General features: G+C 68.1%; 47 protein-coding genes and 2 tRNA genes (1 of these 49 cut by a window edge). 22 read left to right on the plus strand and 27 right to left on the minus strand.

Going from position 1 to position 57,671, the window contains the following annotated elements:
• Positions 1-520 precede the first annotated feature (520 nt).
• Positions 521-593, minus strand: a tRNA-Ala gene (locus ACZ6KY_RS13225).
• A 181-nt stretch (positions 594-774) separates the two neighbouring features.
• Here ACZ6KY_RS13225 and ACZ6KY_RS13230 point away from each other — a divergent pair.
• Both ACZ6KY_RS13230 and ACZ6KY_RS13235 read left to right on the plus strand, forming a co-directional pair.
• Positions 775-1,323 carry a helix-turn-helix domain-containing protein gene (locus ACZ6KY_RS13230; RefSeq protein ID WP_469310408.1) on the plus strand — a complete coding sequence of 183 codons (549 nt, stop codon included), beginning with the start codon at positions 775-777 and terminating at the stop codon, positions 1,321-1,323.
• A 126-nt stretch (positions 1,324-1,449) separates the two neighbouring features.
• Positions 1,450-3,315, plus strand: a complete 1,866-nt coding sequence (locus ACZ6KY_RS13235; RefSeq protein ID WP_469310409.1) for a serine/threonine-protein kinase — start codon at positions 1,450-1,452, stop codon at positions 3,313-3,315.
• Positions 3,316-3,355: 40 nt separating this feature from the next.
• On the opposite strand, the gene ACZ6KY_RS13240 is transcribed toward ACZ6KY_RS13235, so the two are convergent.
• Both ACZ6KY_RS13240 and ACZ6KY_RS13245 read right to left on the minus strand, forming a co-directional pair.
• Entirely contained in the window at positions 3,356-4,870 is a 1,515-nt protein-coding gene (locus ACZ6KY_RS13240; protein WP_469310410.1) for a hypothetical protein, read from the minus strand.
• 287 nt (positions 4,871-5,157) lie between these two features.
• On the minus strand, positions 5,158-5,286 hold the full coding sequence (locus tag ACZ6KY_RS13245; protein ID WP_003999697.1) for a DLW-39 family protein: 129 nt from the start codon (positions 5,284-5,286) through the stop codon (positions 5,158-5,160).
• Between the two features lie 327 nt (positions 5,287-5,613).
• Between ACZ6KY_RS13245 and ACZ6KY_RS13250 the strand changes: the two genes are divergently transcribed.
• Positions 5,614-6,036 carry a DUF6344 domain-containing protein gene (locus ACZ6KY_RS13250; RefSeq protein WP_469310411.1) on the plus strand — a complete coding sequence of 141 codons (423 nt, stop codon included), beginning with the start codon at positions 5,614-5,616 and terminating at the stop codon, positions 6,034-6,036.
• A 602-nt stretch (positions 6,037-6,638) separates the two neighbouring features.
• On the opposite strand, the gene ACZ6KY_RS13255 is transcribed toward ACZ6KY_RS13250, so the two are convergent.
• From ACZ6KY_RS13255 to dnaA, 9 genes are all read right to left on the minus strand, one after another.
• Positions 6,639-6,712 (minus strand) — tRNA-Ile (locus ACZ6KY_RS13255).
• Between the two features lie 101 nt (positions 6,713-6,813).
• Positions 6,814-7,533, minus strand: coding sequence for a DUF3566 domain-containing protein (locus ACZ6KY_RS13260; RefSeq protein WP_469310412.1), 720 nt, complete (start codon positions 7,531-7,533; stop codon positions 6,814-6,816).
• 18 nt (positions 7,534-7,551) lie between these two features.
• Positions 7,552-10,143 (minus strand): DNA gyrase subunit A, encoded by a 2,592-nt coding sequence (gyrA, locus tag ACZ6KY_RS13265; RefSeq protein WP_469310413.1) that lies wholly within the window; start codon positions 10,141-10,143, stop codon positions 7,552-7,554.
• A 42-nt stretch (positions 10,144-10,185) separates the two neighbouring features.
• The gene (gyrB, locus tag ACZ6KY_RS13270; RefSeq protein ID WP_469310414.1) at positions 10,186-12,249 is read right to left on the minus strand and encodes a DNA topoisomerase (ATP-hydrolyzing) subunit B; all 2,064 of its coding nucleotides are present in this window, start codon (positions 12,247-12,249) and stop codon (positions 10,186-10,188) included.
• A gap of 961 nt (positions 12,250-13,210) precedes the next feature.
• Positions 13,211-13,786: a DciA family protein gene (locus ACZ6KY_RS13275; RefSeq protein WP_469310415.1), complete on the minus strand. Its 576-nt coding sequence runs from the start codon at positions 13,784-13,786 to the stop codon at positions 13,211-13,213.
• Positions 13,783-14,907, minus strand: coding sequence for a DNA replication/repair protein RecF (gene recF / locus ACZ6KY_RS13280; protein ID WP_469310416.1), 1,125 nt, complete (start codon positions 14,905-14,907; stop codon positions 13,783-13,785). The genes ACZ6KY_RS13275 and recF overlap by 4 nt, the downstream gene beginning before the upstream one ends.
• A 133-nt stretch (positions 14,908-15,040) precedes the next feature.
• Positions 15,041-15,916: a phosphogluconate dehydrogenase (NAD(+)-dependent, decarboxylating) gene (gene gnd, locus ACZ6KY_RS13285; protein WP_469310417.1), complete on the minus strand. Its 876-nt coding sequence runs from the start codon at positions 15,914-15,916 to the stop codon at positions 15,041-15,043.
• Between the two features lie 192 nt (positions 15,917-16,108).
• The gene (gene dnaN, locus ACZ6KY_RS13290; RefSeq protein ID WP_469310418.1) at positions 16,109-17,239 is read right to left on the minus strand and encodes a DNA polymerase III subunit beta; all 1,131 of its coding nucleotides are present in this window, start codon (positions 17,237-17,239) and stop codon (positions 16,109-16,111) included.
• 1,074 nt (positions 17,240-18,313) lie between these two features.
• The gene (gene dnaA, locus ACZ6KY_RS13295; protein WP_469310419.1) at positions 18,314-20,353 is read right to left on the minus strand and encodes a chromosomal replication initiator protein DnaA; all 2,040 of its coding nucleotides are present in this window, start codon (positions 20,351-20,353) and stop codon (positions 18,314-18,316) included.
• Positions 20,354-20,752: 399 nt separating this feature from the next.
• On the opposite strand from dnaA, the gene rpmH reads away from it, so the two are divergent.
• The 9 genes from rpmH to ACZ6KY_RS13340 all read left to right on the plus strand — a co-directional run bounded on the left by rpmH (position 20,753) and on the right by ACZ6KY_RS13340 (position 27,765).
• Positions 20,753-20,890, plus strand: a complete 138-nt coding sequence (gene rpmH, locus ACZ6KY_RS13300) for a 50S ribosomal protein L34 (RefSeq protein WP_006381191.1) — start codon at positions 20,753-20,755, stop codon at positions 20,888-20,890.
• Positions 20,891-20,911: 21 nt separating this feature from the next.
• Positions 20,912-21,283 carry a ribonuclease P protein component gene (rnpA, locus tag ACZ6KY_RS13305; protein WP_328554536.1) on the plus strand — a complete coding sequence of 124 codons (372 nt, stop codon included), beginning with the start codon at positions 20,912-20,914 and terminating at the stop codon, positions 21,281-21,283.
• The gene (yidD, locus tag ACZ6KY_RS13310) at positions 21,280-21,633 is read left to right on the plus strand and encodes a membrane protein insertion efficiency factor YidD (RefSeq protein WP_469310420.1); all 354 of its coding nucleotides are present in this window, start codon (positions 21,280-21,282) and stop codon (positions 21,631-21,633) included. Before rnpA ends, yidD begins: the two co-directional genes overlap by 4 nt.
• Positions 21,634-21,636: 3 nt before the next feature.
• A complete protein-coding gene (gene yidC / locus ACZ6KY_RS13315) occupies positions 21,637-22,935 on the plus strand; it encodes a membrane protein insertase YidC (protein WP_469310421.1) in 1,299 nt (432 codons plus the stop codon).
• Positions 22,936-22,950: 15 nt separating this feature from the next.
• On the plus strand, positions 22,951-23,460 hold the full coding sequence (locus ACZ6KY_RS13320; RefSeq protein ID WP_467755067.1) for a Jag family protein: 510 nt from the start codon (positions 22,951-22,953) through the stop codon (positions 23,458-23,460).
• A 118-nt stretch (positions 23,461-23,578) separates the two neighbouring features.
• Entirely contained in the window at positions 23,579-24,295 is a 717-nt protein-coding gene (gene rsmG / locus ACZ6KY_RS13325) for a 16S rRNA (guanine(527)-N(7))-methyltransferase RsmG (protein WP_469310422.1), read from the plus strand.
• Positions 24,296-24,657: 362 nt separating this feature from the next.
• Positions 24,658-25,731, plus strand: coding sequence for a ParA family protein (locus ACZ6KY_RS13330; RefSeq protein ID WP_469310629.1), 1,074 nt, complete (start codon positions 24,658-24,660; stop codon positions 25,729-25,731).
• Positions 25,728-26,819 carry a ParB/RepB/Spo0J family partition protein gene (locus ACZ6KY_RS13335; protein ID WP_469310423.1) on the plus strand — a complete coding sequence of 364 codons (1,092 nt, stop codon included), beginning with the start codon at positions 25,728-25,730 and terminating at the stop codon, positions 26,817-26,819. The genes ACZ6KY_RS13330 and ACZ6KY_RS13335 overlap by 4 nt, the downstream gene beginning before the upstream one ends.
• A gap of 328 nt (positions 26,820-27,147) precedes the next feature.
• Positions 27,148-27,765, plus strand: coding sequence for a GNAT family N-acetyltransferase (locus ACZ6KY_RS13340; protein WP_469310424.1), 618 nt, complete (start codon positions 27,148-27,150; stop codon positions 27,763-27,765).
• A 133-nt stretch (positions 27,766-27,898) separates the two neighbouring features.
• Here ACZ6KY_RS13340 and trxA read toward each other — a convergent pair whose 3' ends face one another.
• The 3 genes from trxA to ACZ6KY_RS13355 form a co-directional block, all read right to left on the minus strand.
• Positions 27,899-28,231 (minus strand): thioredoxin, encoded by a 333-nt coding sequence (gene trxA, locus ACZ6KY_RS13345; protein ID WP_469310425.1) that lies wholly within the window; start codon positions 28,229-28,231, stop codon positions 27,899-27,901.
• A 44-nt stretch (positions 28,232-28,275) separates the two neighbouring features.
• Complete coding sequence (gene trxB / locus ACZ6KY_RS13350; RefSeq protein WP_469310426.1) at positions 28,276-29,241, minus strand: thioredoxin-disulfide reductase; 966 nt, start codon at positions 29,239-29,241, stop codon at positions 28,276-28,278.
• A gap of 249 nt (positions 29,242-29,490) precedes the next feature.
• Entirely contained in the window at positions 29,491-29,934 is a 444-nt protein-coding gene (locus ACZ6KY_RS13355) for a hypothetical protein (RefSeq protein WP_469310427.1), read from the minus strand.
• A gap of 165 nt (positions 29,935-30,099) precedes the next feature.
• On the opposite strand from ACZ6KY_RS13355, the gene ACZ6KY_RS13360 reads away from it, so the two are divergent.
• A complete protein-coding gene (locus tag ACZ6KY_RS13360) occupies positions 30,100-30,321 on the plus strand; it encodes a hypothetical protein (RefSeq protein WP_469310428.1) in 222 nt (73 codons plus the stop codon).
• A gap of 74 nt (positions 30,322-30,395) precedes the next feature.
• Here ACZ6KY_RS13360 and sigM read toward each other — a convergent pair whose 3' ends face one another.
• The 4 genes from sigM to ACZ6KY_RS13380 all read right to left on the minus strand — a co-directional run bounded on the left by sigM (position 30,396) and on the right by ACZ6KY_RS13380 (position 37,691).
• A complete protein-coding gene (gene sigM / locus ACZ6KY_RS13365) occupies positions 30,396-31,127 on the minus strand; it encodes an RNA polymerase sigma factor SigM (protein WP_469310429.1) in 732 nt (243 codons plus the stop codon).
• Between the two features lie 28 nt (positions 31,128-31,155).
• Entirely contained in the window at positions 31,156-32,871 is a 1,716-nt protein-coding gene (locus ACZ6KY_RS13370; protein WP_469310430.1) for a protein kinase family protein, read from the minus strand.
• Between the two features lie 118 nt (positions 32,872-32,989).
• Positions 32,990-35,224 carry a murein biosynthesis integral membrane protein MurJ gene (murJ, locus tag ACZ6KY_RS13375; RefSeq protein WP_469310431.1) on the minus strand — a complete coding sequence of 745 codons (2,235 nt, stop codon included), beginning with the start codon at positions 35,222-35,224 and terminating at the stop codon, positions 32,990-32,992.
• Between the two features lie 46 nt (positions 35,225-35,270).
• On the minus strand, positions 35,271-37,691 hold the full coding sequence (locus ACZ6KY_RS13380; RefSeq protein WP_469310432.1) for a DUF6049 family protein: 2,421 nt from the start codon (positions 37,689-37,691) through the stop codon (positions 35,271-35,273).
• 222 nt (positions 37,692-37,913) lie between these two features.
• On the opposite strand from ACZ6KY_RS13380, the gene ACZ6KY_RS13385 reads away from it, so the two are divergent.
• On the plus strand, positions 37,914-39,380 hold the full coding sequence (locus tag ACZ6KY_RS13385) for a CCA tRNA nucleotidyltransferase (protein WP_469310433.1): 1,467 nt from the start codon (positions 37,914-37,916) through the stop codon (positions 39,378-39,380).
• A 98-nt stretch (positions 39,381-39,478) separates the two neighbouring features.
• Here ACZ6KY_RS13385 and ACZ6KY_RS13390 read toward each other — a convergent pair whose 3' ends face one another.
• The 4 genes from ACZ6KY_RS13390 to ACZ6KY_RS13405 form a co-directional block, all read right to left on the minus strand.
• Entirely contained in the window at positions 39,479-39,979 is a 501-nt protein-coding gene (locus ACZ6KY_RS13390) for an LppU/SCO3897 family protein (RefSeq protein WP_469310434.1), read from the minus strand.
• A 112-nt stretch (positions 39,980-40,091) separates the two neighbouring features.
• Positions 40,092-41,354 (minus strand): MFS transporter, encoded by a 1,263-nt coding sequence (locus ACZ6KY_RS13395; protein WP_469310435.1) that lies wholly within the window; start codon positions 41,352-41,354, stop codon positions 40,092-40,094.
• A gap of 78 nt (positions 41,355-41,432) precedes the next feature.
• On the minus strand, positions 41,433-42,515 hold the full coding sequence (locus tag ACZ6KY_RS13400; RefSeq protein WP_469310436.1) for an inositol-3-phosphate synthase: 1,083 nt from the start codon (positions 42,513-42,515) through the stop codon (positions 41,433-41,435).
• Positions 42,516-42,558: 43 nt separating this feature from the next.
• Positions 42,559-43,242: a PadR family transcriptional regulator gene (locus ACZ6KY_RS13405; protein WP_401329113.1), complete on the minus strand. Its 684-nt coding sequence runs from the start codon at positions 43,240-43,242 to the stop codon at positions 42,559-42,561.
• Between the two features lie 374 nt (positions 43,243-43,616).
• Here ACZ6KY_RS13405 and ACZ6KY_RS13410 point away from each other — a divergent pair, with 374 nt between their 5' ends.
• Entirely contained in the window at positions 43,617-46,343 is a 2,727-nt protein-coding gene (locus tag ACZ6KY_RS13410) for a transglycosylase domain-containing protein (RefSeq protein ID WP_469310437.1), read from the plus strand.
• Between the two features lie 109 nt (positions 46,344-46,452).
• A complete protein-coding gene (locus ACZ6KY_RS13415) occupies positions 46,453-47,970 on the plus strand; it encodes a glycosyltransferase family 87 protein (RefSeq protein ID WP_469310438.1) in 1,518 nt (505 codons plus the stop codon).
• Between the two features lie 90 nt (positions 47,971-48,060).
• Here ACZ6KY_RS13415 and ACZ6KY_RS13420 read toward each other — a convergent pair whose 3' ends face one another.
• The 3 genes from ACZ6KY_RS13420 to ACZ6KY_RS13430 form a co-directional block, all read right to left on the minus strand.
• A complete protein-coding gene (locus tag ACZ6KY_RS13420) occupies positions 48,061-49,092 on the minus strand; it encodes an alanine racemase (protein ID WP_467755051.1) in 1,032 nt (343 codons plus the stop codon).
• Between the two features lie 128 nt (positions 49,093-49,220).
• On the minus strand, positions 49,221-50,342 hold the full coding sequence (femX, locus tag ACZ6KY_RS13425; RefSeq protein WP_401329122.1) for a peptidoglycan bridge formation glycyltransferase FemX: 1,122 nt from the start codon (positions 50,340-50,342) through the stop codon (positions 49,221-49,223).
• 163 nt (positions 50,343-50,505) lie between these two features.
• Positions 50,506-50,817 carry a hypothetical protein gene (locus ACZ6KY_RS13430; RefSeq protein WP_469310439.1) on the minus strand — a complete coding sequence of 104 codons (312 nt, stop codon included), beginning with the start codon at positions 50,815-50,817 and terminating at the stop codon, positions 50,506-50,508.
• 286 nt (positions 50,818-51,103) lie between these two features.
• On the opposite strand from ACZ6KY_RS13430, the gene rpsF reads away from it, so the two are divergent.
• The 4 genes from rpsF (at position 51,104) to rplI (ending at position 52,839) form a co-directional block, all read left to right on the plus strand.
• Positions 51,104-51,394, plus strand: coding sequence for a 30S ribosomal protein S6 (gene rpsF / locus ACZ6KY_RS13435; protein WP_261703747.1), 291 nt, complete (start codon positions 51,104-51,106; stop codon positions 51,392-51,394).
• Positions 51,395-51,471: 77 nt separating this feature from the next.
• Entirely contained in the window at positions 51,472-52,080 is a 609-nt protein-coding gene (locus ACZ6KY_RS13440; RefSeq protein WP_469310440.1) for a single-stranded DNA-binding protein, read from the plus strand.
• A gap of 57 nt (positions 52,081-52,137) precedes the next feature.
• A complete protein-coding gene (gene rpsR / locus ACZ6KY_RS13445; protein WP_003949403.1) occupies positions 52,138-52,374 on the plus strand; it encodes a 30S ribosomal protein S18 in 237 nt (78 codons plus the stop codon).
• Between the two features lie 18 nt (positions 52,375-52,392).
• A complete protein-coding gene (rplI, locus tag ACZ6KY_RS13450) occupies positions 52,393-52,839 on the plus strand; it encodes a 50S ribosomal protein L9 (RefSeq protein ID WP_469310441.1) in 447 nt (148 codons plus the stop codon).
• Between the two features lie 174 nt (positions 52,840-53,013).
• Here the strand turns inward: rplI and ACZ6KY_RS13455 are convergent, their stop codons facing one another.
• A complete protein-coding gene (locus tag ACZ6KY_RS13455; protein ID WP_469310442.1) occupies positions 53,014-54,351 on the minus strand; it encodes an MATE family efflux transporter in 1,338 nt (445 codons plus the stop codon).
• A 459-nt stretch (positions 54,352-54,810) separates the two neighbouring features.
• Here ACZ6KY_RS13455 and dnaB point away from each other — a divergent pair, with 459 nt between their 5' ends.
• Positions 54,811-56,280 (plus strand): replicative DNA helicase, encoded by a 1,470-nt coding sequence (gene dnaB, locus ACZ6KY_RS13460; RefSeq protein WP_469310443.1) that lies wholly within the window; start codon positions 54,811-54,813, stop codon positions 56,278-56,280.
• A 71-nt stretch (positions 56,281-56,351) separates the two neighbouring features.
• Positions 56,352-57,671: the 5' portion of a serine hydrolase domain-containing protein gene (locus ACZ6KY_RS13465; protein WP_469310444.1), read on the plus strand. 66 nt of this gene lie beyond the right edge of the window; the window shows 1,320 of its 1,386 coding nt (coding positions 1-1,320); the start codon lies at positions 56,352-56,354; its stop codon lies off the right edge, out of view.

Genomic DNA, 57,671 nt, shown 5'->3' on the forward strand with positions numbered 1-57,671 from the left:
GGGGGGGGGAAGGAGCAACGCCCCCCGGAAAAACAGACCAACGGTAGGTGGGGGGGGGGGCTTTCCCCCCCCCCCCCCCCCACGGCGATGTTTCACGTGGAACAGCGCCACGAGGGGACGCCGGCACCGTGCGGAGGATTTACCCGCACGGCCCGCGATGACGTTTGCAACGGTCCTCGTGTGCAGTATCCATGGAGATGTTGTTAACGGAATGCGCCGAACCCGTCACTCGGCACCCCCGCGCAGCAGCTCACACAAGGGCCCCGCCCGGGTACGGAACCCTCTGGGCGCAGTACCGGCCTCCCGCACAGCGGAGCCGCAGGCCTCACCCCGGCCATTCTGTTTGCGCAAAGAAATGCAACGCCTGCAAAGCCGTATCTGTGACACACGTCACTGGTACGGCTCGTGTCGGTTCCGTCCCGTCCGAGAACCGCCTCGCCAAGGGCACGGGGGCGGGCCATAAGGGGACATACGAAAACCGGTCAGCCGCCGTTATGAGGCGACTGACCGGTCCGAGGTGTGGAGCCTAGGGGAGTCGAACCCCTGACATCTGCCATGCAAAGACAGCGCTCTACCAACTGAGCTAAGGCCCCGTAAGAGGAGCGTCCGACCACAAGAACCATCCGTCGACGGGCGCCGCAGACCAGAGTACCGGGTCACCCAGGGGATCTCGCAAAATATTGGGGGTCCCCGTGGACGACCACTCTCCGTAAGATGCTCGACGTGGTTCGCTGTCGCGAACCGCGGTACTTGGGGAAGCGATGGGGAGACGCAATGGACGCCGCACAGCAGGAAGCAACCGCGAGAGCCCGGGAGCTGCAGCGGAACTGGTACGGGGAGCCGTTGGGGGCGCTCTTCCGTAGGCTCATAGAGGACCTGGGTCTGAACCAGGCGCGTCTTGCCGGGGTGCTGGGGCTTTCCGCACCCATGTTGTCGCAGCTGATGAGCGGTCAGCGGGCCAAGATCGGCAATCCCGCGGTGGTCCAGCGCGTCCAGCTCCTGCAGGACCTGGCGGGGCAGGTCGCCGACGGGAGCGTCAGCGCCGCCGAGGCGACCGAGCGGATGGACGAGATCAAGAAGTCCCAGGGGGGATCGGTGCTCAGCAACACCACGCAGTCCACGACCAGTTCGGGAGCCCCGACGGTCAAGCGGGTGGTCCGCGAGATCCAGTCACTGCTGCGCTCGGTGGCCGCCGCCGGGGACATCATCGACGCGGCGAACACCCTCGCCCCGACCCACCCGGAACTGGCAGAGTTCCTCCGGGTCTACGGTGCCGGCCGTACGTCCGACGCGGTCGCGCACTACCAGTCCCACCAGAGCTGAGCCGAGCCCGGCCGCCGACCGCCCGGCGCTGGAGGCCGTGACACCTTCCAGCCGCCGCACGTCACGCAGCCGGGCACCTCGGAAGAGGTCTCCGGACCGACCGCCGAAGGGGAGCGACGTACGACCATGGGTGAGGTCTTCGCAGGCCGGTACGAACTGGTCGACCCGATCGGGCGCGGGGGAGTCGGTGCCGTGTGGCGCGCCTGGGACCACCGGCGGCGCCGCTATGTCGCCGCCAAGGTGCTCCAGCAGAGCGACGCGCACGCGCTGCTGCGGTTCGTGCGGGAACAGGCGCTGCGGATCGACCATCCTCATGTGCTGGCTCCCGCAAGCTGGGCCGCCGACGACGACAAGGTCCTGTTCACCATGGATCTGGTCGCCGGGGGCTCCCTGGTCCACCTGGTCAACGACTACGGCCCGCTGCCTCCCTCCTTCGTCTGCACCCTGATCGACCAGCTCCTGTCGGGTCTCGCCGCCGTGCACGCGGAGGGGGTCGTGCACCGCGACATCAAGCCCGCCAACGTGCTCCTCGAAGCGTCCGGCACAGCCCGGCCGCGGTTGCGGTTGTCCGATTTCGGCATCGCCATGCGGCTGGGCGAGTCACGGCTCACCGAGACCAACTACGTGGTGGGAACACCTGGTTACCTCGCGCCCGAGCAGATGCTGGGTTCCGAACCTGATTTTCCCGCCGACCTGTTCGCCGTGGGCCTGGTCGCCCTGTACCTCCTGGAAGGCACCAAGCCCGACGCCAAGGCGTTGATCGAGTACTTCGCCGAGCACGGAACGCCGTCCGCCCCGCGGGGCATACCCGAGCCTGTGTGGCAGGTCGTGGCGATGCTCCTCCAGCCGGATCCGCACGCTCGCTTCCGCACCGCCACGGGGGCGCGCAAGGCCCTTGCCGCAGCCGTCGAGCTGCTGCCCGAGCCCGGACCCGACGACGAGCTGATCGAGGTCTTCGACCAACTCGGGCCGCTGCCCGAGGGGTTCGGCCCTGCGGGCCCCCTGGATCCGGGGAACGCTTCGGAAGCGAGCTCGCGGACTCTGTCCTCCCGCGGCCATCCGGACACCACAGCCGCTCACCCCGGACTCGACGACTCCGGCTCAAGGTCCAGATCGGACTTGGGCCTTGGCGCTGACCGTGGCACTGACCTTGATTCCGACTCCGGCGTCCGGCCTGCGTCCAACGCCGAGGACAGGCAGCGCGACCTCGGTACCGGGGCCGTACGCCCGGAATCCCGTTCCGCCGAACTGGAGCGGGCCTCGGCACAGGACTCCGCGCAGGACTCCGTAGGAGAGTGGCCCGCTCCGGACGCCGTACGGTCTCAACCCGCTGCCGACGAGACGGGAGTTGAGCCTGAGCGCGTACGCCCCCTGACCGTCTCCGACGGCGTACCGTCCCGGCCCGTCTCCGAGGACGCCCGACCTCTTGCCGCCCCCGACGACGCACCGCCGGACCCCGCCCTCGGGACCTCTCCCCAGCCGTCCTCGATGTCGGACACCGGCAGCTTCCATCTGCCGCCACCGCGACCCGCTACTACCGCCGGTTCCTCGCGACAACCGCTGGCGGCGCATCCGCTCCACCAGCCCCAGGACCGACAGACGCGGCAACCCCAGCAGGCATGGCCTGAGGCGCAGGCGCCCACTCCCCCCGCCTCGGTCCCGCTCCCCCCGCCGGCGTCCGCCCCGTTCTCCCCGCCGCCCTTCGACCCGACCCCGACGCCCACTCCCCCTACCGCGCCCCTTCCCACGCAGGGGCCCTCCCCTCATCGGACCCCGGCCCCGGCCGCCGCGATGCCGCAGCACGCGTACGCCTCCACTGCTTCGTACACCGCTCGGTCCGTTCAGCTTCCGCCCCGGACGGCGGCGGTTCGGGAACGCCGAGGAAGACGCGCACGGCCGCGTCCGGGGCCGCCCGCCAGGGTCGCGGTGCCGATGCTGCTGCTCGCCCTGGCCTGTTTCGCGGTGGGGTTCTGGGCGCTGACCCAAACCTGACGGAACGAACGGGCCCGGCCCGTGGTCCGGGCGAGGAGCGCTACCAGCCCCGGGTCGTCCTGTGCTCCCAAGGTTCCGGTGCCGGCGTCGGCGTTGTCGGCGGCGGCACGGGAAGCGAGGCCGAGGCCGTGTCCGCGTCCGCCGGGCCTGGCCCCGGAGTTCGTACCGCACGGCGGCGCGCGACCACGGTCCACATTCCGAGGGTCAGCATCAGCAGGCTTCCCGTGCCGATGCCGCCCGCGGCGACCAGCTTCATGGCTCCGCTTCGGCCGGCGTCGCCGCTGCCGCCGTCCCCGGTGCCCGCCGCGCCGTCGTCGGTCGCGTTGTCGGAGTTGCCTACCGGGACCGCGAACACGTCCCGGGGCGTCGCCCGTCCCGCGTAGGCGGGCCCCGCCTGTGCCGCTCCGGCCACGCGCACCCGCAGTGTCAGCCCGAACGGCCCCTCGCCGAAGCGGTCGGCGACCTGCGCGGCGAGATGGACCACAAGGTAGTAGGAGCCGGCGAACCGCATGCCGCTCACGTGGTCGTTGAGGGCATAGCGGTTCTCGTAGGCGACGGGAGGAAGGGGGGCGAGCGCGGCGGAGCGCTGGCTGCCGTCGTATCCGGAGCCGACGCCGTCGACGAAGCCGCGTACGGGGTTGTAGAGGGACATGACGAGAGCGGTGCCCATATAGCCCTCGCCACGGCTCGCGCTGCCCAGGTCCGCGGTGGCGTAGAACTGCTGTCCCCAGCCGACCGGCACCTTGTAGAAGCGGGTCTGCCCCGGGCTGATGTCGTCCTTCCAGACTCCCTGTCCGAGCGGGACGGCCCCGCTGAACCCGGCGCCGCCGGCGCGGTGCTTCGGGGCCCCCACGAGGGCGTCGGGCGACGCGGAGTTCCAGACGTCCGGGGCGTTTGTCGGACCGGGCGCCTTCTTCAGACCGGGCTCCGACACATAGCTGAGCTCCAGGTCCCACGGGCGGGACGAAGAAGGCGCTGTGCCGGCCGAACCCGTCGTACCGCTCGTCGTCCCCGCCGCTCCGGTGCGTTCGACGACCACGTAGTACGTTCCCGCCGGCTGGCAGGCGTACTGCTTGCCGCTCGTCTCACGGGACGCCCAGGCGGCGATGGGGTGCGGGCTCTGGGTGGCGCCGAAGTGGACGGTGCCGGAGAACGAGCAGTTGCGGCCGTTGTCGTCCTGTAGCGAGACCTTGAGGCCGTCCGAGTAGGAGACCGTCGCGCCGCGCCGGGGGACGGCGGTGGCGGAGACGTACGCGCTGGAGACGGCATCGAGTTCGAGACGGTAGTAAAGCCTGCCGTCCCTCCCCGCAACTCCGACGGAGCTCTTGTACGTGCGGCCCGGCTCAAGCCGTACGGAGTCCGTCGTGTCGGTCGTGCCCTTGACGGTGGTGGCGTCCTCGGCGAAGGCGTACGGCCCGGGCGTACTGCCGGCAGCCGTCCTCGCGTCTTCGGCGGTGGTCCGCGCAGCGGGGGCCGCGGGATCGGCCGCAGCGGCCCGGCCCGCGGGTGCGAGGGGCACGCAGAGCGCGGCCGCCGCTGCCGTGGCCACGAGCATCCGGCCGCGCCACGGCCGCGCACACCGGCCCCCGGCTCGCCGGCCCTCCGTGCGCCGCCCCATCACGCGCCACCCCTCGTCGTAGCCCCTGGCGCGGCCCATCCTGCCCCGTCGGCCACGGCGACACCCGGGCTATCAGTGGGAGCGGCTGAAAGGGAACGGCCGTACGGCCACGATTTCCGCCTGCGCAACCGATTTGCTTGCTTTCGTGGACCGGCAGGACCCCGGGAAACACAAAACCCCGACCGCGAGGCGGCCGGGGTCTGCTCCGAGACTGTTGTCGGTACTCACGAACCCGTGGGCACGGAGTCAGTCGCCTCCGTCCACAGATCCTGCTCGGCGCGATCCGCCTGGATCTGGCGGTACACGAGGAGCCCGCCGATGGCGGCCAGTGCGACCAGGAGAAGCTTCTTCACCGCGCGACCTCGTCTTTCGTTGACGTAGGGGACTTCTGGCGCCCGACTATACACACCGACCGATATCGATCGGTGACCTGGATCGGCCCTCAACTGCGGCCCCGCGCGCAGCGATCGAACGGGATGCGACCGCTCCGATCTCAGGGTGATCACACATCACAGAAGGTTACTTTCAAGGGCGTCTAGGGACTTTTCTGATCACTTGCGGCTATTCGGGTGGTGTTCATCTGAACATCAACGCGCCACGGGCGCAGGTCCACCACTTCGCGGCCCGCATACACATCATGAGGAAAGTACGCAAATCGCCCGACCCGAAAGTGAGGGGCCGTGACCCAGAACAAGGTCATGAAGCTGTGGACCGCGATCGTCACCGCGTTCCTGGCGCTATGCACGACGCTCGGACTCATCACCACCACCGCGGCCGCCGCGGTACCGCAGGCCGGCTCGGCCCGCAACGCCGAGACCTCGGTGACCGCCCAGGCGATCGCCCCGGCGACGGCCTCCTGGGCCTGGTCCTACAGTCGGGCACTGCCCCCCACCATGAAGCAACGGATCCGGGCCGAGGCCCACGGCTCCTCGCCGAGCTGCCGCCACCGCGCACCGGCCGACGACGACACGGCGGACCCCGCCGCCCACGGCAGCCTGGAAGGCCTCGCGGACCCCGACACCTGTTCCGGGCCCGAGACCCTCGCAGCGCCCGACACGGAGCCCCCGAGGGCCCTCACACCCGTAGCGCCGCTCCAGCGCTGAGAAGAGCGCTGAGACAAGCGGGGAGCCCCGTACGAGGAGTCGGTACGGGCGGACGGAACCCCGTCCGCAGCCACTTCTCAAGCCTCGCGGCCCTCGGACTCCTTGAACCCCGCGGTCCTTGGCCCCTCCCCGAACCTCGCGGTCTCCGGTCCCTCCTTGCGCTTCGCGGTCTCCTGCCGTTCCTCGGACCTCACGGACCCGGCCGTTCCCTCTGGCCCCGCGGTCCCCGGCCGCTCCTGGTCGGACGCCCGAGACACCCGCCCCTTCACACGGCCTTCCGCGTAACCCGTAACCCCTCACAGACACCCTGACGTAGCGGCGAACTTGCGTACAAAGCACCCAGGGCAAAGGCCCGGCGACTCGGAAGAGTCGCCGGGCCTTCGGCATTGCGCGGCCCCGAGCCTTCCTCCGCGCCTCGCGCACCGGCTCCCTCAGCAGGGGCTGCGCGTCACGATGGCCCGTGTGCCACGACCCCGCATGTGCCACGACCGCATGTGTGCCACGGCAGCCGACGCCCGCGATGGCGCCCACCCCCTCGTGAGGATCCCGCACGGGACACGCAAAAGACCCCCGACCGTGAATGGTCGAGGGTCTTCATGCTGTGGGGCTAACAGGATTTGAACCTGTGGCCTCATCCTTATCAGGGATGCGCTCTAACCAACTGAGCTATAGCCCCGCCGCGCTTTGCGGTGTGTGTCCCGCGCGCTGACCTCTGAAGATTAGCGCACGACGCGGCCAGTCCCAAAATCGATAGTCAGAGGGCGTTTGAACGGACCCTCACTCGTCCTCGGCGAGGGTCAGCTCCACGCCGCCGACGAAGCCGGCGGAGAGGTTGTAGATGAACGCTCCGAGGGTCGCCAGGGCCGTCGCGAGGACCACGTCGATGACCGCGATGATCGACGTGAACAGCAGGACGTGCGGGAGCGAGAGGAACGACTGGAGATCGAAGCCGTTGGACTCGTTCGAGCCGGTCGCCTCGGAGATCGTGCCGCCGACGGTCGAGAAGACGCCCATCGCGTCCATGACCATCCACAGCACCGAGGCCGCCACGATCGTGCAGATGCCGAGCGCGATGGAGAGCAGGAAACTGACCTTCATCACCGACCACGGGTCGGCCTTGGCCACCCGCAGCCGCGCCTTGCGCGTGCGCGGGGTCGTGCGCGCCCCGGTGCGCGGCCGGCGGACGGCGCCCGACGGTGGCTGCGCCGGGTACGCCTGCGGCGGGTGATACGGCTGCGCGGGCTGCTGCCCCTGCCGCTCGCCCGGCAGCGGTGATGCCGCCGCCGGGGGCGATACCGGCGGCGCGCCCGGGGTCACGGGCGCCCCGGCCGGGGCCGCCTGCCCGCCCGCGTACTGCTGGGCCTGCTGGCCTCGGGTGTCCGTCACAGTTCCCCCCTGGGATCCATGAGAGTCATGGGAGTCAGTCTCATCCATGGCGGTGCCACGGCCGCCGTCCGTTTCCGTACCGGTCGATCCGGCGCCCGTGGCTCCGCTCACGACGACTCACTCCTCGCGCTACTCGGCCGAGGACGGCTCGCCCTCTTCCGTACCGATGACCTCGACGCCTTCGGCGGTCTCGTCCACGGCGTCGTCGCCGTCGACTTCCTCCGCCTCGCGGCCGGCCTCGGCGTTACGAGCGATGCCGACCACGGCATCGCGCTTGCCCAGGTTGATCAGTTGGACGCCCATGGTGTCACGGCCCGTCTCCCTGACCTCGTTGACTCGCGTACGAATCACACCACCGGACAGTGTGATGGCGAGGATCTCGTCGGTCTCCTCGACCACCAGCGCGCCGACGAGGGAGCCGCGGTCCTCGACGATCTTGGCGGCCTTGATACCGAGGCCGCCGCGACCCTGGACGCGGTACTCGTCGACGGCGGTCCGCTTCGCGTACCCACCGTCTGTGGCAGTGAACACGAACGTACCGGGTCGAACAACATTCATCGAGAGCAGCTCATCGCTCTCGCGGAAACTCATTCCCTTGACGCCCGAGGTCGCACGGCCCATCGGTCGCAAAGCGTCATCCGTCGCCGTGAACCTGATCGACTGCGCCTTCTTGCTGATCAGGAGCAGATCGTCCTCGGCGGATACGAGTTCGGCTCCGATCAGTTCGTCATCGGATCCGTCCTCCGTCTCACGAAGGTTGATCGCGATGACGCCGCCCGCGCGGGGCGAATCGTAATCCTTGAGAGGCGTCTTCTTGACCAGTCCGCCCTTGGTGGCCAGCACCAGATAGGGCGCCGCCTCGTAGTCGCGGATCGCGAGGATCTCGGCGATCGCCTCGTCCGGCTGGAAGGCCAGCAGGTTGGCGACGTGCTGGCCGCGTGCGTCACGGCCGGCGTCCGGGAGCTCGTACGCCTTGGCGCGGTAGACCCGGCCCTTGTTCGTGAAGAACAGCAGCCAGTGGTGCGTCGTCGACACGAAGAAGTGGTCGACGATGTCGTCCTGCTTCAGCTTCGTGCCGCGGACGCCCTTGCCGCCCCGCTTCTGCGAGCGGTAGTCCTCCGTCTTGGTGCGCTTGATGTAGCCACCGCGCGTGATGGTGACGACGATGTCCTCTTCGGCGATCAGGTCCTCGATGGACATGTCACCGTCGAAGGGCACCAGCTTGGAGCGGCGGTCGTCGCCGAACTTCTCGACGATCGCGGCGAGCTCCTCGCTGATGATGCCGCGCTGACGCACCGGCGAGGCGAGGATCGCGTTGTACTCGCGGATCTTGGCCTGGAGCTCGTCGTGCTCCTGGATGATCTTCTGGCGCTCCAGGGCGGCGAGCCGGCGAAGCTGCATCTCGAGGATCGCGTTGGCCTGGATCTCGTCGATCTCCAGGAGGCCCATCAGGCCCTCTCGAGCGATCTCCACGGTGTCACTGCGCCGGATGAGGGCGATGACCTCGTCGATGGCGTCCAGGGCCTTCAGGAGGCCACGCAGGATGTGCGCGCGCTCCTCGGCCTTGCGCAGCCGGAACTTCGTACGGCGGACGATGACCTCGATCTGGTGCGTCACCCAGTGGCGGATGAACGCGTCCAGGGAGAGGGTGCGCGGCACACCGTCGACGAGCGCCAGCATGTTCGCGCCGAAGTTCGTCTGCAGGTCGGTGTGCTTGTAGAGGTTGTTCAGGACGACCTTGGCGACGGCGTCCCGCTTGAGCACGATCACGAGCCGCTGGCCGGTACGGGAGCTGGTCTCGTCCCGGACGTCCGCGATGCCGCCGACCTTGCCGTCCTTGACCAGGTCGGCGATCTTCTGGGCGAGGTTGTCGGGGTTGACCTGGTACGGGAGTTCGGTCACCACCAGGCACTGGCGGTTCTGGATCTCCTCGACGTCGACGACCGCGCGCATCGTGATGGAGCCACGGCCCGTGCGGTACGCCTCCTCGATGCCCTTGCGGCCCACCACCAGGGCGCCACTCGGGAAATCGGGGCCCTTGATGCGCTCGATCAGGGCGTCCAGGAGCTCCTCGTGGGAGGCCTCGGGGTTCTCCAGGTACCACTGGGCGCCGGCCGCGACCTCGCGCAGGTTGTGCGGCGGGATGTTGGTGGCCATACCGACCGCGATGCCCGCCGAGCCGTTGATCAGCAGGTTCGGGAAGCGGGCCGGCAGGACCGTCGGCTCCTGGTTGCGGCCGTCGTAGTTGTCCGTGAAGTCGACGGTGTCCTCGTCGATGTCGCGGACCATCTCCATGGACAGCGGCTTCAGCTTGCACTCGGTGTACCGCATGGCGGCGGCCGGGTCGTTGCCGGGAGAGCCGAAGTTGCCGTTGGAGTCCACCAGCGGCATCCGCATCGACCACGGCTGCGCGAGGCGGACCAGCGCGTCGTAGATCGAGGAGTCGCCGTGCGGGTGGTAGGTGCCCATGACGTCGCCGACGACGCGGGCGCACTTGTAGAAGCCCTTCTCGGGCCGGTAGCCGCCGTCGTACATGGCGTACAGGACGCGGCGGTGGACGGGCTTGAGACCGTCCCGCACGTCGGGCAGCGCGCGCGACACGATGACGGACATCGCGTAGTCGAGGTACGAGCGCTGCATCTCCGTCTCGAGCCCGACGGGCTCGATGCGCAGGATGATGTCGCCGTCTTCAGGAGTGCTCGAAGTATTCTCGTCGGTCATTGCTGGTGAAGATCCTTTCTGACGCGGTCAGCTGAGACCGACTCAGATGTCGAGGAAGCGGACGTCCTTGGCGTTGCGCTGGATGAACGCGCGGCGCGCCTCGACGTCCTCGCCCATGAGGACCGAGAACAGGTCGTCTGCCTGGGCGGCGTCGTCGAGCGTGACCTGGCCGAGCACGCGGTGCTCCTGGTCCATGGTCGTGATGCGCAGTTCCTCGGCGTTCATCTCACCGAGACCCTTGAAGCGCTGGATCGAGTCCTCGCGGACACGCTTGCCCGCCTGGCGGCCCAGCTCGATCAGCGCGTCGCGCTCACGGTCCGAGTACGCGTACTCGAAGTCGTCCCGGCCCCACTTGATCTTGTAGAGCGGCGGGCGGGACAGGAACACGTGCCCGGCCTCGACGAGGGGCCGCATGAAGCGGAACAGGAAGGTCAGCAGCAGGGTGTTGATGTGCTGGCCGTCGACGTCGGCGTCCGCCATCAGAATGATCTTGTGATAGCGGAGCTTCGCGATGTCGAAGTCCTCGTGGACTCCGGTGCCGAAGGCGGAGATCAGCGCCTGGATCTCCTGGTTCTGCAGGATCTTGTCGATCCGCGCCTTCTCGACGTTGAGGATCTTTCCCCGGATCGGGAGGATCGCCTGGTACTGCGGGTTACGGCCGGACTTGGCCGAGCCGCCGGCGGAGTCGCCCTCGACGATGAAGATCTCGCACTTGATGGGGTCGTTCGACTGGCAGTCGGAGAGCTTGCCCGGCAGGGACGCCGACTCCAGCAGGCCCTTGCGGCGGGTGAGGTCACGCGCCTTGCGGGCCGCCACGCGCGCGGTGGCCGCCTGGATGGACTTGCGGATGATGTCCGCGGCCTCGTTCGGGTTGCGGTCCAGCCAGTCGTTGAGGTGCTCGTAGACCGCCTTCTGGACGAAGGTCTTCGCCTCCGTGTTGCCCAGCTTGGTCTTGGTCTGGCCCTCGAACTGGGGCTCGCTCAGCTTGACCGAGATGATCGCGGTCAGACCCTCGCGGATGTCGTCGCCCGTGAGGTTGTCGTCCTTCTCGCGAAGCAGCTTCTTGTCGCGCGCGTACTTGTTGATGAGCGAGGTCAGCGCCGCACGGAAGCCTTCCTCGTGCGTACCGCCCTCGTGGGTGTGGATGATGTTGGCGAAGGAGTACACGCCCTCGCTGTAGCCGCTGTTCCACTGCATCGCGACCTCGAGGGACAGGCTCTTTTCCTTGTCCTCCGCTTCGAGGTCGATGACGGTGGGGTGCACCACGTCTCCCTTGCGGGAGTTGAGGTACGTCACGTAGTCGACGATGCCGCCCTCGTAGTGGTACGTGACGAACCTGACCTCGTCCTTCTCGTCCGCACCCGCCTCGTCCGCACCCACTGTGGCCTTCGCCACCTCGCGCTCATCAGTGAGTTTGATCGTCAAACCCTTGTTGAGGAACGCCATCTCCTGGAAGCGCCGCGAGAGCGTCTCGAAGGAGTACTCGGTGGTCTCGAAGATGTCGGGATCGGCCCAGAAGGTGACCGACGTGCCGGTGTCCTCGACCGCCTCGTGCTTGGCCAGCGGGGCCGTGGGAACACCGAGCTTGTAGTCCTGCGTCCAGCGGTGGCCCTCGGTCCTGACCTCGACCGAGACCTTGCTCGACAGGGCGTTCACGACGGAGACGCCGACGCCGTGCAGACCGCCGGAGACCGCGTAGCCGCCGCCGCCGAACTTGCCGCCCGCGTGCAGGACCGTCAGCACGACCTCCAGGGCCGGCTTGCCCTCGGACGGGACGATGCCCACCGGGATGCCGCGGCCGTTGTCGATGACGCGCACGCCGCCGTCGTGGAGGATCGTGACGTCGATCGTGTCCGCGTGGCCGGCCAGCGCCTCGTCGACGGAGTTGTCGACGACCTCCTGCACCAGGTGGTGCAGGCCTCGCTCACCGGTCGAGCCGATGTACATACCGGGTCGCTTGCGGACCGCGTCCAGACCCTCGAGGACGGTGATGGCACTGGCGTCGTACGAGGCTGTGACCTCGCCGTTTGCGCCGACGTCGGTGGACGGGATGTTCTCGTTGGGGTTGCCGGAATCGGCCACGAAGCGCCCTTTCTGGCACAGCACAAGCCGAACTCCCGGCGGGTGGCCGGAGCGGCTGCGGCGTGTTGCGGTGGTAAGCCTTGGTCAGCGTTGCTCGGTGCGTCCCACTAGTGGGGCGGGATTAGCTTCCAGTCTACCGGTAGCGCCGACAGTGATGGGGGTTTGCCGGTACCTGAGTCCGCATGTGCCGCCCTGAACCGGTCTCGCCCGACTCCCCATATGCGGACCCGGGCCCAAAGAGGCTTACAGCGGCACTCAGCGCTTCGGGGTGTCAACCCTTGGCTACTGACGAGTCAGGTCGAAGTCCGCCATTGCGTGCGGTTACCCGCGGCGGTCGGACGGAGCCCGTCGAGGGGCGTCCTGCCGGACGGCCGCGGGTAACTCCGGCCAGGGCCTGATACGCCTCTGACCAGGGACGATCGCTGGTTTGTCAGATCAGTCGGCAGGGGTGGCGGGGTGCCGCGCGACCCACCGGCCGCCGCCACGACGAACCCGGGAGAACAGTGAGTCACCCGCGAGCGGGGTCGGCGAAGGGATCGAAGGCGCGACGAGTGGTCACCGCCTCCGGCGTACGGCGACCGCGCGCACACCGATCGCGGGCCCGACGCGACCGGGCTCCGCCGCGGGCGGCGGCCCGAATTCGTTCGCTGTCAGCGGGATCCGCGGCCCGGCGTGGTCACGATCACCGACGGCCCGGCGCCGTCCGAGCCGGCCGCGCCGCACGGTCTGCCGCGGTGGCGAGGTGTCACGGTGGCGCGGTGGCGGTTTGTCGCGCGTCAGATCAGCCGCAGGCACGAGCGGCCGCGGCCGGCGGTCCGGAATCCCTCACGATCACCGGCGGCCGGAGGCAAGGTCGAAGGCGCGGTCGACGGTCTGAGCGTCTTCCGCGTCGTCCGCGGGTACCGCGACGCCGGTCACCGTCAGCGGTGAGCGGCGTCCGGGCGCGTGGCTGTCGTCCGCGGCCGGGCCCGTCGTGGTCCGCCGGTCACCCGTAGGTGTCGCCGGGACCCGTGCTGCCCGGGGCGCGCAACGGCCCGTACCGGCGCGGGGGACCCGTCGGCCCCTGGACCTTGAGCAGGCGCACGGTGCCGTGGCCTAGGTCCTGGTTCAGCCGCGCGACCAACTGCGGTGCCAGCAGGCGCAGCTGGGTCGCCCAGGCCGTCGAGTCGCACTGCACCGTCAGCACCCGTTCGGCCGGGTCGTCGTCGTAGCGCAGCGGAACGCAGTGCTTGGCCAGGTCGTCGCCGACGATCTGCGGCCAGCGGCCCATCACACCGCCCACCGCGGCCGGGGCCTCCCAGCCGCGCTCGCTGAGCAGCCGGTTGATGGCGGCGCCGAGCGCCATGGGATCGCGTCCGTCGGCACCCGAGCCGGAACGCAGGCCGCCGCCGCGCCGCGCCTGCTTCTTCTGCTGGGCCGCGTCCCCACGCGCGCGTGCCTGCTCCTTCGCGGCGCGCAGCGCCACGCGCGCGAGGTCGACGCCGGACGGCTCGGGGGTCTGCTTGCGGGGTTCGGCGCCGGACGTGCCCCCGGAACCCGTTCCCGATGTGTTCTCCGTCATACGCGCTCCACCGTGCCCTCGGACACGGCGTACCGCGTCCCGGCCAGAACATCCGGTACGTCGTCGTCCACGGCGGCCGTCACGAGCACCTGCTCGCCGGGCGCGACAAGTTCCGCGAGGCGCTCGCGCCTGCGGGTGTCCAGCTCCGCGAAGACGTCGTCGAGGATCAGCACCGGCTCATTGCCCTCGGCCCTGAGCAGGTCGTACGAGGCCAGGCGCAGCGCCAGCGCGTACGACCAGGACTCGCCGTGGGAGGCGTATCCCTTGGCTGGCAGCTGACCGAGTTTGAGGACCAGATCGTCCCGATGGGGCCCTACGAGGGTCACACCGCGCTCGATCTCCGGCTTGCGTGCCTCTTCCATGGCCGCCATCAGCTGGGCGTAGAGCTCCTCGCGGGCGTGGCCCACGATGCCGGGCGAGGACGCCTTGTACTCCAGGGCGACGGGCCCTCCGCCCGGCGCCAGCTGCTCGTAGGCCTTGTCGGCCAGCGGTTGGAGGGCGGCGACCAGGTCGAGCCGCTGGGCCAGCAGCTCGGCACCCACGCGCGCGAGGTGCTGGTCCCACACGTCGAGCGTGGACAGGTCCATGGTGCGGCCGCCGTGCCGGCGGGCCAGCGCGGCCGACTTCAGGAGGGTGTTGCGCTGCTTGAGGACCCGGTCGTAGTCGGACCGGACGCCCGCCATGCGCGGGGAGCGGGCGGTGATCAGCTCGTCGAGGAACCGGCGTCGCTCTCCGGGGTCGCCCTTGACGAGGGCGAGGTCCTCGGGGGCGAACAGGACGGTTCGCACGATGCCGAGTACGTCACGGGGTCTGGCCTGGGAGGACCTGTTGATGCGGGCGCGGTTGGCCTTGCCGGGATTCAGCTCCAGCTCGATGAGCTGCTGGCGCTCTCCCTGGCGGACGTTGGCCCGGATGATCGCCCGGTCGGCGCCCATACGGACGAGCGGCGCGTCGGAGGAGACGCGGTGGCTGCCGAGGGTCGCGAGATAGCCGACCGCCTCGACCAGGTTCGTCTTGCCCTGTCCGTTGGGACCCACGAACGCGGTGACGCCCGGGTCGAGCGGGACCTCGACCCGGGCGTACGAGCGGTAGTCGGCCAGCGACAGATGCGTGACGTGCATGGTCGTTCGCCGACCTCCCCCAGCATGGTGTTTCGGGTTGTCCCCGGGGTCCGGGCCGGACCCCGGTTCTCGGGTTTCGTCCCCGGCTGTGGACAACCGGGTCACCCCGGGTGCGGAGAACCCGGGGCGTCGATCAGGCCTTCTCGACGGCGTGGCCGCCGAACTGGTTGCGCAGCGCCGCGATCATCTTCATCTGCGGCGAGTCGTCCTGCCGCGAGGCGAAGCGGGCGAAGAGCGACGCGGTGATCGCGGGAAGCGGCACCGCGTGGTCGATGGCGGCCTCCACGGTCCACCGGCCCTCGCCGGAGTCCTGTGCATAGCCCTTGAGCTTCTCGAGGTGCTCGTCCTCGTCCAGCGCGTTGACGGCGAGGTCGAGCAGCCAGGAGCGGATGACCGTGCCTTCCTGCCAGGAGCGGAAGACCTCACGTACGTCGGTGACGGAGTCGACCTTCTCCAGGAGCTCCCAGCCCTCGGCGTAGGCCTGCATCATGGCGTACTCGATGCCGTTGTGGACCATCTTCGCGAAGTGGCCCGCGCCGACCTTGCCCGCGTGCACCGCTCCGAAGTCACCCTCGGGCTTGAGCGCGTCGAAGACCGGCTGCACCTTGGCGACGTGCTCGGCGTGGCCGCCGTACATCAGCGCGTAGCCGTTCTCCAGGCCCCAGACGCCGCCGGAGACGCCGCAGTCGACGAAACCGATGCCCTTGATGCCCAGCTCGACGGCGTGCTTCTCGTCGTCCGTCCAGCGTGAGTTGCCGCCGTCCACGACGACGTCGCCGGGCTCCAGCAGGGCGGCCAGCTCGTCGACGGTGGACTGGGTGGCGGCGCCCGCCGGGACCATGACCCACACCACGCGCGGGCTCTTGAGCTTGCCCACGAGTTCTTCCAGGCTGTGGACATCGGCGAGGTCCGGGTTGCGGTCGTATCCGATGACGGTGTGACCTGCGCGGCGGATCCGCTCGCGCATGTTGCCGCCCATCTTGCCGAGGCCGACGAGACCGAGCTCCATCAGTTGTTCCTTAAGGGTTGCGACGTGGCGTGAGGGCACTCTCGTACCTGGGTCCGAGCCTAGACCTGGGGGTACCACCCACGCCTTTCGGGCACCGGGGGAACACACGCACATCTGTGGGCATAGCCGCTCAGACGTATGCCCTACCCGCGGTGCGGCCCGCCGGGCCCTGGGGACCGGCGGGCTCCGGGGTCAGCCGGACAGGCGCACCGGCATGATCAGGTACTTGTATGCCTCGTCCGCCTCGGCGTCCACGGCGGGCCTGCCGCTCAGCAGCGCGGGCTTCGTGGACGTCGTGAAGGAGAGCTGGGCCACGGGCGAGTCGATGGCACTCAGGCCGTCGAGCAGGAACGTCGGGTTGAAGGCGATCGAGACGTCGTCGCCCTCCAGCTGGGCGTCGACCCTTTCCACAGCCTGTGCGTCGTCGCTGGAGCCGGCCTCCAGGATCAGCACGCCCTGCTCGAAACTCAGCCGCACCGGGGTGTTCCGCTCGGCGACCAGGGCCACACGCTTGACGGCCTCCACGAAGGGGGCGGTCTCGATGACGGCGATGGAGTTGAACTCCGTCGGGAACAGCGAGCGGTACTTCGGAAGGTCGCCTTCGAGCAGTCGGGTGGTCGTACGCCGCCCGGCACCCTCGAAGCCGATCAGGCCCTCGCCCGCGCCGGAGCCGGACAGCGCCAGGATCACGCTGTCGCCGCTCGTGAGGGCCTTGGCGGTGTCCAGGAGCGTCTTGGCGGGCACCAGGGCGACCGCGGACGCCTCCGGGTCCTCCGGCTTCCACAGGAACTCGCGGACCGCGAAGCGGTAGCGGTCGGTGGACGCCAGGGTGACCTTGTCGCCCTCGATCTCGATGCGCACACCGGTGAGCACGGGGAGCGTGTCGTCGCGCCCGGCGGCGATGGCCACCTGGGCGGCGGCCGAGGCGAAGACCTCACCGGGGACGGTGCCGGTGGCCGACGGCATCTGGGGCAGTGCCGGGTACTCCTCCACAGGAAGGGTGTGGAGGGTGAACCGCGAGGAGCCGCAGACCACGGTCGCCCGTACACCGTCTGTGGAAATCTCCACCGGCCGGTTGGGGAGCGCCCGGCAGATGTCCGCGAGGAGGCGGCCGGACACGAGGACCGTGCCCTCCTCGTCGATCTCCGCGTCCACGGAGACCCTCGCCGAGACCTCGTAGTCAAAGCTGGAGAGGCTCAGTGCGCCCTCCTCGGCCTTCAGAAGAAGGCCGGCGAGGACAGGCGCCGGCGGACGGGCCGGGAGGCTGCGTGCCGCCCAGGCCACTGCCTCCGCGAGTACGTCGCGTTCCACCCGGATCTTCACCGTTGCCGCCTCCGTCTGTTGCCGGCGCTCTCGCCCTGCTGGCCTTCGTCGTCTCACTCGGTGTCGCTCGGACCGTTGAAGGGGAAGGACACCGGGGAACAGTCTGACGCACCGCGCTGACAGTCGGTGCCTCTCGGGGTCAAGTCGTGCCGAGCGGCACTTGGGCCTCCGAGGGCAAGTTGTGCACAGCCCCCACTTCGAAACGGTTCTCAAGCTATCTCTAGTTGGTCTTAGTAGTAGGGCCTGTGGAAACCGTGGATAACCCCGTTTTCGCAGCTCAGAGGCGATTTTTTGTCCACTGGCCCTGTGGGTGGAGGCGGTGGACAACCGGGGGTATCTGTGGACGACGAAAAGTTCTGCACACTCGATCCACAGCTTGGGGTCACTTCTCCCCAGCGTCGTCCCCAGCTTTGCCCGTGTTCCCCACAGCCCAATCAGGCACCTTGGTGTGACGCCTTTCACTCGACGCGGTGAGAGTGCGCGGCGCGTTGCCGAACAGTGGACAGAGGTGTGGAGAAGCTAGGGATCACTGGGGACAACGGGCCCCGGCCTGTGGGTCACCGGTGGACAACTTCGCGTACGGCTTGTGGATCCTTTCTTCGTCCACAGGCTGTGGATAGTCTTTGTCCACGAATCCACAGGCGGTTGACCTGGTCTGATGGTCTTTCAACAGTGCTTCCTGTGGAAACTATCTGGACAACTTCCCAGTCCCCAGGGTGTGGACGGAAGAAAGTCACCACATCTGTGGAGAGTGGCCGTAACCAGGCTCGGATTCGAACAGCAGGTGTCGGGCCGGTAGCGGTGAAAGCGAGGCGGGAACCCTCGGAAACGGGGCCCGAACCTCTCAAGAAGCGTGAACGAAGCTCCCGGAGGGTGTGTTCGGACCTCTTGGAGCGTGCGGCTGAGCTGTTCCGGGAACGGCGAAGGGCGCCCCGGGAGGATGTCCCGGGGCGCCCTCAGACGCGTACGACTGCTTCTTGGTCTGGCGGAGCAGTTCTGACCGGCCGCCCCTGAGCGAGCGTGCCGGCCACGACCGCGAAGTCGGGGCCGGCGTCGGCTCGGTGGCGGCCTCCGTCAGCCGTTCTTGATGCGGTTCGTGAGCTCGGTGACCTGGTTGTAGATGGAGCGGCGCTCGGCCATCAGCGCGCGGATCTTGCGGTCGGCGTGCATCACGGTCGTGTGGTCGCGGCCGCCGAACTGCGCGCCGATCTTCGGCAGCGACAGATCGGTGAGCTCACGGCACAGGTACATGGCGATCTGGCGTGCCGTCACCAGGACGCGGCTGCGCGAGGACCCGCACAGGTCGTCCACCGTGAGCCCGAAGTAGTCGGCGGTGGCCGCCATGATCGCGGTCGCGGTGATCTCGGGGGCCGAGTCCTCGCCGCCGGGGATCAGGTCCTTGAGGACGATCTCCGTCAGACCGAGGTCCACCGGCTGCCGGTTGAGCGACGCGAACGCCGTCACCCGGATCAGCGCGCCCTCCAGCTCGCGGATGTTGCGCGAGATCCGGGACGCGATGAACTCCAGCACCTCCGGCGGGGCGTTGAGCTGCTCCTGCACCGCCTTCTTACGAAGGATGGCGATACGGGTCTCCAGCTCGGGCGGCTGGACGTCGGTGATCAGACCCCACTCGAAACGGTTCCGCAGCCGGTCCTCCAGCGTGACCAGCTGCTTGGGCGGCCGGTCGCTGGAGAGCACGATCTGCTTGTTCGCGTTGTGGAGCGTGTTGAAGGTGTGGAAGAACTCCTCCTGTGTCGACTCCTTGTCCGCGAGGAACTGGATGTCGTCGACGAGCAGGATGTCCATCTCCCGGTACCGCTTGCGGAAGCTGTCGCCCTTGCCGTCGCGGATGGAGTTGATGAACTCGTTGGTGAACTCCTCCGAGCTCACGTACCGCACCCGTGTGCCCGGGTAGAGGCTGCGCGCGTAGTGCCCGATCGCGTGCAGCAGGTGCGTCTTGCCCAGGCCCGACTCCCCGTAGATGAAGAGGGGGTTGTACGCCTTCGCCGGCGCCTCGGCGACGGCCACGGCGGCCGCGTGCGCGAACCGGTTCGAGGCGCCGATCACGAACGTGTCGAAGAGGTACTTCGGGTTCAGCCGCGCGGTGGGCTCGCCCGGGCCCGAAGCCGACGCGGGCTGCGTGGCCTTGGACCCGGGGGCACCGCCCGAGGACGACAGCGAAGGGCCGCCCCTGCGCCCCTGACCGCCGCCGGAGAGGTCCTGCAGATCACGGCGGTCGGAACGCTGGTCGTAGTCCTGGCGCTGCTGCTCGTAGGGCGAGCGGTCCATGGACTGCGGCCGGTAGTCCTGGGGCGGCGAGGCGTAGGGGTCCCGCTCCGGGAAGCCGAGGCGCTGCTGCTGCCAGCCGTAGTCGTCCTGGGAGTGGCGCGGCCAGGCGCCCGGCTCAGGGCGCTGGTAGTCCGGGTACGCGGGACGGGCGGTCGGCAGCTGGTCGCCCGGGGCACCGGGCAGCGGTTCGGCGCGGCCGCCGCGGTGGTCGTCGGCGCGGTGGCGGCCGTACCCCTCGTATCCGTCGCGACGGGAGTCGTACGGACTGCGGTCCTCGCGCCCCTGCGGCTCGTACGTGTTGCGGTCGTCACGGCCCTGACCGCCGCCGTCGTAGGCGCCGCGGTCGTCCCGTCCCTGGCCCTCGTACGCGCTCCGGTCGTCGCGGTTCTGGCCGCCCTCGTACGTGCCGCGGTCGTCGCGGGCCTGACCGGCGTCGTAGGCGCTCCGGTCGTCGCGTCCCTGGTTCTCGTACGGGTCACGGCCCTGGCCCGGCCCGCCGGGGAGCTCGGGCTCCTCGTAGCGGGGCGGGGCGGGCGAGGAGGGCTCGCCCGCGGAGTCGTCGACCGTGATGGCGATACGGATGGGGCGGCCGCACTCGCGGCTCAGCGTCTCGCTGACGATCGGAGCGAGCCGGCCCTCCAGTACGTTCTTCGCGAACTCGTTGGGGACGGCGAGCAGAGCGGTGTCCGCGACCAGCGCCAGGGGCTGGCAGCGCTTGATCCAGTGCTCGTCCTTCGCCTCGACACCCTGCCCGCGGCCCTCGCCCAGAAGTTGTTCCAGTACGCGTGGCCACACTGCGGCAAGATCGGCAGGTACGTCAGCCACGGGGCACGCTCTCTCACGGGTCCCACGAACGTGTGGTTCTGGGAACAGGTTGGGAAGTCAGTCGCTTGGGGCGGGGAGGAACAAAACCGCTGGGGCGGTGAGAAGGGAACGAATCGGAGTTCAGCCACGGTAGTCAGGGCGACCGGTGCGGTTCAAGTTGTTGTCCCCAGCCTGTGGATAGTGTCTCCTGTCAGAGACTGGTTTGACCGGATGGCGTAGCCGCGCGTACCGTAACCAGGTCGAGTTGTCGATGGCTGCTGCCGCCTGCCTCCGATGGGCACAGATCGCGAAGAGTGATCGGGAAGCGGTGCACTCGGGCGTAATGCGAGTTTCCTCGTGGGCGCACGGTGACAGCCAGGACGGCACCCCGCCACCACCGATTCTTTCTGGAGCCCCCTAGTGAGCAAGCGCACCTTCCAGCCGAACAACCGTCGTCGCGCCAAGACCCATGGCTTCCGCCTGCGGATGCGCACCCGTGCCGGCCGCGCGATTCTCGCGAACCGCCGTGGCAAGGGTCGCGCCAGCCTGTCCGCCTGATTACTTACAGGTCATGATCTCGTGCTGCCTACCGAGCATCGGCTGAGGCGGCGCGAAGACTTCGCGACCGCGGTACGCCGAGGACGCCGGGCCGGACGCCCGCTTCTCGTCGTCCATCTACGTAGCGGTGCAACGGACCCGCACGCGCCTGGGGAGAGCGCTCCCTCGACGCGTGCGGGTTTCGTCGTGAGCAAAGCCGTGGGCGGAGCGGTCGTACGCAACAAGGTGAAGCGCAGACTTCGCCATCTGATGCGCGACCGAGTCGCCCTGTTGCCCCCCGGTAGCCTGGTAGTCGTACGAGCGCTGCCCGGTGCGGGTGACGCCGACCATGAACAGCTGGCCCGAGACCTGGATGCCGCCCTGCAGCGGCTGCTGGGAGGGGGCGCGCGATGAAGTACCCACTGCTTGCTCTCATCAAGCTGTACCAGTGGACGATCAGCCCGTTGCTCGGGCCGGTCTGCAAGTACTACCCGTCGTGCTCCCGATACGGCTACACAGCCATCGACCGGCACGGTGCGATCAAGGGAACGGCACTTACCGCCTGGCGCATCCTCCGGTGCAATCCGTGGTCGCTGGGCGGTGTGGACCATGTTCCGCAACGCAAGCGTCCGCGGTGGCACGAATTGCTGCGTAACGCCTGGCGTGCACGCAAGGGCGGGACCTCCGCCGCCGAACCGGCCACCGGGGAGACCACTGCCCCGAGCCCGGCCGCCGAGACCCCGTCCCATGCTCAAGGAGCTTGATTAGTGGACACGATTGCCAGCCTTTTCAGCTTCATCACGACACCTGTTTCCTGGGTCATCGTCCAGTTCCATGCCGTGTACGGGAAGATCTTCGGTCCCGACACCGGCTGGGCCTGGGGCTTGTCCATCGTGTCCCTGGTGGTTCTGATCCGTATCTGCCTGATCCCGCTCTTTGTGAAGCAGATCAAGGCCACCCGGGCCATGCAGACACTGCAGCCCGAGATGAAGAAGATCCAGGAGCGCTACAAGAACGACAAGCAGCGCCAGTCCGAAGAGATGATGAAGCTGTACAAGGACACGGGTACCAACCCGCTCTCCTCGTGCCTTCCCATCCTGGCGCAGTCGCCGTTCTTCTTCGCCCTGTACCACGTGCTCAACGGCATCGCGACGGGCAAGACGATCGGCGTCCTCGACGATCAGCTGCTCGCCAGCGCGCGTAAGGCACACATCTTCGGCGCCCCGCTCGCGGCGAAGTTCACCGACAGCGCCGAGACGGTCCACCAGCTCGGCGCCACGCTGATGGACGTCCGCGTCGTCACCGCGATCATGATCGTGCTGATGTCGGGCTCGCAGTTCTACACCCAGCGTCAGCTGATGACGAAGAACGTCGACACCACGGTGAAGACGCCCTTCATGCAGCAGCAGAAGATGCTGATGTACGTCTTCCCGGTGATGTTCGCCTTCTTCGGCATCCGGTTCCCCGTCGGTGTCCTCATCTACTGGCTGACCACCAACGTGTGGACCATGGGCCAGCAGATGTACGTCATCCGCAACAACCCGACGCCGGGTTCGAAGGCTCAGGCCGCTTACCTGGAGCGTCTGCAGAAGCACGTCACGAGCCACGGCAAGACGCGTCGCCGCAGCGAGAAGGCCATCGTCAAGGCCATCGTCGCCAAGGGTCGCGACCGCAACGAGTTCGAGCGCAAGTTCATCAACAGCCTGACCAAGGCGGGCCTCGTGGCCCAGCCCGACGGCCTTGTGGTGACGGGCGAGAACGCGGTGGTCATCGAGTCCGAGGACGGCACCACGACGACCACCGCGGCTGCCGCTCCCAAGCGTCAGCAGCCGAAGCGGCAGTCCAAGTCGCAGCGCCAGTCGGGCGTGGCGTCCGCCGGCGCCCCGGCGGACGAGTCGGAGCCGAAGACCTCGCTGACCAAGTCCGACGAGCCGCAGGATGCCAAGCCCTCCGCCGCAAAGCCGGCCCCTGGAAGCGGTAACACGCCCGGCGCCGGTACCCGCAGCAAGGCCCAGTCCGGACAGCGCAAGGGCCCGCAGCGGCCCAAGTCCCCGTCCAAGAAGTAAGAAGGAGTCCATCCCGTGACGGAAGGCACCACCTCCGCCGCCGCTGAGGGCGACACCCTGACCCGCCTGGAGCAGGAGGGCGAGATCGCGGCGGACTACCTCGAAGGTCTGCTCGACATCGCCGATCTCGACGGCGACATCGACATGGACGTCGAGGCCGACCGCGCCGCTGTCTCGATCATCAGCGACTCGGGCGGCCGAGACCTGAACAAGCTGGTCGGCCGGGACGGCGAGGTGCTGGAGGCGCTCCAGGAGCTCACGCGTCTGGCCGTGCACCGGGAGACCGGGGACCGCAGCCGGCTGATGCTGGACATCGCGGGGTTCCGGGCCAAGAAGCGCGAGGAGCTCTCCGAGCTGGGTGCCAAGGCCGCCGCCGAGGTCAAGAGCTCCGGTGAGCCGGTGAAGATGGACCCGATGACGCCCTTCGAGCGCAAGGTGGTGCACGACGCGGTCAAGGCCGCGGGCCTGCGCAGCGAGTCCGAGGGCGAGGAGCCGCAGCGCTTCGTCGTCGTGCTCCCCGCCTGATCGGTACGTACGTTCTTTCGGCCCCGTCTGTTGCGCAGGCGGGGCCGAATTTTGTCAGCCTGATAGTCCTGGTGATCAGCGCCGAGTGCGCTTGAGCGGTACGGAAGGACGGTCCCCCGTGACGGAGGCAGCGGAGCTTCCCCCCGCGCCCGAGCAGGCGCGCGAGGTATTCGGTGATCGCTTCGCGGACGCGGTCCGGTACGCGGAACTGCTGGCCGAGGCGGGAGTGCAGCGCGGGCTGATCGGCCCCCGTGAAGTGCCCCGGCTGTGGGAGCGGCACCTGCTGAACTGCGCGGTGCTCTCCGAGGTCGTGCCCGAGGGCGTGACCGTGTGCGATGTCGGTTCCGGTGCCGGACTGCCCGGCATTCCGCTGGCGCTTGTCCGGGAGGACCTCAAGATCACGCTGCTTGAGCCCCTGCTGCGCCGGACCACCTTCCTCACCGAAGTCGTGGAGCTGCTCGGCCTCGACCATGTGACCGTCGTGCGCGGTCGTGCCGAGGAGGTCATGGGGACGCTGCAGCCGGTTCACGTGGTGACGGCCAGGGCGGTTGCCCCGCTAGACCGGCTGGCGGCCTGGGGTATCCCGCTGCTGCGCCCGTACGGCGAGATGCTGGCCCTCAAGGGCGACACCGCCGAGGAGGAGCTGAAGACCTCCGCCACGGCGCTGAGCAAGCTCGGTGCCGTCGAGACATCCATCCTGCATGTCGGTGAGGGCATCGTGGACCCGCTCTCCACCGTGGTGCGGGTGGAAGTGGGCGAGAGCCCCGGCGGGGTGCGCTTCGCGGCGAAGCGGGCCAAGGCCGCCAGGACGGGCCGGACGCGTCGCCGACGCTGATCCTGGACGATGTGAGCATCGCTGCTCCCGGTCCCCGCGCGACGGGGCCGGGAGTTTCTCTGTTCAGGACCAGGAGTTATTTGTCACTCCCGCTGGATCGGTCCTGCCGATCGGGCGCACTCCGCAAAAGATGCCAAACCAGTATGTATCGGAGTGTCGCGCCGCGATGGTCCGAGTGGCTGGGCATCGTGTTTCACGTGAAACGTCGCTCACTGTTGCACGGCATCATCAGTCGCAGCCGCGCTGCGGCCGAACCTCGCGACCGAAGGCCTCTTGGATCACTCGGAGGTGGTCCGGAGTTGTCCACAGAGGTGGATTTCTCCACAGAACAACGGGCCTCGCTGGTTCACAACCCCGATGGCATGGGAGGCTCTGCTCATTGCGAGCCTGAAGTCGAGGAGAGTGAATCCTTGCGGTCCGACGCCAACATCGCGGGACCGATGACCGATCCGGTCCCCGGTCCCCGTACCGAGTCGATGGGGGAGGATGTTTCACGTGAAACACCGCCCCCAATGGACGACACTCCCATCGGTCGTGCTGCCCAACTGGCTGTGGAGGCGCTAGGTCGCGCCGGTGAGGGCCTGCCACGGCCCGAGCAGACCCGAGTCATGGTGGTCGCCAACCAGAAGGGTGGGGTGGGTAAGACCACGACCACGGTCAACCTTGCCGCCTCGTTGGCCTTGCACGGTGGCAGGGTCCTGGTGATCGACCTCGACCCTCAGGGCAATGCCTCCACCGCGCTGGGTATCGACCACCACGCCGAGGTCCCGTCGATCTATGACGTGCTGATCGACAGCAGGCCGCTCTCCGAGGTCGTTCAGCCGGTTCCTGATGTCGAGGGTCTCTTCTGTGCCCCTGCCACGATCGATCTCGCCGGTGCGGAGATCGAGCTGGTATCTCTGGTCGCCCGTGAGAGCCGACTGGAGCGAGCGATCCTGGCGTACGAGCAGCCGCTGGACTACATCCTCATCGACTGCCCGCCGTCTCTCGGTCTGCTGACGGTCAACGCACTGGTCGCCGGCGCGGAAGTCCTCATCCCCATCCAGTGCGAGTACTACGCGCTGGAAGGTCTGGGACAGCTCCTGCGCAACGTCGACCTGGTACGGGGGCACCTCAACCCCGACCTTCACGTCTCGACGATTCTGCTCACCATGTACGACGGCCGGACGCGCCTCGCGTCCCAGGTCGCCGAGGAGGTGCGCAGCCACTTCGGCGAGGAGGTGCTGCGGACGAGCATTCCGCGCTCGGTCCGTATTTCGGAGGCTCCGAGCTATGGGCAGACGGTTCTGACCTACGATCCGGGTTCGAGCGGTGCTCTCTCGTATCTTGAGGCCGCGCGCGAAATCGCTCTCCGAGGAGTCGGGATGGCGTACGACGCGCAACATGCCCATGTGGGCGGACAGAACGATCAGAACATGGTGGAGGGGATCCAGTGAGTGAGCGACGACGGGGTCTGGGGCGGGGCCTTGGCGCACTGATCCCTGCGGCTCCGACAGGTGAGCGGCCGGGTGTTTCGGCGAGTGGGGCATCCCCCTCGCCGGCCGCCGGTCCCGTACTCACAGCGGAGCGCGGGGTGGCGGTGGCAAAGGTGACCACGCTGCCGTCTGTTTCACATGAAACCGAGGAGCCGTCGAACGGGGCCCTGGAGACGTTTCAGGAGCCCGTCGGCGCTCACTTCGCCGAACTTCCCCTGGACTTCATCACGCCGAACCCTCGGCAGCCGCGTGAGGTCTTCGACGAGGACGCTCTTTCCGAGCTCGTCACCTCCATCAAGGAGGTCGGGCTCCTCCAGCCCGTCGTCGTCCGCCAGGTGGGTCCGACGCGCTACGAGCTCATCATGGGTGAGCGCCGCTTCCGGGCCTGCCGCGAGGCGGGGCTCGAGGCCATTCCGGCGATCGTGCGGGCCACGGAGGACGAGAAGCTTCTCCTGGACGCGCTCCTTGAGAACCTGCACAGGGCCCAGCTGAACCCGCTGGAAGAGGCGGCGGCCTACGACCAGCTGCTCAAGGACTTCAACTGCACGCACGACCAGTTGGCGGACCGGATCGGACGGTCGCGTCCGCAGGTTTCCAACACCCTGCGCCTGCTGAAGCTCTCGCCGTCGGTTCAGCGTCGGGTGGCCGCCGGGGTTCTCTCCGCGGGGCATGCGCGGGCGCTCCTCGCCGTCGACGACTCGGAGGAGCAGGACCGCCTGGCTCACCGCATCGTCGCCGAGGGTCTCTCGGTGCGAGCCGTGGAAGAGATCGTCACCCTCATGGGGTCGCGGCCGCAGACGGCTCAGCGCTCCAAGGGGCCGCGGGCCGGCGGTCGGGTCTCTCCCGCTCTGAGTGATCTGGCGACGCGTCTCTCGGACCGCTTCGAGACGCGGGTGAAGGTCGACCTGGGTCAGAAGAAGGGCAAGATCACTGTCGAGTTCGCTTCGATGGACGACCTTGAGCGCATCCTCGGCTCTCTCGCCCCGGGTGAGGGACCGGTCCTTCAGAAGAGCCTTCTGGACGACGACTCCGACGACGCGGAAGACTGAGTCGGCGTCCTGGTGGATCGATGTCCGATCGGTCCACCAGTAGCGCGGGCCGTGTCCGGTGTGTGCCGGAACACGGCCCGCTCTTTGCTTTCTGGCGGTATCGATGGAATCGCATCGTGGATACGATGCGGTTGGGTATGGCGCATCCACCTGGCAGCACCTTCATCGGGGAGGCGGGGGCCATGCAAACCGTGAGCCGTACCGGACTGGTGACCGCAGGCCTGGGCCTCGGAGCGGTCGGCGGATTCGTCGGCAGCCTGCTCAGAGAGCGGAGCCATCTGACAGCCGCCCGCGACGCTGCGGGCGAAGGAAGTGAGGAACATCCTTCATGGGCCGTCGGTTCGTACCGCTCACGCTGGACAACCTTCCGGACCTTCCCCAGCGTTGTCGTGCGTGTGTCTTCTGGGAACTGGACCCCGTCAGCAGCGAAGCCGCGGTAAAGGCAGGCACGCCCGCGCTGGAGAAGGAAGCGTGGATCTCCTCGGTTCTGCTGGACTGGGGATCCTGCGGCCGGGTTGCCTACGTGGACGATGTGCCGGTGGGCTTCGTGCTCTACGCGCCGCCGGCCTACGTACCCCGTTCCACCGCGTTCCCCACAAGCCCTGTGGCGCCGGACGCGGTTCAGCTCATGACCTCGTTCATCATGCCGGGCTATCAAGGACAGGGCCTGGGACGGGTGATGGTCCAGACGGTGGCCAAGGATCTGCTTCGTCGGGGATTCAAGGCGATCGAGGCTTTCGGGGATGCCCGGTGGAAGGAACCCGCCTGTGTGCTCCCTGCAGACCACCTGCTCGCTGTGGGCTTCAAGACGGTACGCCCTCACCCCAGGTATCCCCGTCTGAGGCTGGAACTGCGGACGGCGCTCTCCTGGAAGGAAGACGTGGAAATGGCCCTGGACCGTCTCCTCGGAGCCGTGCAGAAGGAGCCTGCGCTCCGTCCTCTGTGACGGCCGGCTGACCGCCTGCGTGCGGTTGCGAGCGGCGTCGGTGTCCCTCAGACAAAGCGAATGGGCCAGCCCCAACGGGCTGGCCCATTCGTGTTTCACGTGAAACACACGCCGCGTGTGCGGCAGTCAACGACTACTGGGTGATGAAGTCCTCGAGGTCGCGCACGATGGCTGCCTTCGGCTTCGCACCGACGATGGTCTTGGCGACCTCGCCACCCTGATAGACGTTCAGGGTCGGGATCGACATGACGCCGTACTTGGCGGCCGTGTCCGGGTTCTCGTCGATGTTGAGCTTGACGATCTCGATCTTGTCGCCGTACTCGGCGGCGATCGCTTCCAGCGACGGGGCGATCTGACGGCAGGGGCCGCACCAGGCGGCCCAGAAGTCCACCAGGACGGGCTTGTCGCTCTTGAGGACGTCCTGCTCGAAGGAGTCGTCGGTCACGTTCTTGAGGGTGCCGGCCACGGCAGGCTCCTTAACTTGTTGGTGCGGTGGGGAGGATGGGCGGATCAGACGGTGGCGGCCGCGGCGGCGGTCTCGCTGTCCGCAAGGGCGGCGAGGTAGCGCTCGGCGTCGAGGGCGGCGGAGCAGCCGGTACCGGCTGCGGTGATCGCCTGGCGGTACGTGTGGTCGACGACGTCACCGGCGCCGAAGACACCGGTCAGGTTGGTGCGGGTCGAAGGCGCGGCGACCTTCAGGTAACCCTCGCCGTCCAGGTCGAGCTGGCCCTTGAAGAGCTCGGTGCGCGGGTCGTGACCGATCGCGATGAACAGACCGGTCACCGGGAGCTCCGAGGTCTCGCCGGTCTTGAGGTTCCGCAGCGTCAGACCTGCCAGCTTCGGGTCGCCCTTGATCTCGGCGATCTCGCTGTCCCAGATGAACTTGATCTTCGGGTCGGCGAAAGCACGTTCCTGCATTGCCTTGGAGGCGCGGAGGCTGTCCCGGCGGTGGACGATGGTCACGGACTTGGCGAAGCGCGAGAGGAAGGTGGCTTCCTCCATCGCGGTGTCGCCACCGCCGATCACGGCGATGTCGTGGTCCTTGAAGAAGAAGCCGTCACAGGTCGCGCACCAGGAGACGCCCCGCCCTGAGAGCGTGTCCTCGTTGGGCAGGCCGAGCTTGCGGTGCTGCGAGCCCGTCGTGACGATTACGGCCTTGGCGCGGTGCACCGTGCCGGCGGTGTCCGTGACGGTCTTGATCTCGCCTGTCAGGTCGACGGCGACGACATCGTCCGGGAGCAACTCGGCACCGAAGCGCTCGGCCTGGGCGCGCATGTTGTCCATGAGCTCGGGGCCCATGATGCCGTCCTGGAAGCCGGGGAAGTTCTCCACCTCGGTGGTGTTCATCAGCGCACCGCCTGCGGTGACGGCGCCTTCGAAGACCAGCGGCTTCAGCGACGCGCGCGCGGTGTAGAGCGCCGCCGTATAGCCGGCGGGCCCAGACCCGATGATGATCACGTTACGGACGTCGCTCACGACTTGATTCCTCGTCTCTGGAGACTGCTGCGTACCGGTGGGAGCATCTCTCAGTACTCTCACCCCACCCAACGGATCCTAAGGGGCTTCAATTCCCGCTGTGTCAGGGCACACGGAGACCGGGTACCGGACGGGGATGCCAAGCGGCGTCTGGGCGGGACAGCGCCGGGCTCGGAGGGGGCGGAGCGTACGGGCGGGAAGCTCGGGACGGTGTCGGCCGATGGGTCCAGCAACCTGAAGCGGACGGGTTCAGGGCCGCGCGTACGACCGCGTCAGCAGCAGCTTGCCGGGCGCCGGAGAGGCCTGCTTCTCGCAGGAGGAGTCGACGATGTAGGCCGTGACCTTCGCCTTGTCGGAGGCGTCGGAGACCACGAGGAGATAGGCGCCGGTCCCCTGGTACGAACCCTCCTTGGCGGCGAGGAGGACTCCCGGGTCCCCGGTCCCCTGCTCGACGCACTGAGGAACGGCGGGCGTGGGGGTGATCAGGGTCTTGACCCCGCCCGAATCGGTTCCGGTGTCGTGCGACTCGACACCCCAGGGCTTTGCACTGGCCGAGCTGTCACCTGACTTCTTGTTCTTCGCGAGAAGGTCCGAGACCTCGGTCTTCAGCGTCTTCTCGGAGAAGGTGTTGCGCGCCCCCGGCTCCTGCTGCGTTGCCGTCTGGGAGCTCTTGCCGGAGCTGTCGCCGCCCAATGACTGTACGAGAATCGTGCCCAGCCCCAGGGCGACGGCCGTGAAGGCGGTAGTGAGGAGGACCGTCCTGCGGCGCCCACGACGTGCTCGATGTGGACGACCGGGTCCGGTGGCCGCACGAGGACGTCCCGAAGGGCCGCCGGCAGTCGATGTTTCACGTGAAACATGAACGCGGTCGTCGTCCGCGTCAGAGTCCTCATCGGGAGCTGTGGCACTCAGCAGGGCTTCCGCAGCCAGAGCGGCATCGATACGTCCGGCCACATCGTCGGGCATGCGCGGGGGGCCAGGCAAGGTGCCGAGCAGGCCGTGGATCTCTTCCAGGGAGTCGTACACGTCGGCGCAGAGCACACACCCATCGAGGTGCCGTCGTACGTCGTCGGTACGTGATGGCGAGAGCAGGCCTTCGGTGAGGTCGGAGATCTCCGCGACGTCCGGGTGCCCCGCCTTGTCCGTCGTGGATGTCACGCTCGCCCACCTCCGCCCTTCACCGCAGCTGAATCGCTTGGCCCTGCGTCGCGGGGGCCCGGCTCGTGCGGTCCCGCTGCGGGTGGGACGGATGTCCCCTGCGTCCGGTTCCGTCCGCCGCCCGACTTCTTGGTCTCCTCGTCACCCGCGTTCTCCGTGCGGAGATGGGTGAGCAGGGGAAGCAGTCTGGCTCTGCCCCGCGCACAGCGGCTCTTCACCGTGCCGGTCGGCACATCGAGGATGCGGGCGGCCTCGGCCACGGGGTAGCCCTGCATGTCCACCAGGACGAGGGCGGCGCGTTGGTCGGCCGGGAGGGTGCCCAGCGCGCCGATGAGCTCGCGGTGGAGGTCATTGCGCTCGGCCGGAGCGGAGGCGGACTCGTGCGGTTCGAGGAGCTGTTCCAGGCGCTGGGTGTCATCGATGGGGGACGTCCTTCTGGAAGCCGCCTTACGGGCTCGGTCCAGGCAGGCGTTCACCGTGATGCGGTGCAGCCAGGTCGTGACGGCCGACTGGCCCCGGAAGGTGTGGGCGGCCCGATAGGCCGAGACGAGCGCGTCCTGGACCGCGTCAGCGGCCTCCTCGCGGTCTCCCAGCGTCCGCAGGGCCACCGCCCAGAGCCGGTCGCGATGACGCCGGACGATCTCACCGAAGGCGTCAGGATCGCCCTCGACATGGCGGGTCAGGAGGTCCTGATCGCTTGCTTCGCCGTAAGCGGCTTCATCGGCCATCGGACCCCCTCCCCTCCGTCGACGAGCGTCAGCCGGTGAACTTCACATCCGTGATGGCCTGCTTGAACCCGGCGCCGCTGTACTGGTCCGTGCCCGAGTAGGGGACGGAGGTGATCCACACCAGTACGTATCGCGTCCGCACTGCCTTGTCCGCGGAGATCTTCAGCTGCGTGCCGGAGGTCGCGGCGTCCGCGATCTCCTTCATGGAGCTGATGGGCGCCGACGACGACATTGAGTCGGCCGCGTACAGCGACACCGCCGTGCTATTGCCGCCGTAGTTCAGCCCTATGGAGGCCGCCGACAGGTTCTGCGTGGACCCGAGGTCGTAGACGATGCCCACACCCTGCTTGAACGGCGCCAGCTTGGGGCCGCCGGTGTAGGAGTACGTCCGCCAGTACGTGGTGCTGTCGCCGTCGTAGGTGAGCTTCACGTCCGACGGGTGCTGGGGCTTGCCGTCCGGGAAGTACTCCTGCGCGTTCGTGATCGTGATCGGCTTGACCGGCTTGGTTTTGTCGCCGCTCTTCTCGTTGCCGTCCGTCGTCTGGGTCTTCTTGGTGTCGTCGGACTTGCCGTGGTCCATCAGCGCGTCCGCCAACTGCCAGCTACCGAGCCCCAGTGCGGCGATGAGCAGGGCCGAGACGGCCCACTTCAGGGCGGTGCCGGTACGGCTCTGCAGCGGGGGCGGCGGAGCCGGCACGGGCTGGGTGACGCCCGGACGCGGCGACTGACGGCCGTACGTGCCCTGCTGGTACGTCGTGCGCTGGTACTCGGGCGGTGCGGTGAACGCGGGCTCCGGCGGGCGGATGCGGGGCATCTCGCTGATCGCCTTCACGAGCTCCTCCGGAGTGGTGCACGGGGACTCGTGGCGGGAGGCGGTCGCACCGTCGTTGGCGAGCGCGCGCATGGCGAGTTCCGACAGGCCCCGGTGGACACCGGCCCGCACCTGGTCGGGCGCGATGAGACCGACGCCCTTGGGCAGCCCTGACAGGCCGTAGGCATCGTTCTCGTACGGCCAGCGCTGGGTGAGGGCGGCGTACAGGAGTGCGCCGATCGCCTCCGTGTCGGAGCGCTGCGGGGTGTCCGAACTGATGCCGCGCAGCGCCGCGTTCACGGCGAGCCCGCGGATGCGCCACTGGCCGGACGACGTGCGCAGCACGGCACCCGGGGTCAGCTTCAGATGGGCGAGGCCCTCGCGGTGCGCGGCAGCCATGGCCTGGGAGACCTGACTCACCATCTGGTAGGCCTCGTGCACCTCGAGGGGACTCGAGGCGAGGAGCGCGGTGAGCTCCGTGGCGTCCGGCAGCCACTCGTGCACCACGTAGACGAGATCGTTCTCCTCGACCGCGTCCAGGACCTGGACGAACCGAGGGTCGCCCAGCAGGGCGGAGGAACGGGCCGCCGCCAGTACCGAGCGGGCCCGCGGATGATCGGCGGGCAGCAGGTGCACCCCGACGGCACGACGGAGTTTCTCGTCCATCGCGCGCCAACTGCTGAAACCGTCCAGTCGGGTGACGCACTCTTCGAGGCGGTAGCGCCTGGCGAGTTTGTGACCGCTGTGCAGTTCGGGCGGTGAGGCCTTTCCGGGACTCTCGGTCCCGCCGCTCCCCTGTGCCTCTTCGCTGTCCGTGTCCCGCTCCCGGTTGTGGGCCACCCCGTCGGACGTGGTTTGGTCCGCCTTGGCGGTCAGCGGTTCGTCACCGCTGTTGTCTGCCACGTCGACGGCAGCCGTGCTCCGTTCCGCCACCGTCGTCCCTGCCTCCCCATCCATTGCGCGCTGTCCGACGCAGAAACCAATTGTGCCCACAGTCCGGCGCTATGCACGACACACGGCGACGGACGATGGTTGTGCGCGTACCCCCGCCTCAGCGACCCAGGCGCCCGCGGACCATTCCGACCATTGAGTTGAGTTCTTCGATGCGCATCTTGCGCGCGGCGACGTAGAAGACACCGAGCAGGGCGATCGATCCGGCGACGAGCGCCGCGATCGAACCGATCGCACCGTGTCCGAGGACCCGGGTGATCGCGAAGCCTACGGCGCCGCCCACCACGGCGCCAGGGAGGGAGGCCAGGCAGAGGCGTGCGTACGTGCGCAGCACGCGCGCGCCGTCCAGGTCGCCTCCCAGCCGCCTGCGCAGTCGCTGCCAGGCCACTCCGACGCCCACGGCGTATGCCAGTCCGTACGCGCCGGCCATGCCGACGACCGCCCACTGCGCGGGCAGCACCATGTAACAGAGCGCCGACGCGGCAGCGTTGACGGCGGCCACGATGACCGTGTTGTAGAAGGGGGTGCGGGTGTCCTCGTAGGCGTAGAAACCACGCAGGACCACGTACTGCACCGAGAACGGGATCAGGCCGAGCGCGAAGGCCATGAGGACGTAGCCCTGGGACTGCGCGGCCTCGATGCCGCTGGAGCCGAAGAGCAGGGTGCACATGGGGATGCCCAGGGCGACGAACATGAAGGCGACCGGGACGATCGCCACCGCCGAGGTCCGCAGACCCTGCGAGATGTCGTCGCGGACGGCTCCCGGGTCGCCGTCGTGGGCCGCTCGCGAGATCCGCGGAAGCATGGCAGCCATGACGGAGACCGTGATGATCGCCTGCGGCATGCCCCAGATGAGCTGGGCGTTGGCGTAGGCCAGGATGCCCGCTCCGTCCTTGCCCGAGGCCTTGCCCGCCGCTGTGGCCAGCTGGGTGACGACGAGTACGCCGGCCTGGTTGGCGAGAACGAAGAGCACGGTCCACTTGGCGAGCTTGACTGCCTTGCCGAGGCCGTGGCCTCTCCAGTCGAAGCGCGGACGGAACCGGAACCCTGCCTCGCGCAGGTACGGAACCATCGCCGTGGCCTGGACGACCAGGCCGAGCAGGGTACCGATGCCCAGCAGACGGACGCCGTCCGGCGGGATGTTGGTCACCGTCATGCCGGAGTGCCGGGCGGTGCCGTAGACCCAGAGGAACATGCCGAACGTGAAGATCATGACGATGTTGTTCAGGACCGGGGTCCACATCATCGCGCCGAACTTCCCGCGGGCGTTGAGGATCTGGCCCATGACCACGTGCACGCCCATGAAGAAGATCGTGGGCAGGCAGTACCGGGCGAAGGAGACGGCCACGTTGTTGGACGCCGGGTCGCTCGCGATGGAGTCCGACATCAGCTGGATCAGCAGCGGCGCGATGAAGACCGCGGCGGTGACGATCACACCGAGGGCGACCATGACGAGGGTCAGTAGCCGGTTGGCGTACGCCTCACCGCCGTCCTCGTCCTCCTTCATGGACCGCACCAACTGGGGCACGAAGACCGAGTTGAGTCCGCCGCCGACGGTCAGGATGTAGATCATCGTCGGCAGGGTGTACGCGACGGTCCACGCGTCACCAAGCGTGGCCGCTCCCAGAGCGGCCGTGATGATCATGGTGCGTACGAAGCCGGTGAGACGGGACACCAGCGTGCCCGCCGCCATGACGGCGCTGGACTTCAGCAAGCCGGAGGCGCGACCGCCGGACTGCGCCGGAGCGGCCGCGGGCGGCTGAGCGGCGGCCGGAGCCGGTTCAGGCGCCGGTGCCGGGACCGCGGGCGAGGCATAGGCGTGACGGACGCCACCCTGCTGCTGATCGCGGAAGAGGTGGGCGAAGGCGTCGGGCTCGGGCTGCTCCTCGCCGGCCTGGGTGACCAGGTCGTCCACCCCCACGTACTGGGTGGTCCGGGCGTCGTCCCCGTACGGCAGGTGGCGCGTCGGCCCGGCCGGCTCCGGAGGGGGCGTCTGGGCCCACACCCGCGGGTCGGGCGCGTACTGCGACGCGGGGGGCTGGGCGTAGAGCGGCGGCTGGGGGGCGTACGTTCCGGGCGCCGGTGGAGGGTGCGCGGCACGGTCGTAGAGCGCCTCCGCCACCGGGTCCTGGGCCGAGAGGTCCTGCGCCCGGTAGGGATCCTGGTCGTAGGCGTCCTGGAGGTACATGTCCGCGGGAGATCCCGGCGGCATCTGACCGGCCTCCGGCGTGCCCTCGGGGTAGCCGGAGCGGCCCGCGTCCTGGTCGGGGTAGTCGTCGGGGTAGCCCGATGATCCGGCGCCCTGGCCGCGGTCACCGTCGTACGGCGCGTTCATGGTTGCCCCACCTCATCGTCCCCGGGCCCACCGGCCACGACATCGCTCAACGGTCCACTCTCTCACCCGTGCCGGACGGGTCGGCGCTTTCCGGTGCGGTGTCCGGTGTTGGGTCACTCGGGTGCTCCGGGTCGTCTGCCCCGGACTCCGAGTCAAAAGCCCGTTCGGGACCGGCCTCGGAGTCTGCGGTGGTGTCAGTGTCCACGGTGCCGTCCGTGTCCTTGCTCTCGCCCCCTGCCTCGGGACCGTTCTCGGCGTCCTCCTCGGCCTGCCGGGCGGCCGCGCGCTTACGCTGCGTGTACATCCGGAAACCGGCGAGCACGAGAAGCAGGACTCCGCCGCCGATGACGAGCATCACGGTAGAGGTGATCTCGGTGACCTTCACCTCGAAGGGAACCGGGTCGCCGTACGGCTGCCCGTCCTCCGTGTACAGCTGGGCGACGACCTGCACCGGACCGTTGGCCTTGGTGGACGTCGTGAACTTGACCGACTGACTGTGCTCGCCGGCGACCTGGATCGGCTGCTCGTCGTACGGGCCGTTGCCGATCTTGAGACGGGTGGGCTGCTGCGACGTGAGGCGCAGCACCAGATGGCCGACGCCCTGCACGAGATTGTTCTGGACGGTCACGGGGATCGTGGCGCTGCGGCCGGAGAGCTTCGCGTCCGACTTCTTGATGAGATGCACCAGGCCCATGAGCCCGTCGAGGTACGTCTCCACCCCCTGCCGGAAGTCCGCCGCCTCAGTGGTCCGACCGCGCCAGGAAGCCGACATCCCCCGGTCTATGGCCCGTCCGAACGGGGTGACCACACGGGACTCGTCGGTCAGGATCATCCGGAACTTGTCGAGCTTGGCCTGCGTCTCCTGGATCCGCTCGAAGGCAGCGCGCGGCAGCTCCCGCTTGCGCAGGGCCGAGGGGTACGAGGAGGCGGGCGGCACCTTCGTGGTGGCGCCGGGGTCCGGCTTGGCCTTGGCGGCCTCGGTCAGCCCCTGGGACTCCGACCAGTTCCCCTGCTGAAGCGTCCGCAGCGCCTCGGCCATCGACTGCGCCTGGCTCGCGGTGGGCATGCGCTGCGGGGCGACGACGATACTGCGCGCGTCCTTCGGCTCCTGCAGGTTGATCATCAGGCTCTGCGCGAGGAACTTCTGGACGGCGAGAGTCGAGTCGTCCGCCTTCATCATGTCGCCCTCGAACGCGGTCGACAGCCGCTCGTCCGCGACCACCGCCGTGGTTCCGCCGCCGATGGGACGGGCGGCGCTGGGCGTGTACGGCAGATTGCCCGTCTCGCGCAGGCTGTCGCTACGGGCGATCACCTTGTCCGCGCCGGCCGACGTGGCCACCTTGACGATCGACGGGTCCACCGCGCCGTCCGCGGGCCAGGCGAACTCCGTGTTCGGCTTCACGTGGACGATCGTCTCCACTGTGCCGGCCGCCACATCGGTGGCGTCCTTGAGGTGGCTCAGGGAACCGGTGACGTCCTTGCCGTGGTGGGCCAGCGACGCGAGATCGGGGTCGGCGAAGGGGAGCGCGACGACACTCTGGTCCTTGACCGTCTTCTCCAGCTTGTCGAGCCAGGCGCTGGCCACCGCCTGGTTCGACCCGGCGATGGTCGTGCCGTTCTCCTGCTGGATCCGGTAGCCGCCCCTCATCGCGTCGACGGAGGCCAGCAGGTCCGGGTCGAGCACCCAGGTGACGTCGAGCTGGCTGCCGAGTGACAGGAGCTGGTCCAGGCGTCCGCCGGGGGCGATCTCCCTGGCCAGGTCGTCGTTCTTGAAGACGGGCGTCTGCTGCGCGTCCGAGCCGGTCTCCGCCGTGAGGTGGACGGTGGAGATGAGCGGCCAGAGGTACGTCGTCTTCGTCTTCGTGTCCGCGGCGGAGGGCTGCCAGGGCAGGAACGTCCGCTCGATGCCGAGAACCTGGTCCCACGGCTGTGCGGTGGTCCGGCCCGTGAGCGATACGCCGAGCTGGTAGACCCCGTCGGATCCGAGATCGAGGTCCTTGACGGGCACCGAGATGCTGAAGTGCTGCGAGCTGCCCGCGGCGAGCTTGGTGACCTTCGCGACGTACTTGCCCCCGACCTCCAGCGCGTCGAGGCCCGGCTGGAAGCTGGTGCGCTTCGCGGCGGTGTCGATGGCGGAGCGGGTGTTCAGGGACGGCCCCACACGGATACCCACATGGCCGTCCGTGACCGTCTGCTTGCTCGTGTTGGTGACCGAGCCCGAGACCGTGATCGTGTCGCCGTCGGTGGGGGTGCTGGGGCTCAGCGAGTCGAGGCTGACGTCCACAGGACCGGACGACCCCGTGGCAGCGGCCACAGAGGCCTTCTCGGCGGCCTGGGAGGGCGTGCTGAAGGGCAGCTGGAGCAGCCCGGCCAGCAGCGGCGCCCCGGCCAGCAGTGCACCGCCGCGCCGGAGCCACCGGCGGGCAGGTGAGGGACTCGTCCCTTGGAAGTCTGCCGCCTCGGCCACGCGCTCGCCCGTCCCTCGTCGTCGTCAGTGGTCGTCGGAATGTGCGTCCACGCATGGTAACGAGGTGCGCTGAGAGTAAGTGCCGCGGAGTGGTCCGCAAGATCGGGAAAGGATGCCGACTGTCCTGTATGTGCGCCTATTCTGCCCGCGAAAAGATGTGGGCACGGGTGTGGGATTTATCCAGGCGCTCCCGGGGGCCTCGGCCACGTACCCTTTTCTGTTGTGCCGAACGCCAACGAAGACAATTCCAGTGCCCTGAGCCAGGTGCAGCGCCGCGCGGTGAGTGAACTGCTGCGGGTGTCTCCTGTCGCCGACGAGCTCGCCCGCCGTTTCCAGGAGGCAGGGTTCTCGCTCGCCCTGGTCGGCGGCTCGGTCCGGGACGCGCTCCTCGGTCGGCTCGGCAACGACCTGGACTTCACGACGGACGCCCGTCCCGAGGACGTGCTGAAGATCGTCCGACCCTGGGCGGACGCGGTGTGGGAGGTCGGGATCGCCTTCGGCACGGTCGGGGCCCAGAAGGACGCCCGCGTGGGCGAGGCGGATCAGTCGTTCCAGATCGAGATCACGACCTACCGCTCCGAGGCGTACGACCGGACCTCGCGCAAGCCCGAGGTCTCCTACGGCGACTCCATCGAGGAAGACCTCGTGCGTCGCGACTTCACGGTGAACGCGATGGCCGTCGCGCTGCCGGAGAAGGAATTCATCGACCCGTACGGCGGTCTGGACGACCTGTCCACTCGCGTTCTGCGCACTCCGGGCACCCCGGAGGCGTCCTTCTCCGACGATCCGCTGCGGATGATGCGTGCCGCGCGGTTCGCCGCGCAGCTCGACTTCGAGGTGGCACCCGAGGTCGTCGCCGCCATGACGGACATGGCCGGACGTATCGAGATCGTCTCGGCGGAGCGGGTACGAGACGAACTGAACAAGCTGATCCGGTCCGCCCACCCGCGCAAGGGCCTGTCGCTGCTCGTGGACACGGGCCTCGCCGACCACGTGCTCCCCGAGCTTCCCGCGTTGCGGCTGGAGAGCGACGAGCACCACCGGCACAAGGACGTCTACGAACACACGCTGATCGTTCTGGAACAGGCGATGGCGTTGGAGCAGGACGGGCCCGATCTGGTTCTCAGGCTCGCAGCCCTGCTCCACGACATCGGCAAGCCGCGAACGCGCCGCTTCGAGCAGGACGGGCGGGTCTCGTTCCACCACCACGAGATGGTGGGCGCCAAGATGACCAAGAAGCGGATGACGGCGCTCAAATACTCGAACGACCTCGTGAAAGATGTCTCACGTCTGGTCGAACTGCATCTGCGCTTCCATGGCTACGGCACCGGAGAGTGGACGGACTCCGCGGTCCGCCGTTACGTCCGTGACGCGGGCCCGCTCCTCGACCGGCTCCACAAGCTGACCCGCTCCGACTGCACCACACGTAACAAGCGCAGGGCGGCCGCGCTCTCCCGGGCCTACGACGGGCTGGAGGACCGCATCGCCCAGCTCAAGGACCAGGAAGAGCTCGACGCGATCCGTCCCGACCTCGACGGCAACGAGATCATGGAGATCCTGGGCATTGACCCTGGCCCCGCGATCGGTCAGGCGTACAAGTTCCTGCTGGAGCTCCGACTGGAGAACGGCCCGATGGAACGTGACGCCGCGGTGACGGCGCTCAAGGAGTGGTGGGCCGAGCAGAGTTGAGGGGTGGCCGACGGGTCATGTTTCACGTGAAACATGACCCGGGTGCGGGAGGGCGGTGTTTCACGTGAAACACCTCCCCTTCCCGCTGAGGTCAGGCCCTACTTGGCGGCGATCTCCGACAGGCAGAGGGTGAAGTCGCTGCTGCCGCCCGTCTCGGTGTACTCGGCGTACTTGGTGCGGTCGCAGCCGGAGTTGTCGCTCTTCTTCTGCGCAACCTTGAACTTCGCCTTGGAGTTGCCGCAGTCCACGACCTTCAGACCCGGGTCTGTGGAGTTGTCCGGATTACTGATGCTCATGCAGTCGCCGACCTTGGCGGTGTCCGGGTCGTGCCGGCTCGCCAGGTAGCCCACGCCGGCGGCTATGACGGCACAGACCACGATGCCGATACGCAGGTACTGCTTGAACCCGCGCTTCGGGCGCTGCGGCGGGACCGGGGCGTACCCGGCGGTCGGCTGCTGCGGGAACCCGGGCTGGTTCGGCTGCTGCGGATATGCCTGCGGGGGCTGCTGGCCGTACGGAGCCTGCCCCTGGGGCGGCGGGCCGTAGGACGGCTGGCCCTGAGCGAACGGGTTCTGGCCCTGGGGCGGCGGAGTTGTCACTGGGGGTCCCCCTGGAACGTAGACGCGTGACGTGAAGTAAGACGCACGTAAGTTATCCGGGGCCTGTGACAACGCAGTAGCCAGAAGTGGCTCTGTGGCACTGATGTGACACTTACTGAAGCTCAAAGCGGCCCATAGCGACCGCAATTGATGCATAGACCACCGCCACGGTGACGACGAGGGAAACCGACCGTCCGTCAGAAGGCAGCATCAGAGCGGCTACTGCGGCGGCTCCGACGAAAGAGACGTTGAACAGGACGTCGTAGACGGAGAAGATCCGGCCTCGGAAGCCGTCATCGACGGAGGACTGCACGATCGTGTCCGTGGCGATCTTCGCGCCCTGCGTGGTCACGCCCAGAATGAATGCGGCGACCAGTGTGGGTGTGGGGGCGAACGAGAGGCAGAGCGCGGGTACCAGGACCGCGGCGGCGCCGGCACAGACGGCGATCCAGCGGACCGGGCCCAGCTGTCCGGCCGCCCAGGGCGTCACCACGGCCGCGACGAAGAAGCCGGCCCCGGAAACGCCTACAGCCAGTCCCAGGAGCGCCAGCCCGTCGTCCGAGCCGGATGCCCACGCGTAGCGGCAGAGCATCAGCACCATGACCGTCAGGGCGCCGTAGCAGAAGCGCATCAGCGTCATCGCCATGAGAGCCCAGGCCGCCTCGCGGCGTGGGCGTTCCGCGAGATGACGTACGCCCGCGGCAAGACCTCGCGCGGTGCCGGCGAGGGCTGTGGCCAGGTGGGGGTGGGCCATGGCCTGGTCGGGCCCGAGGAGTTCCGGGGCGATGCGCAGCGAGGCGAGGGCCGCGCACAGATACAGCGCCGCTCCTACGAGGACCACCGCCGCGTCGGAGTCCGCGACGCCCAGCCGTACGGCGAACGCGAGAGCTCCGCCCATGGTCGCCGCGAGCGTTCCGGCGGTCGGTGAGAGCGAGTTGGCCAGCACCAGACGGTCCGTGTCGACTACCCGCGGCAGCGCGGCCGACAACCCGGCCAGGACGAAGCGGTTGACCCCGGTGACACAGAGCGCGGAGGCGTAGAAGAGCCAGTCGGGTACCTGGCTCAGCATCAGAACGGCCGTCACACACGCCAACGCCGTGCGCAGCAGATTGCCGTACAGAAAAACCTGCCGCCGCCGCCAGCGGTCCAGCAGGACCCCCGCGAAGGGGCCGATGAGGGAGTACGGGAGGAGCAGCACCGCCATCGCGGAGGCGATCGAGGCCGCCGAGGCCTGCTTCTCCGGCGAGAAGACCACATAGGTGGCCAGCGCGACCTGATAGACGCCGTCGGCGCCCTGGGACAGCAGTCGTACACCGAGCAGGCGTCTGAATCCCTGGAAGCGCAGGAGAACGCGCAGGTCACGCACGACGGCCATGGGGCACAGCCTCACATACGAGGAGGGTCCCCGGGCGATAAGCCCGGGGACCCTCAACAGCGAGCACGAAACCGTGCTTTAGCGCTCGACCTCGCCCTTGATGAACTTCTCGACGTTGGCGAAGGCCTCGTCGTCGAAGTACTGGACCGGCGGGGACTTCATGAAGTAGCTCGACGCGGAGAGGATCGGGCCGCCGATACCGCGGTCCTTGGCGATCTTCGCGGCGCGCAGGGCGTCGATGATGACGCCGGCCGAGTTCGGGGAGTCCCAGACCTCGAGCTTGTACTCCAGGTTCAGCGGGACGTCGCCGAAGGCACGGCCCTCGAGGCGGACGTACGCCCACTTGCGGTCGTCGAGCCAGGCCACGTAGTCCGAGGGACCGATGTGGACGTTCTTCTCGCCCATGTCGCGGTCGGGGATCTGCGAGGTGACGGCCTGCGTCTTCGAGATCTTCTTGGACTCGAGGCGGTCGCGCTCCAGCATGTTCTTGAAGTCCATGTTGCCGCCGACGTTGAGCTGCATGGTGCGCTCAAGACGGACACCGCGGTCCTCGAACAGCTTCGCCATCACACGGTGCGTGATGGTCGCGCCGACCTGCGACTTGATGTCGTCGCCGACGATCGGGACGCCGGCCTCGGTGAACTTGTCCGCCCACTCCTTGGTGCCGGCGATGAAGACCGGGAGGGCGTTGACGAAGGCGACCTTGGCGTCGATGGCGCACTGGGCGTAGAACTTCGCCGCGGCCTCGGAACCGACGGGCAGGTAGCAGATGAGGACGTCGACCTGCTTGTCCTTCAGGACCTGGACCACGTCGACCGGGGCCTCGGCGGACTCCTCGATGGTCATGCGGTAGTACTTACCGAGACCGTCCAGGGTGTGACCGCGCTGGACCGTGACGCCCTTGTTCGGGACGTCGCAGATCTTGATGGTGTTGTTCTCGCTGGCACCGATGGCGTCGGAGAGGTCGAGGCCGACCTTCTTCGCGTCGACGTCGAACGCGGCGACGAACTCGATGTCACGGACGTGGTAGTCGCCGAACTGGACGTGCATCAGGCCGGGTACCTTGGCCGCCGGATCGGCGTCCTTGTAGTACTCGACGCCCTGAACCAGCGAGGCGGCGCAGTTGCCCACGCCGACGATGGCTACGCGAACCGAACCCATTCCGGTTGCTCCCTGTGTATATCGGTGAAACCCCGAATGGGCTTCACGTGGCGGTGTCGTCGGACGGATCCGGCCGGGTGCTGTCCCGGTTCCGGGGCAGGCCGCCCGTCTCTCCAGATGTGTTGTCCTGTTGAGCGGAGCCTTCGGTGGCGAGACGTTTGACGTCCCGTCCGGCCCGCTCGCTCTCGATGAGCTCGTTCAGCCAGCGCACTTCGCGCTCCACGGACTCCATTCCGTGGCGCTGGAGCTCAAGCGTGTAGTCGTCGAGGCGCTCCCGGGTGCGCGCCAGCGAGGCGCGCATCTTCTCGAGACGCTCCTCCAGACGGCTGCGGCGGCCCTCCAGTACGCGCATGCGTACGTCGCGTGACGTCTGTCCGAAGAACGCGAAGCGAGCGGCGAAGTGCTCGTCCTCGTACGCGTCGGGACCCGTCTGCGCGAGAAGTTCCTCGAAGTGATCCTTACCTTCCGCCGTCAATCGGTAGACGATCTTGGCGCGACGTCCCGCGAGTGTTGCCGTCAGGGCGTCTTCGGGTGTGGATCCTGATTCCTCGATCAACCAGCCGTTGGCGACCAGCGTCTTGAGGCATGGGTAGAGCGTTCCGTAGCTGAAGGCACGGAACACACCCAATGACGTATTGAGTCGTTTGCGCAGCTCATAGCCGTGCATCGGGGACTCGCGGAGCAGGCCGAGTACGGCGAACTCGAGGATCCCGGAACGCCGGCTCATCGTCGCCTCCTCCCTGTCGCTGCCTCGTCGGCACGGTCTTTATGCCGTGCTGATGTATCGACTCGATACATCAGCACGATAGAACGGCGATGAGGATGCGACAAGCGGGAACGGAGTGAACGGCGTCACATCACCGATTCATACGAAGCAAGTTGCCTGATTTGGGGTGAACTTCGGCGCTAGGTGGGTTTTGACGGTGCGTAGTCTGTGCGGCATGGACACCACCGGGAACCGAGTGACGTCTGAGAACGTCAACGTCTTTGGTGCAGTACGGGTGAATGCACGATCGACCGCATCCGTACTTCGGGGGGACCGGAAACCAGCCGCCGTTTCCAGGCGCGCAAAGGTGCGCCTGCCCGAGGAGTAGTCGTTCGATGAGCGAGCACCGTCGCAAACCGCCGCAGCCGCAGGGCGGCGGACGTGCCGCGGCCCGGCGCGGCCAGCCACAGCCCGGCCCGTCCGCAGGCCGCCGCGAGGCACCGCGAGACGCCACCGGGTCTCCTTCCGATTCTTATGGCTCGGGAGGTGAAGAGAGCCCGTTCGGCAGCCGTGCCGAGGCACGGCGGGCCACCCAGCGAGGAAGCAGCGGAGGCCGGCGCAGAGCCGCCGACGGCGCGGAGTCCGGTGGTCCCGGAGGAGGGGGCGGCCGACGCGGTGGTCCCCCGGGCCCGGGCGGGCCAGGACGCGGCCGAGGCCGCGCTCCCGAGCCTGCCAGAAAGCGCATCATTGACTACCCGCGCGCCGGTAAGTACGGCGCCGCGCGCTGGGTGCCGTCCTGGAAGCTCGTGACGGGCCTGTTCATCGGCTTCTGCGGCAGCATGGTCGCGGCCGCGGGCGTCGGATACGCCCTGGTGGGCATCCCGGACATCGGCAAGACCGCCAAGGCGCAGAACAACGTCTACTTCTACGCCGACGGCAGCGAGATGGTCGCCACAGGTGGTGAGGCCAACCGCCAGATCATCGGCTACGCGCAGATCCCCAAGGAGATGCGCTGGGCGGTCATGTCGGCCGAGAACAAGACGTTCGAGACGGACAGCGGCGTCGACCCGATGGGTATCGCCCGCGCCTTCGTGAACATGGCCAAGGGCGGCCAGACGCAGGGTGGCTCGACCATCACCCAGCAGTACGTGAAGAACGCGATGCTTCAGGACCAGTCGCAGACGATCTCCCGCAAGCTCAGGGAACTGTTCGTCTCCATCAAGGTCGGGGCCAAGGTGCCCAAAGAAGACATCATGGCCGGCTATCTGAACTCCGCGTACTACGGGCGCAACGCCTACGGCATCCAGGCCGCGGCGCATGCCTATTTCAACAAGGACGCCACGGAGCTGAACCCGAGCCAGTGTGCCTTCCTGGCGGCGGTGCTCAAGGGCGCCACGTACTACGACCCCGCGGGCGCCCCGGGCATCGACCCGGCCGCCACGCCTGAGGCCAACCGCAAGCGTGCCGAGGCGCGCTGGGGATGGATTCTTGACCAAGAGGTCAAGGACGGTCGTCTGAGCGCGGCGCGGCGGAACGAGTTCAAGACGTTCCCTCAGATCCAGTCTCCGCGGTCCAACGCCGCGCTGAGCGGGCAGGTCGGTTACCTGGTCGACCTGGCCAACACGTACCTGATCTCGAACAGTGACAAGACGGGGATCACCGAGACCAAGCTCCGGCAGGGCGGGTATCAGATCCACACGACCTTCGACAAGGCCAAGGTCGCCGCTCTCGAGGCCGCGGTGAAGAAGGTGCAGAAGGCCAATATCAAGCCCAAGCTGCGCCCGAACAATGACAAGTACGTCCAGTTCGGCGGGGCGTCCGTCAACCCGGACAGCGGCGCGATCGAGGCCATCTACGGCGGTGTGGACGCGACCAAGCACTTCACCGACAACGCCGACCAGACCGGTGCTCAGGTGGGTTCGACCTTCAAGCCCTTCGTGCTGGCGGCCGCCATGTCCTGGGGTGTCAAGAATCCGGACGGTCCCCCGGACCAGCCGCAGGACGCGCGCACGAAGGTCTCCCCGAAGAGTTTCTACAGCGGCAAGAACAAGCTCAAGATCAAGGACTACAACGGAAACGACTGGACGGACGACAAGGGCAGGGAATGGCTGCAGCAGAACGACGGCCAGCAGTCGTACAACGCACCCTCGTACAAGATCGACCTGCGTGAGGCCATGCGTGAGTCCGTCAACTCCGCCTATGTCCAGCTGGGCATGGACGTGGGCCTGGACAAGGTGAAGGAAGCCGTCCGGAGCGCGGGCATCAAGGAGTCGAGCCTCGCCAGTTCCAGGTTCCCGTCGTTCTCCCTGGGCACCTCCTCCCCGAGCGCGATCCGTATGGCCGGGGCGTACGCCACCTTCGCGGCCAGCGGCAAGCAGCGGGATCCGTACTCGGTCGACAAGGTGACCAACAGGGACGGCACCGTCTTCCAGCACGACCGTGTCGCGAAGACCGTCGAGGCGTTCACCCCGGCGGTCGCCGACAACGTCACCGACGTCCTGAAGACCGTGGTCGAGAAGGGCACCGGTACCAACGCTCAGCTGAAGGGCCGCGAGGTGGCCGGCAAGACCGGTACCACCGACGGCAACAAGTCCGCCTGGTTCGTCGGGTACACCCCGCAGTTGTCCACGGCGATCGGCATGTACCGCCTGGACGATGACGAGACCAACAAGAATCGCGAGTTCCTGCCGATGTACGGCACGGGTGGCGAGAAGACCATCCACGGTGCGTCGTTCCCGTCCCAGATCTTCCGGGACTACATGGAGGTCGCGCTCAAGGGGCAGAAGGTGGAGACCTTCCCGGTGCCCGAGGATATCGGTGTGGTCCTCAACGACACCCCGAGCCCGTCGCCGACCCCCTCCGCCACGGTGAGCGAGTCGCCGAGCCCGTCGCCGACTCCGACCCCCAGCGAGACCCTGACGTCTCCCTCGCCCTCGCCGACCGAGACCTGCAGGAAGTTCGACTTCACCTGCAACAACACTGGTGGCACCGACGCGGGTGGTACCGATGCGGGTGGCACCGACGGTGGGGTGAGTACCTCACCATCGGAATCCACCAGTAGCTCGACCAGTAGAGGCAACGGCAATGGCAACGGAGGCATCCTCGGAGGGGCGAACGGATAGCCGCCTCCGTGTGTGTTTCACGTGAAACACACCGTTTCACGTGAAACGAGGGCCGCCGCACCGACAAGGTGGGGCGGCCCTCGGCCTATTCCTAGACGCGTACGGCAGGATGTGCGGCATGCCCAGTAGTGCAGAGACGACGCGAGTGAGCGCGCACGAGCCGGAGCTGGTGCGGCCGACCAAGGATGACGAGGTCGCCGCCAGCGGTAGTGAGCTGATCGGCGGCCCTATCGGGCGGCGGGCGCTGCTCGGGACGTCCTGGTGGACGCCCGTGCGGGTCGTCGCGCTGGTGGCGATCGGCATGTTCGTCCTCGGTATGGTCCAGAAGCTGCCGTGCTACGACGGCGGCTGGTTCTTCGGAGCCAGTTCGCAGTACACGCACGCGTGCTACTCGGACATCCCGCACCTCTACCAGGGGCGGGGCTTCGCCGACGGCCTTGTGCCGTACTTCGACAAGATTCCCGGCGACATGGACTACCTCGAATACCCGGTGCTGACCGGCGTGTTCATGGAAGTCGCGGCCTGGCTCACTCCGGGCAGCGGGAGCATCCAGCACCAGGAGCAGGTCTACTGGATGGTCAATGCGGGGATGCTGATGGTGTGCGCGGCGATCATCGCCGTATGTACCGCGCGCACCCACCGTCGTCGCCCGTGGGACGGCCTCCTGGTCGCTCTGGCGCCCGCCTTCGCGCTCACGGCCACGATCAACTGGGATCTCCTCGCCGTTGCGCTGCTGGCCGCCGCGATGCTCATGTGGTCGCGGGGGCGCCCTCTTGCCTTCGGTGTCCTGATCGGGCTCGCCACAGCCGCCAAGTTCTACCCGTTCCTGGTCCTCGGGCCGCTCTTCCTGCTGTGCTGGCGGGCCGGCAAGTGGCGTGAGTTCGGTACGGCGCTGCTCGGTGCTGTCGGTGCCTGGCTGGTCGTGAACCTTCCGGTCATGTACCTCGCACCCGAAGGGTGGGCGAAGTTCTACAGCTTCAGTCATGACCGCGGCGTCGACTTCGGTTCGGTCTTCCTGTTCATCTCGCAGTGGCTGAAGATCGCGATCACGCCCGACACGGCCAACACCTGGGCGCTGATCATGATGCTGATCATCTGCGCGGGTCTGAGCGCCGTCACGCTCACCGCCCCTCGTCGCCCCCGCTTCGCCCAGCTCGCCTTCCTGATCGTCGCGGCCTTCATCCTCACGAACAAGGTCTACTCGCCGCAGTACGTGCTGTGGCTCGTCCCGCTCGCGGTGCTCGCTCGGCCGCGCTGGCGGGACTTCCTGATCTGGCAGGCGTGCGAGGTCGCGTACTTCCTGGGTATCTGGATGTACCTCGCGTACACGACCAGCGGGGACGCCCATAAGGGCCTGCCGACCGACGGGTACCAAGTCGCCATCGCCGTCCACCTGTTGGGGACGCTGTACCTGTGCGCGGTGGTCGTGCGGGACATCTTCATGCCGGATCGCGACGTGGTGCGCCGAGCGGGGGAGGACGACCCGTCGGGCGGGCTGCTGGACGGCGCGGAGGACGTCTTCGTTCTCGGCGCGGCCGCGCATCCGGCGCGGCACGCCGCGCACTTCGACGGGCTCCCCCAGGTCGACTGGGGCGGGGACGCGGCACCCGGAGACCGTTCGCTCTGAGCGAACAGGCCGCGGAAGAGCCACGCAAAAGGCCGTACACGGTGTCCGTGTACGGCCTTTCCGCTGTGCTGGAGCGCGTCGAACCCGGGGTCAGCGCTCTACGACGCGGTCGAACTGCGTGGTGGTGTGCCGCAGATGGGCCACCAGTTCGTCGCCGACCTTCGGCTCCGAGGCGTCGGAGGGCACGAAGAGGATCGAGACCTGCATGTGCGGCGGCTCGGCGAACCAGCGCTGCTTGCCGGCCCAGACGAACGGAGAAAGGTTCCGGTTGACCGTCGCGAGGCCGGCGCGTGCGACGCCCTTGGCGCGCGGCATGACGCCGTGCAGCGCCTTGGGGGCCTCCAGGCCCACCCCGTGCGACGTACCGCCCGCCACGACCACGAGCCAGCCGTCCGAGGCCGCCTTCTGCTGCCGGTAGCCGAAGCGGTCGCCCTTGGAGACGCGGGTGACGTCCAGGACGGCCCCGCGGTACTCGGTGGCCTCGTGGTCCCCCAGCCACAGCCGCGTGCCGATACGGGCGCGGAAGTGGGTCTGCGGGAACTGCTGCTGAAGTCGCGCGAGTTCCTCGGCCTTGAGGTGGCTGACGAACATCGTGTGCAGGGGGAGGCGGGCCGCACGGAGGCGGTCCATCCAGCCGATGACCTCCTCGACGGCGTCCGAGCCGTCGGTGCGGTCCAGCGGCAGGTGGATCGCGAAGCCCTCCAGCCGGACGTTCTCGATGGCGGAGTGCAGATGCGGCAGGTCCTGCTCGCTCACGCCGTGCCGCTTCATCGAGGACATCACCTCGATGACGACACGGGCGCCCACGAGGCCGTACACGCCGTCGATGGACGACACGGAGCGGATGACGCGGTCGGGCAGCGGTACGGGCTCCTCGCCGCGCCTGAACGGCGTCAGGACCAGCAGATCGCCGCCGAACCAGTCCTTGATCCGGGCGGCCTCGTACGTGGTGCCGACGGCGAGGATGTCCGAGCCCAGGCGGGTGGCCTCGTCCGCGAGCCGTTCGTGGCCGAAGCCGTAGCCGTTGCCCTTGCAGACGGGGACGAGCCCCGGAAACTGCTCGGACACCTGCTTGTGGTGTGCCCGCCAGCGCGCGGTGTCGACGTAGAGAGTGAGCGCCATGGCCGGTCCCGGAACCTTTCTCGTGGCTGCGGTGTATCAGAGGTATGAAAAGGAATTGTCGCTGATTCGCGGGACCGATGGGGCGATGCCGGGCTGGTTCAGCGGCCCGGCATGCGATTCGGGGCGGCTCAGCGGCGTGACATGTAGATGTCGAGCGCCTTGTGGAGCAGCTTGTTGAGCGGGAAGTCCCACTCGCCGAGGTACTCGGCGGCCTCTCCGCCCGTGCCCACCTTGAACTGGATCAGGCCGAAGAGGTGATCGGTCTCGTCCAGCGAGTCGGAGATGCCGCGCAGGTCGTAGACCGTGGCTCCGAGGGCGTACGAGTCGCGCAGCATGCGCCACTGCATCGCGTTCGAGGGCCGGACCTCGCGCCCGATGTTGTCCGAGGCGCCGTAGGAGTACCAGACGTGTCCGCCGACGACGAGCATCGTCGCGGCCGACAGGTTCACTCCGTCGTGACGGGCGAAGTAGAGCCGCATGCGGTTGGGGTCCTCGGTGTTGAGGGCCGTCCACATGCGCTGGAAGTACGACAGCGGGCGGGGCCGGAAGTGGTCGCGCAGCGCGGTGATCTCGTACAGCCGCTGCCACTCCTCCAGGTCCTGGTAGCCGCCCTGGACGACCTCGACGCCCGCCTTCTCGGCCTTCTTGATGTTGCGGCGCCACAGCTGGTTGAAGTTCCGGTGGACCTCTTCGAGGGAACGGTTGGCCAGCGGCACCTGGAAGACATAGCGGGGCTGGACGTCGCCGAAGCCGGCCCCGCCGTCCTCGCCCTGCTGCCAGCCCATGCGGCGCAGTTTGTCGGCGACCTCGAAGGCGCGCGGTTCGATGAAGTCGGCCTCGATGTCGCGCAGGCGCTTCACGTCCGGGTTCTGGATGCCGCCCTTGATGGACGTGGCTTCCCAGCGCCGGATGATCACCGGCGGACCCATCTTCACGGAGAAGGCGCCCTGGTGCTTGAGGTGCGCGAGCATCGGCTGCAGCCAGTCGTCGAGGTTCGGCGCGAACCAGTTGATGACCGGACCCTCGGGCAGATAGGCGAGATAGCGCTTGATCTTGGGCAGCTGGCGGTACAGCACCAGCCCCGCGCCGACCATCTGGCCGGTCCTCTCGTCGAACCACCCGAGGTTCTCGGAGCGCCACTCGGCCTTTACGTCTGCCCAGGCGGGGACCTGCATGTGGCTGGCCGCGGGCAGGCTCTGGATGTATGCCAGATGCTGCTCTCGGCTGATGGTCCTCAGGGTCAGGCTCATTCGGGGCGCTCCTCGGGCTGGTGTGTCCCCATGGGTACAGGGGCTCCGGCTCTCGCGCCGAAGCCTACTGCGCCCTGCGAGCGCCCCGACTGGCCGTATGGAACCTGGACCCCGGAGACGCCGCGTGAAGCGTCCCGAGGTCAGGGGAAAACGGACGTTCGACTCAGAACACGCCGCCGAAGAGGCCGCCGTGGGCCAGGCCGAGGTAGAAACCGACGCCCGAGAGGCCGAGTCCCACGATCAGTCCGAAGCGCTCCCGGGTCGTCTCGGAGACGAACTGGCCGTAGGCACCGGCGAGGATCCCGACGAGGCCGGCCCAGGAGCTGAGCAGATGGAGGCTGTGGAACATCGACGTGACGAAGGCCAGGACTCCGCACACCAGGGTCACCACGAGCAAGGTGTCCTGGAGGGGATGAGGCTTGCCGTCCGTGGCGAAGAGTGAGCCGGTGGTGCTGGGTCGCAATACCTGTGCCATAAGGCACCTCCTGCGGAAGCGGCGCATCGTAGCGCCATACACACCCGATGTGTACAGATTGACGGCCAACCCGGTCGGATTTCAACCGGAAGCCGGAGTGCAGGTACTCTGTACCCTCTGCACCGGTGTCTGCCCAGGCTCAGAGCCAGGTCACGACAGGGATTGCCGCTCGGTTCACCGATCGGTGGCCCGATTGTCAGTGGCGGCCGATACCGTTGCGTACGCATCACAACCCTCCTGCCACGGAACGACCGTGGCCGCTGAGTCCAAAGGAGGTGGGTTCCACATGCGTCACTACGAAGTGATGGTCATCCTCGACCCCGATCTGGAAGAGCGCGCTGTCGCCCCCCTGATCGAGAACTTCCTCTCCGTCGTCCGTGAGGGCAGCGGAAAGGTCGAAAAGGTCGACACCTGGGGCCGTCGTCGTCTCTCGTACGAGATCAAGAAGAAGCCCGAGGGCATCTACTCGGTCATCGACCTGCAGGCCGAGCCTGCGGTCGTCAAGGAGCTCGACCGCCAGATGAACCTGAACGAGTCGGTCCTCCGGACCAAGGTCCTCCGTCCCGAGACCCACTGAGCTCTCCAGCTCAGCTGATTTCGGGCATCGAGTAGCAGCACCAGCAGCCAGCAGCAAACCCGCCGAGAGGTTCCCCCATGGCAGGCGAGACCGTCATCACGGTCGTCGGCAATCTTGTCGACGACCCCGAGCTGCGCTTCACCCCTTCCGGTGCGGCGGTCGCGAAGTTCCGTGTCGCGTCCACCCCCCGCACCTTCGACCGTCAGACCAATGAGTGGAAGGACGGCGAGAGCCTGTTCCTGACCTGCTCGGTCTGGCGTCAGGCGGCGGAGAACGTCGCCGAGTCGCTCCAGCGCGGCATGCGCGTCGTCGTGCAGGGCCGCCTGAAGCAGCGGTCCTACGAGGACAACCAGGGCGTCAAGCGCACGGTCTACGAACTGGACGTAGAGGAAGTCGGCGCCAGCCTGAAGAACGCCACGGCCAAGGTCACCAAGACCACGGGCCGAGGCGGCCAGGGCGGCCAGGGCGGTTACGGCGGCGGTGGCGGCCAGCAGGGCGGCAGCTGGGGCGGAAGCTCCGGCGGCGCTCCGCAGGGCGGCGGCGCTCCGGCCGACGACCCCTGGGCAACCGGCGCTCCCGCCGGTGGCAGTCAGGGCGGCGGCGGTGGCGGTGGCGGCTGGGGCGGAAGCTCCGGCGGCTCCTCCGGCGGCTCTGGCGGCGGCTACTCGGACGAGCCCCCCTTCTAGGCCTCAGGGCCGAGGGTGGGCCGTACTCCCACTTCTTGATCACACAGGAGATACACCATGGCGAAGCCGCCTGTGCGCAAGCCGAAGAAGAAGGTCTGCGCGTTCTGCAAGGACAAGGTCACGTACGTGGACTACAAGGACACGAACATGCTGCGGAAGTTCATTTCCGACCGCGGCAAGATCCGTGCCCGCCGCGTGACCGGCAACTGCACGCAGCACCAGCGTGACGTCGCCACGGCTGTGAAGAACAGCCGTGAGATGGCACTGCTGCCCTACACGTCCACCGCGCGATAAAGGAAGGGTGACCGACACATGAAGATCATCCTTACCCACGAGGTCTCCGGCCTCGGTGCCGCGGGCGACGTCGTTGACGTCAAGGACGGTTACGCTCGCAACTACCTGATCCCGCGGAACTTTGCGATCCGCTGGACCAAGGGTGGCGAGAAGGACGTCGAGCAGATCCGTCGTGCTCGCAAGATCCACGAGATCGCGACCATCGAGCAGGCCAACGAGATCAAGGCCCGCCTCGAGGGCGTCAAGGTCCGTCTGGCCGTTCGCTCCGGCGACGCCGGTCGTCTCTTCGGCTCCGTCACCCCGGCTGACGTCGCTTCGGCGATCAAGGCTTCCGGTGGCCCCGAGGTCGACAAGCGCCGCATCGAGCTGGGCTCGCCCATCAAGACCCTGGGCGCCCACGAGACGTTCGTGCGTCTGCACCCCGAGGTTGCCGCCAAGGTCAACATCGAGGTTGTTGCTGCCTGAGTGCAGCGCTCGGCATAGCTGAGAGAAGGGCCGTACCCCTCGGGGTGCGGCCCTTCTGCCTTTCCTGATCCGGCTTCTCCTGAACGTGAACGCGTCGGCGTGGGTTCTCCGTGGATGCCGGGGAACGCTGTTTCACGTGAAACCCCTCGTTTCCCGTGAAACGGCTGGTCTACGTCAGCGCGTCGCACCCGTGACGATCCAGCGACCCGACCGAGAGCGCAGCCACAGGGTCAGCATCCGCATCGTCATCATCAGCGTCATCGCTCCCCAGAGTGCGGTCAGCCCGCCACCGAGAAGGGGAACGAGCAGGGCGACGGGGGTGAAGACCGCCAGCGTGAGCAGCATGGCCCAGGCCAGATACGGCCCGTCCCCCGCACCCATCAGTACGCCGTCCAGGACGAAGACGATCCCGCAGATCGGCTGGGAGACAGCAACCAGCACCAGAGCGGGCAGCGCCGCGTCCCGCACCCCCGAGTCACCGCTGAACAGGGGAAGGAACAGGGGGCGGGCCGCGATGACCAGCAGCCCGAGTACGACTCCGGTGACGAGACCCCACTGCACCATGCGTCGGCAGGCCTCACGGGCACCCCGGGCGTCGTCCGCGCCGAGGTAGCGCCCGATGATGGCCTGTCCCGCGATGGCGATGGCGTCGAGCGCGAAGGCAAGCAGGCTCCACAGCGACAGGATGATCTGGTGTGCCGCCATGTCGGCGTCCCCGAGCCTGGCGGCGACAGCTGTGGCGATCAGGAGGATCGCGCGGAGCGACAGCGTACGGACGAGCAGCGGGGTGCCGGCCTGGGCGCAGGCCCGGATGCCGGTGGCGTCGGGCCGCAGGGAAGCGCCGTGCTCCCGGGCTCCGCGGAGGACGACGTACAGATAGACGGCGGCCATGCCGCACTGGGCGATGACCGTGCCCCAGGCGGAGCCTGCGATGCCGAGGCCGACGCCGTAGACGAGGACGACGTTGAGGACCGCGTTGGCGACGAAGCCTCCGACGGCGACGTACAGCGGGGTCTTCGTGTCCTGGAGTCCACGCAGTATTCCGGTGGCGGCCAGCACGACGAGCATGGCGGGGATGCCGAACACCGAGATCCGCAGATAGGTCGTCGCGTAGGGGGCGGCGGTATCGGAGGCGCCGAACAACTCCATGAGGGAGGGTGCGGTGGGCAGGGCGATGGCGATCACGGCCGCACCGATGAGCAGGGCGAGCCAGATGCCGTCCATGCCCTGGCGGATCGCGGCCCGTAGATCGCCGGCGCCGACTCGGCGGGCGACCGCGGCCGTAGTGGCATACGCGAGGAAGACGAAGACTCCGACGGCTGTCATGAGAAGGGCCGAGGCGACGCCGAGTCCGGCCAGTTGCGCGGTGCCGAGATGGCCGACGATGGCACTGTCGGCCAGCACGAAGAGAGGCTCGGCGACGAGAGCGCCGAACGCCGGAACGGCCAGTGCGACGATCTCTCGGTCGTGCCGGCGTCGGGCGGCCCTGGGCGCCGCGGGAGCCTGTGTCATGAGCATCAATCTAATCTTCCACAGGTAAGAGATGCAAAGCATGAAGGACCCTTACTCTCTGTCGTGTCGGGTGTGTCGTGGCGCACTGTTTGCAGCGATCTTGATCTGAGTGGGGAAGTTTTTCTTCTGCACAGCCGGTGGATGAGGAAATGGCAGGTCAGAGCATGTTCGCCAGAAGAGCTGAGTGCTTGTTCACAGGGCTGTCCACCGGGTCGTACACAGGTTTCGTGGAGTTCTCCACAGCATCGGGGCCGTCGTCCACATGGCCTGTGGATAACCAGATTGGCTGACGGTGCCCGCGGGCCTAACGTGGTGCGGCGCCCGTTCTCTCTTCCGTCCTCGGAAAGCACGCAAAACCGACGCGTGAGAACCGGAGTTGGGCAGCTCACTTGTCAGTGCCGTGCCGTAGAAATTAAAGGCACTGCTAGGTCCGCTCTGCGGACGGGAGGAGGTGGCTCGGTGACTATTTCCGAGCCCTTGGACGACCCCTGGGCGGACAGTGGTCCCAGTGATCGTCTGCCCTCGTCCCGTCGGCGCGGGAACGGTGGCCGAGGCCGCGACGAGCAGCACGACCGGGACAACGGGTCATGGGAAAGCAGCGGTTCGTCCTTCGAACGGGTACCGCCGCAGGACCTCGACGCCGAGCAGTCCGTCCTCGGTGGCATGCTTCTGTCGAAGGACGCCATCGCCGACGTCGTCGAGGTGCTCAAGGGCCACGACTTCTACCGGCCGGCGCACGAGACCATCTACGGAGCGATCCTCGACCTGTACGCGAAGGGCGAGCCCGCCGACCCCATCACGGTCGCGGCCGAGCTCACCAAGCGCGGCGAGATCACCAAGGTCGGTGGCCCGCCGTATCTGCACACACTGGTCCAGACGGTCCCGACCGCGGCGAACGCCGAGTACTACGCGGAGATCGTGCACGAGCGCGCGGTCCTGCGCCGCCTGGTCGAGGCGGGCACGCGCATCACGCAGATGGGGTACGCGGCCGACGGCGACGTCGATGAGATCGTCAACAGCGCCCAGGCCGAGATCTACGCCGTCACCGAGCAGCGGACCACCGAGGACTATCTGCCGCTCGGCGACATCATGGAGGGCGCGCTCGACGAGATCGAGGCGATCGGATCGCGTTCGGGGGAGATGACCGGCGTACCGACCGGCTTCACCGACCTCGACTCGCTGACCAATGGTCTGCATCCCGGACAGATGATCATCATCGCGGCCCGTCCCGCCATGGGTAAGTCGACGCTGGCCCTGGACTTCGCGCGGACCTGCTCGATCAAGCACAACATGCCCAGCGTGATCTTCTCGCTCGAAATGGGCCGCAACGAGATCGCGATGCGCCTGCTGTCCGCCGAGGCGCGCGTGGCCCTGCACCACATGCGGTCCGGCACCATGACCGACGAGGACTGGACCCGGCTCGCCCGCCGCATGCCGGACGTCTCGGCCGCCCCCCTCTACATCGACGACTCCCCGAACCTGTCGATGATGGAGATCCGTGCCAAGTGCCGCCGCCTCAAGCAGCGCGCCGATCTGAAGCTCGTCGTCATCGACTATCTGCAGCTGATGCAGTCGGGCGGCAAGCGGTCCGAGAGCCGTCAGCAGGAGGTCTCCGACATGTCGCGAAACCTGAAGCTGCTGGCCAAGGAGCTGGAGCTGCCGGTGATCGCGCTGTCGCAGCTCAACCGTGGCCCCGAGCAGCGCACGGACAAGAAGCCCATGGTCTCCGACCTGCGTGAGTCCGGCTCGATCGAGCAGGACGCGGACATGGTCATCCTGCTCCACCGCGAGGACGCGTACGAGAAGGAGTCCCCCCGCGCCGGCGAGGCCGACATCATCGTCGGCAAGCACCGTAACGGCCCGACGGCCACGATCACGGTGGCCTTCCAGGGTCACTACTCACGCTTCGTGGACATGGCGCAGACCTGATCCGGCGCCCTGCGGGGCCGCTTCGGGGCAATCCGCTCGACGTTCGGCGCCCGGGCAGGTGGACTGGTGCCATGACGACACCCCACGATGATCTGCTTCCCGGCACGCGCCGGGCCCTTCTGCACCGTATCGCCGTCGCGCAGAACGAGGGGCGGGCGCCGTCGCTCGTCGCGACGGTGGTCCGGGGCGGGAAAGCGGTATGGAACGGGGCGCGGACCTCGGTGGACGGTCACGGACCGGACGAGAACGTCCAGTACCGGATCGGCTCCATCACCAAGACCTTCACCGCCGTTCTCGTGCTGCGGCTGCGCGACGAGGGTGTCCTGGACCTCGGCGACCCGCTGGAGAAGCATGTGCCCGGCACCGGCGCGGGGGAGGTCACCATCTCCCAACTGCTCGCGCACACCGCAGGGCTGGCCGCCGAGTCACCCGCGCCGTGGTGGGAGCGCACACCCGGCTCGCTGCGTCCCGAACTGGCCGACGTACTGGGCGAGCAGCCCTTCCGGCATCCGGTCGGACGCAGGCACCACTACTCGAACCCCGGCTACGCGCTTCTGGGAGCGCTCGTCGAGGAATTGCGCGGCGCACCCTGGGAAGAAGTGCTGCGCCGCGAGGTCCTCGAACCGCTCGGCCTGCACCGTACGAGTGGTAGCCCGCAGGCACCGCACGCGGGGGGATGGGCGGTCCACCCCTGGGCGGACGCGATGATGCCCGAGCCGGTGGAGGACCTCGGGCGGATGGCTCCGGCCGGGCAGTTGTGGTCCACCACGGGGGACTTGGCTCGCTTCGCCGTCTTTCTCGCCCAGGGCGACGACCGGGTGCTGAGAGCGGAGTCCGTCCGGGAGATGCACGCGCCCGCCGCGCCGCCCGAGACCGCGGAGCTGGCTTCGGGGTCTTCCTACGGGCTTGCCCTGCAGATCGTCCACCGTGACGGCCGAACCCTCGTAGGGCACTCCGGTTCCCTGCCGGGCTTCCTCGCCGGATTGGTGATCAGCGTGGAGGACGACGTGGCGGCGGTGGTGCTGTCCAACTGCACCTCGGGGCCGCCCGTGTTCACGGTGGCCGCCGATCTGGTGCGGATCGTCGCGGAGGCGGAGCCTCGGATCCCCGAGCCGTGGCGTCCGATGGCCGAAGTCGACCAAGGCGTCTTGGAGTTGGCGGGTCAGTGGTATTGGGGGACCCAGGCCTTCGGGCTGCGGTTGCCGGGCGGTGGGGGGCTGGTGTTGGGCGCGCTCTCGGGTACCGGCCGGGGTGCCCGCTTCCGGGCGAACAGCGACGGGACGTGGACGGGGCTCGACGGCTACTACGCGGGCGAGCTTCTGCGGCCCGTACGACGGCCTGACGGCTCCGTGAGTCATCTGGACCTCGGGTCGTTCGTGTTCACGCGGCAG

Source organism: Streptomyces sp. NPDC042002 (assembly GCF_055588305.1).

Excerpts from the sequence above, each read along its gene's own strand:
- ACZ6KY_RS13420 (WP_467755051.1), bottom strand. The coding sequence starts at position 49,092 with ATGGCGCTCACTCTCTACGTCGACACCGCGCGCTGGCGGGCACACCAC.
- ACZ6KY_RS13415 (WP_469310438.1), top strand. The coding sequence starts at position 46,453 with ATGTGCGGCATGCCCAGTAGTGCAGAGACGACGCGAGTGAGCGCGCAC.
- ACZ6KY_RS13330 (WP_469310629.1), top strand. The coding sequence starts at position 24,658 with ATGGGAGGCTCTGCTCATTGCGAGCCTGAAGTCGAGGAGAGTGAATCC.
- femX (WP_401329122.1), bottom strand. The coding sequence starts at position 50,342 with ATGAGCCTGACCCTGAGGACCATCAGCCGAGAGCAGCATCTGGCATAC.
- gnd (WP_469310417.1), bottom strand. The coding sequence starts at position 15,916 with ATGGAGCTCGGTCTCGTCGGCCTCGGCAAGATGGGCGGCAACATGCGC.
- gyrA (WP_469310413.1), bottom strand. The coding sequence starts at position 10,143 with ATGACCGACGAGAATACTTCGAGCACTCCTGAAGACGGCGACATCATC.
- ACZ6KY_RS13440 (WP_469310440.1), top strand. The coding sequence starts at position 51,472 with ATGGCAGGCGAGACCGTCATCACGGTCGTCGGCAATCTTGTCGACGAC.
- ACZ6KY_RS13360 (WP_469310428.1), top strand. The coding sequence starts at position 30,100 with ATGAACGCGGTCGTCGTCCGCGTCAGAGTCCTCATCGGGAGCTGTGGC.
- ACZ6KY_RS13340 (WP_469310424.1), top strand. The coding sequence starts at position 27,148 with ATGGGCCGTCGGTTCGTACCGCTCACGCTGGACAACCTTCCGGACCTT.
- ACZ6KY_RS13410 (WP_469310437.1), top strand. The coding sequence starts at position 43,617 with ATGAGCGAGCACCGTCGCAAACCGCCGCAGCCGCAGGGCGGCGGACGT.
- rpsR (WP_003949403.1), top strand. The coding sequence starts at position 52,138 with ATGGCGAAGCCGCCTGTGCGCAAGCCGAAGAAGAAGGTCTGCGCGTTC.
- ACZ6KY_RS13395 (WP_469310435.1), bottom strand. The coding sequence starts at position 41,354 with ATGGCCGTCGTGCGTGACCTGCGCGTTCTCCTGCGCTTCCAGGGATTC.
- ACZ6KY_RS13235 (WP_469310409.1), top strand. The coding sequence starts at position 1,450 with ATGGGTGAGGTCTTCGCAGGCCGGTACGAACTGGTCGACCCGATCGGG.
- ACZ6KY_RS13275 (WP_469310415.1), bottom strand. The coding sequence starts at position 13,786 with ATGACGGAGAACACATCGGGAACGGGTTCCGGGGGCACGTCCGGCGCC.
- ACZ6KY_RS13430 (WP_469310439.1), bottom strand. The coding sequence starts at position 50,817 with ATGGCACAGGTATTGCGACCCAGCACCACCGGCTCACTCTTCGCCACG.
- recF (WP_469310416.1), bottom strand. The coding sequence starts at position 14,907 with ATGCACGTCACGCATCTGTCGCTGGCCGACTACCGCTCGTACGCCCGG.
- ACZ6KY_RS13230 (WP_469310408.1), top strand. The coding sequence starts at position 775 with ATGGACGCCGCACAGCAGGAAGCAACCGCGAGAGCCCGGGAGCTGCAG.
- ACZ6KY_RS13400 (WP_469310436.1), bottom strand. The coding sequence starts at position 42,515 with ATGGGTTCGGTTCGCGTAGCCATCGTCGGCGTGGGCAACTGCGCCGCC.
- ACZ6KY_RS13240 (WP_469310410.1), bottom strand. The coding sequence starts at position 4,870 with ATGCTCGTGGCCACGGCAGCGGCGGCCGCGCTCTGCGTGCCCCTCGCA.
- rpsF (WP_261703747.1), top strand. The coding sequence starts at position 51,104 with ATGCGTCACTACGAAGTGATGGTCATCCTCGACCCCGATCTGGAAGAG.
- yidD (WP_469310420.1), top strand. The coding sequence starts at position 21,280 with ATGAAGTACCCACTGCTTGCTCTCATCAAGCTGTACCAGTGGACGATC.
- murJ (WP_469310431.1), bottom strand. The coding sequence starts at position 35,224 with ATGAACGCGCCGTACGACGGTGACCGCGGCCAGGGCGCCGGATCATCG.
- rplI (WP_469310441.1), top strand. The coding sequence starts at position 52,393 with ATGAAGATCATCCTTACCCACGAGGTCTCCGGCCTCGGTGCCGCGGGC.
- ACZ6KY_RS13455 (WP_469310442.1), bottom strand. The coding sequence starts at position 54,351 with ATGACACAGGCTCCCGCGGCGCCCAGGGCCGCCCGACGCCGGCACGAC.
- ACZ6KY_RS13405 (WP_401329113.1), bottom strand. The coding sequence starts at position 43,242 with ATGAGCCGGCGTTCCGGGATCCTCGAGTTCGCCGTACTCGGCCTGCTC.
- sigM (WP_469310429.1), bottom strand. The coding sequence starts at position 31,127 with ATGGCCGATGAAGCCGCTTACGGCGAAGCAAGCGATCAGGACCTCCTG.